49 protein-coding genes and 2 pseudogenes (1 of these 51 cut by a window edge) are annotated in these 53,566 nt (G+C 67.2%); 24 read left to right on the top strand and 27 right to left on the bottom strand.

The window, feature by feature from the left end; translation table 11 throughout:
* A pseudogene (locus tag AB7O82_RS01740) lies at positions 1–291 on the top strand (hypothetical protein); the annotation flags it as partial.
* Between the two features lie 372 nt (positions 292–663).
* Here AB7O82_RS01740 and AB7O82_RS01735 read toward each other — a convergent pair.
* Positions 664–1,452 carry an SDR family NAD(P)-dependent oxidoreductase gene (locus AB7O82_RS01735; RefSeq protein ID WP_428618517.1) on the bottom strand — a complete coding sequence of 263 codons (789 nt, stop codon included), beginning with the start codon at positions 1,450–1,452 and terminating at the stop codon, positions 664–666.
* 63 nt (positions 1,453–1,515) lie between these two features.
* Here AB7O82_RS01735 and AB7O82_RS01730 point away from each other — a divergent pair, with 63 nt between their 5' ends.
* Positions 1,516–2,004, top strand: coding sequence for a GFA family protein (locus AB7O82_RS01730; RefSeq protein WP_428618514.1), 489 nt, complete (start codon positions 1,516–1,518; stop codon positions 2,002–2,004).
* Here AB7O82_RS01730 and AB7O82_RS01725 read toward each other — a convergent pair whose 3' ends face one another.
* The 4 genes from AB7O82_RS01725 to AB7O82_RS01710 form a co-directional block, all read right to left on the bottom strand.
* Complete coding sequence (locus tag AB7O82_RS01725) at positions 2,005–6,399, bottom strand: TIR domain-containing protein (RefSeq protein ID WP_428550247.1); 4,395 nt, start codon at positions 6,397–6,399, stop codon at positions 2,005–2,007.
* A gap of 229 nt (positions 6,400–6,628) precedes the next feature.
* Positions 6,629–7,147 carry a hypothetical protein gene (locus tag AB7O82_RS01720; RefSeq protein ID WP_428550245.1) on the bottom strand — a complete coding sequence of 173 codons (519 nt, stop codon included), beginning with the start codon at positions 7,145–7,147 and terminating at the stop codon, positions 6,629–6,631.
* Between the two features lie 63 nt (positions 7,148–7,210).
* Positions 7,211–7,696 (bottom strand): hypothetical protein, encoded by a 486-nt coding sequence (locus AB7O82_RS01715; protein ID WP_428550243.1) that lies wholly within the window; start codon positions 7,694–7,696, stop codon positions 7,211–7,213.
* Positions 7,697–7,698: 2 nt separating this feature from the next.
* Positions 7,699–8,724, bottom strand: a complete 1,026-nt coding sequence (locus AB7O82_RS01710) for an alpha/beta fold hydrolase (RefSeq protein WP_428550240.1) — start codon at positions 8,722–8,724, stop codon at positions 7,699–7,701.
* Positions 8,725–8,741: 17 nt separating this feature from the next.
* On the opposite strand from AB7O82_RS01710, the gene AB7O82_RS01705 reads away from it, so the two are divergent.
* Positions 8,742–9,554, top strand: coding sequence for an enoyl-CoA hydratase-related protein (locus AB7O82_RS01705; protein ID WP_428550238.1), 813 nt, complete (start codon positions 8,742–8,744; stop codon positions 9,552–9,554).
* 206 nt (positions 9,555–9,760) lie between these two features.
* Here the strand turns inward: AB7O82_RS01705 and AB7O82_RS01700 are convergent, their stop codons facing one another.
* The 4 genes from AB7O82_RS01700 to AB7O82_RS01685 are packed head-to-tail and all read right to left on the bottom strand — an operon-like array spanning position 9,761 to position 12,501.
* A complete protein-coding gene (locus tag AB7O82_RS01700) occupies positions 9,761–10,753 on the bottom strand; it encodes an NADP-dependent oxidoreductase (RefSeq protein WP_428550235.1) in 993 nt (330 codons plus the stop codon).
* A 4-nt stretch (positions 10,754–10,757) separates the two neighbouring features.
* Positions 10,758–11,561, bottom strand: coding sequence for a crotonase/enoyl-CoA hydratase family protein (locus AB7O82_RS01695; protein WP_428550233.1), 804 nt, complete (start codon positions 11,559–11,561; stop codon positions 10,758–10,760).
* The gene (locus tag AB7O82_RS01690; protein ID WP_428550230.1) at positions 11,558–11,749 is read right to left on the bottom strand and encodes a hypothetical protein; all 192 of its coding nucleotides are present in this window, start codon (positions 11,747–11,749) and stop codon (positions 11,558–11,560) included. Before AB7O82_RS01690 ends, AB7O82_RS01695 begins: the two co-directional genes overlap by 4 nt.
* Complete coding sequence (locus AB7O82_RS01685; RefSeq protein WP_428550227.1) at positions 11,746–12,501, bottom strand: TSUP family transporter; 756 nt, start codon at positions 12,499–12,501, stop codon at positions 11,746–11,748. The genes AB7O82_RS01690 and AB7O82_RS01685 overlap by 4 nt, the downstream gene beginning before the upstream one ends.
* Before the next feature lie 141 nt (positions 12,502–12,642).
* On the opposite strand from AB7O82_RS01685, the gene AB7O82_RS01680 reads away from it, so the two are divergent.
* The 12 genes from AB7O82_RS01680 to AB7O82_RS01625 all read left to right on the top strand — a co-directional run bounded on the left by AB7O82_RS01680 (position 12,643) and on the right by AB7O82_RS01625 (position 22,137).
* Positions 12,643–14,076: an amidase gene (locus tag AB7O82_RS01680; protein WP_428550225.1), complete on the top strand. Its 1,434-nt coding sequence runs from the start codon at positions 12,643–12,645 to the stop codon at positions 14,074–14,076.
* Between the two features lie 67 nt (positions 14,077–14,143).
* On the top strand, positions 14,144–14,353 hold the full coding sequence (locus tag AB7O82_RS01675) for a YgaP family membrane protein (protein WP_428550222.1): 210 nt from the start codon (positions 14,144–14,146) through the stop codon (positions 14,351–14,353).
* Positions 14,350–14,892 carry an RNA polymerase sigma factor gene (locus AB7O82_RS01670; RefSeq protein ID WP_428618512.1) on the top strand — a complete coding sequence of 181 codons (543 nt, stop codon included), beginning with the start codon at positions 14,350–14,352 and terminating at the stop codon, positions 14,890–14,892. The genes AB7O82_RS01675 and AB7O82_RS01670 overlap by 4 nt, the downstream gene beginning before the upstream one ends.
* Complete coding sequence (locus AB7O82_RS01665; RefSeq protein WP_428543825.1) at positions 14,889–15,215, top strand: carboxymuconolactone decarboxylase family protein; 327 nt, start codon at positions 14,889–14,891, stop codon at positions 15,213–15,215. The genes AB7O82_RS01670 and AB7O82_RS01665 overlap by 4 nt, the downstream gene beginning before the upstream one ends.
* A 320-nt stretch (positions 15,216–15,535) precedes the next feature.
* The gene (locus AB7O82_RS01660) at positions 15,536–16,540 is read left to right on the top strand and encodes a virginiamycin B lyase family protein (RefSeq protein ID WP_428543823.1); all 1,005 of its coding nucleotides are present in this window, start codon (positions 15,536–15,538) and stop codon (positions 16,538–16,540) included.
* A gap of 4 nt (positions 16,541–16,544) precedes the next feature.
* Complete coding sequence (locus AB7O82_RS01655) at positions 16,545–16,907, top strand: c-type cytochrome (RefSeq protein ID WP_428543821.1); 363 nt, start codon at positions 16,545–16,547, stop codon at positions 16,905–16,907.
* A 59-nt stretch (positions 16,908–16,966) separates the two neighbouring features.
* Entirely contained in the window at positions 16,967–17,332 is a 366-nt protein-coding gene (locus AB7O82_RS01650) for a DMT family protein (protein ID WP_428543819.1), read from the top strand.
* A 93-nt stretch (positions 17,333–17,425) separates the two neighbouring features.
* On the top strand, positions 17,426–19,210 hold the full coding sequence (locus AB7O82_RS01645) for an ArnT family glycosyltransferase (RefSeq protein WP_428543817.1): 1,785 nt from the start codon (positions 17,426–17,428) through the stop codon (positions 19,208–19,210).
* 181 nt (positions 19,211–19,391) lie between these two features.
* Positions 19,392–20,105: an alpha/beta hydrolase gene (locus AB7O82_RS01640; protein WP_428543815.1), complete on the top strand. Its 714-nt coding sequence runs from the start codon at positions 19,392–19,394 to the stop codon at positions 20,103–20,105.
* Positions 20,102–21,478 carry a CoA transferase gene (locus tag AB7O82_RS01635; protein ID WP_428543813.1) on the top strand — a complete coding sequence of 459 codons (1,377 nt, stop codon included), beginning with the start codon at positions 20,102–20,104 and terminating at the stop codon, positions 21,476–21,478. The genes AB7O82_RS01640 and AB7O82_RS01635 overlap by 4 nt, the downstream gene beginning before the upstream one ends.
* Before the next feature lie 31 nt (positions 21,479–21,509).
* Entirely contained in the window at positions 21,510–21,833 is a 324-nt protein-coding gene (locus AB7O82_RS01630; RefSeq protein ID WP_428543811.1) for a type II toxin-antitoxin system Phd/YefM family antitoxin, read from the top strand.
* Entirely contained in the window at positions 21,757–22,137 is a 381-nt protein-coding gene (locus tag AB7O82_RS01625) for a type II toxin-antitoxin system VapC family toxin (protein WP_428543809.1), read from the top strand. The genes AB7O82_RS01630 and AB7O82_RS01625 overlap by 77 nt, the downstream gene beginning before the upstream one ends.
* Before the next feature lie 247 nt (positions 22,138–22,384).
* On the opposite strand, the gene AB7O82_RS01620 is transcribed toward AB7O82_RS01625, so the two are convergent.
* From AB7O82_RS01620 to AB7O82_RS01605, 4 genes are all read right to left on the bottom strand, one after another.
* Entirely contained in the window at positions 22,385–23,770 is a 1,386-nt protein-coding gene (locus AB7O82_RS01620; RefSeq protein WP_428543807.1) for an alpha,alpha-trehalose-phosphate synthase (UDP-forming), read from the bottom strand.
* Positions 23,755–25,551 (bottom strand): glycoside hydrolase family 15 protein, encoded by a 1,797-nt coding sequence (locus AB7O82_RS01615; RefSeq protein WP_428543805.1) that lies wholly within the window; start codon positions 25,549–25,551, stop codon positions 23,755–23,757. The genes AB7O82_RS01620 and AB7O82_RS01615 overlap by 16 nt, the downstream gene beginning before the upstream one ends.
* Positions 25,548–26,312 (bottom strand): trehalose-phosphatase, encoded by a 765-nt coding sequence (gene otsB, locus AB7O82_RS01610; protein ID WP_428543803.1) that lies wholly within the window; start codon positions 26,310–26,312, stop codon positions 25,548–25,550. The genes AB7O82_RS01615 and otsB overlap by 4 nt, the downstream gene beginning before the upstream one ends.
* 268 nt (positions 26,313–26,580) lie before the next feature.
* A complete protein-coding gene (locus AB7O82_RS01605; protein WP_428543801.1) occupies positions 26,581–26,826 on the bottom strand; it encodes a DUF1127 domain-containing protein in 246 nt (81 codons plus the stop codon).
* Positions 26,827–26,982: 156 nt separating this feature from the next.
* Here AB7O82_RS01605 and AB7O82_RS01600 point away from each other — a divergent pair, with 156 nt between their 5' ends.
* From AB7O82_RS01600 to AB7O82_RS01575, 6 genes are all read left to right on the top strand, one after another.
* The gene (locus tag AB7O82_RS01600) at positions 26,983–28,131 is read left to right on the top strand and encodes an aminotransferase class V-fold PLP-dependent enzyme (protein WP_428543799.1); all 1,149 of its coding nucleotides are present in this window, start codon (positions 26,983–26,985) and stop codon (positions 28,129–28,131) included.
* 22 nt (positions 28,132–28,153) lie between these two features.
* Positions 28,154–30,220 (top strand): hydantoinase/oxoprolinase family protein, encoded by a 2,067-nt coding sequence (locus AB7O82_RS01595; protein WP_428543797.1) that lies wholly within the window; start codon positions 28,154–28,156, stop codon positions 30,218–30,220.
* On the top strand, positions 30,217–31,875 hold the full coding sequence (locus AB7O82_RS01590) for a hydantoinase B/oxoprolinase family protein (RefSeq protein ID WP_428618509.1): 1,659 nt from the start codon (positions 30,217–30,219) through the stop codon (positions 31,873–31,875). The genes AB7O82_RS01595 and AB7O82_RS01590 overlap by 4 nt, the downstream gene beginning before the upstream one ends.
* Positions 31,876–32,014: 139 nt before the next feature.
* Positions 32,015–32,959, top strand: a complete 945-nt coding sequence (locus AB7O82_RS01585) for an SMP-30/gluconolactonase/LRE family protein (protein ID WP_428543793.1) — start codon at positions 32,015–32,017, stop codon at positions 32,957–32,959.
* Between the two features lie 29 nt (positions 32,960–32,988).
* A complete protein-coding gene (locus tag AB7O82_RS01580) occupies positions 32,989–34,191 on the top strand; it encodes an MFS transporter (protein ID WP_428543791.1) in 1,203 nt (400 codons plus the stop codon).
* Positions 34,192–34,201: 10 nt separating this feature from the next.
* Positions 34,202–35,359, top strand: a complete 1,158-nt coding sequence (locus AB7O82_RS01575) for a mandelate racemase/muconate lactonizing enzyme family protein (RefSeq protein ID WP_428543789.1) — start codon at positions 34,202–34,204, stop codon at positions 35,357–35,359.
* A 368-nt stretch (positions 35,360–35,727) separates the two neighbouring features.
* Here the strand turns inward: AB7O82_RS01575 and AB7O82_RS01570 are convergent, their stop codons facing one another.
* On the bottom strand, positions 35,728–36,705 hold the full coding sequence (locus AB7O82_RS01570; protein WP_428543787.1) for a Bug family tripartite tricarboxylate transporter substrate binding protein: 978 nt from the start codon (positions 36,703–36,705) through the stop codon (positions 35,728–35,730).
* 223 nt (positions 36,706–36,928) lie between these two features.
* On the opposite strand from AB7O82_RS01570, the gene AB7O82_RS01565 reads away from it, so the two are divergent.
* On the top strand, positions 36,929–37,399 hold the full coding sequence (locus AB7O82_RS01565; RefSeq protein WP_428543785.1) for a YHS domain-containing (seleno)protein: 471 nt from the start codon (positions 36,929–36,931) through the stop codon (positions 37,397–37,399).
* 4 nt (positions 37,400–37,403) lie between these two features.
* Here the strand turns inward: AB7O82_RS01565 and AB7O82_RS01560 are convergent, their stop codons facing one another.
* The 3 genes from AB7O82_RS01560 to AB7O82_RS01550 all read right to left on the bottom strand — a co-directional run bounded on the left by AB7O82_RS01560 (position 37,404) and on the right by AB7O82_RS01550 (position 40,991).
* Positions 37,404–39,293, bottom strand: a complete 1,890-nt coding sequence (locus AB7O82_RS01560) for an adenylate/guanylate cyclase domain-containing protein (RefSeq protein ID WP_428543783.1) — start codon at positions 39,291–39,293, stop codon at positions 37,404–37,406.
* A gap of 10 nt (positions 39,294–39,303) precedes the next feature.
* A complete protein-coding gene (locus AB7O82_RS01555) occupies positions 39,304–39,909 on the bottom strand; it encodes a glutathione S-transferase family protein (RefSeq protein WP_428543781.1) in 606 nt (201 codons plus the stop codon).
* Between the two features lie 77 nt (positions 39,910–39,986).
* Positions 39,987–40,991, bottom strand: a complete 1,005-nt coding sequence (locus AB7O82_RS01550; protein WP_428543779.1) for an aldo/keto reductase — start codon at positions 40,989–40,991, stop codon at positions 39,987–39,989.
* Positions 40,992–41,241: 250 nt separating this feature from the next.
* Between AB7O82_RS01550 and AB7O82_RS01545 the strand changes: the two genes are divergently transcribed.
* Positions 41,242–42,867 carry a GMC family oxidoreductase gene (locus tag AB7O82_RS01545; protein WP_428543829.1) on the top strand — a complete coding sequence of 542 codons (1,626 nt, stop codon included), beginning with the start codon at positions 41,242–41,244 and terminating at the stop codon, positions 42,865–42,867.
* Between the two features lie 251 nt (positions 42,868–43,118).
* Here the strand turns inward: AB7O82_RS01545 and AB7O82_RS01540 are convergent.
* Positions 43,119–44,261: pseudogene (locus AB7O82_RS01540) on the bottom strand (epoxide hydrolase family protein).
* A gap of 132 nt (positions 44,262–44,393) precedes the next feature.
* Between AB7O82_RS01540 and AB7O82_RS01535 the strand changes: the two are divergent.
* The gene (locus AB7O82_RS01535; protein ID WP_428543777.1) at positions 44,394–45,266 is read left to right on the top strand and encodes a TauD/TfdA dioxygenase family protein; all 873 of its coding nucleotides are present in this window, start codon (positions 44,394–44,396) and stop codon (positions 45,264–45,266) included.
* Positions 45,267–45,417: 151 nt separating this feature from the next.
* Here AB7O82_RS01535 and AB7O82_RS01530 read toward each other — a convergent pair whose 3' ends face one another.
* The 9 genes from AB7O82_RS01530 to AB7O82_RS01490 all read right to left on the bottom strand — a co-directional run.
* Complete coding sequence (locus tag AB7O82_RS01530; RefSeq protein ID WP_428543775.1) at positions 45,418–45,735, bottom strand: hypothetical protein; 318 nt, start codon at positions 45,733–45,735, stop codon at positions 45,418–45,420.
* Between the two features lie 7 nt (positions 45,736–45,742).
* Complete coding sequence (locus AB7O82_RS01525) at positions 45,743–46,963, bottom strand: CaiB/BaiF CoA transferase family protein (RefSeq protein ID WP_428551806.1); 1,221 nt, start codon at positions 46,961–46,963, stop codon at positions 45,743–45,745.
* Between the two features lie 24 nt (positions 46,964–46,987).
* Positions 46,988–47,989, bottom strand: a complete 1,002-nt coding sequence (locus AB7O82_RS01520; RefSeq protein ID WP_428551803.1) for an ABC transporter ATP-binding protein — start codon at positions 47,987–47,989, stop codon at positions 46,988–46,990.
* Between the two features lie 124 nt (positions 47,990–48,113).
* Positions 48,114–49,433: a TRAP transporter large permease gene (locus AB7O82_RS01515; protein ID WP_428551801.1), complete on the bottom strand. Its 1,320-nt coding sequence runs from the start codon at positions 49,431–49,433 to the stop codon at positions 48,114–48,116.
* Between the two features lie 69 nt (positions 49,434–49,502).
* Complete coding sequence (locus AB7O82_RS01510) at positions 49,503–50,042, bottom strand: TRAP transporter small permease subunit (protein ID WP_428551798.1); 540 nt, start codon at positions 50,040–50,042, stop codon at positions 49,503–49,505.
* 19 nt (positions 50,043–50,061) lie between these two features.
* Entirely contained in the window at positions 50,062–51,108 is a 1,047-nt protein-coding gene (dctP, locus tag AB7O82_RS01505) for a TRAP transporter substrate-binding protein DctP (protein WP_428551795.1), read from the bottom strand.
* A 133-nt stretch (positions 51,109–51,241) separates the two neighbouring features.
* Positions 51,242–52,219 carry an ABC transporter ATP-binding protein gene (locus AB7O82_RS01500; protein ID WP_428551792.1) on the bottom strand — a complete coding sequence of 326 codons (978 nt, stop codon included), beginning with the start codon at positions 52,217–52,219 and terminating at the stop codon, positions 51,242–51,244.
* 11 nt (positions 52,220–52,230) lie between these two features.
* Positions 52,231–53,136, bottom strand: coding sequence for an ABC transporter permease (locus AB7O82_RS01495; RefSeq protein WP_428551789.1), 906 nt, complete (start codon positions 53,134–53,136; stop codon positions 52,231–52,233).
* A 229-nt stretch (positions 53,137–53,365) separates the two neighbouring features.
* On the bottom strand, positions 53,366–53,566 hold the end of the coding sequence (locus AB7O82_RS01490) for an ABC transporter permease (protein WP_428551786.1). 717 nt of this gene lie beyond the right edge of the window; 201 of the gene's 918 nt are visible here — the last part of the coding sequence; its start codon lies beyond the right edge, outside the window; its stop codon occupies positions 53,366–53,368.

Here is a 53,566-nt window from a genome sequence, read left to right as displayed (position 1 = left end):
CGCCACGCGCTGGCCGCGCTGCTGATGGAGCAGGGCCACCTTGCCGAGGCGGAAACCGTCTATCGGGACGATCTTGGCCTCAGCGGGCGGGTCCAGCGCTGCACCCAGCATCCCGACAATGTCTGGTCGCTTCACGGCCTGGTCGAATGTCTGCGGCGACGCGGCGAGACGGATGAATTGCCGGCGCTCGAAGCGAAGCTTGGCGCGGCTCTGACCAAGGTCGACGTTCCGATTACCTCGTCGTGCATGTGCAGGACCAAGGTCTACCAGGCCAAGGAGTGCTGCTCCTGACGCAACGCCCCTCGCATCTCCAATCCCTCCCCCGTAATCGGCCGTAATCGGGGGAGGTGCCCCGTCATACGGGGCGGAGGGGGAAAGGCATCAGGCGAGACACATGAAATTCTGACGTCGGAACTTCATGAATCTCGACTGAGGCTCTCCCCCTCCGGCCCTACGGGCCACCTCCCCCGAATACGGGGGAGGAAAATGAGATGTGTCCGCTCCGTAGCCGATGACGGAGAAGGAATTGTTGAGCTCACGGCCGGTCTGCCGAGACCAGGGGAAGGCTCCTCAGGCGTTGGCCGGTCAAATTGAAGAGCGCATTAGCCGGCGCCGGTGCGACGGGCGGAACGCCGGGTTCGCCGAGACGGCCCCACACGTCGCTCAGCGCGGCCACTGGCGCAGCGCCACCAGGCCGCCGTCGATCGGCAGCATGAGGCCGGTCACCCAGCGCGCTTCGTCAGAGGCGAGATAGACCGCGCCGTGCGCGACGTCCCAGGCCGTGCCCTCGGTTTTCATCGGCACCATGTTGCGGCGGCGTTCGCGCGCCTCCGTCCCCATGTGCGCCACCATCGGCGTGTGCACGGATCCCACGACGATGCAGTTGGCACGGATGTTCTGGGTCGCATAGTCGGCCGCCACCGACAGGGTGAAGCCATGCAGGCCGGCCTTGGCCGTCGAGTAGGCGACCGCGCCGGGACTGCCCATCAGGCCGAGCGCGCCGGCGATCGACGACACCATGATGATCGATCCGCCGCCGCCCTGCTTCATCTTCGGCAGGCAGTGCCTCGTGCAGAGCATGGTGGTCGTGAGATTGGCCTCGATGACCTTGTGCCAGTCGGCAAGGCTCACCGTCTCGGGCGTACCCGGCGCGCCAATGCCGACATTGTTGTGCAGGATGTCGAGCCGGCCGTACTGCTTCACCGCGAAGTCCGCCATCGCCTCGGCGGCCTCGGGCTTGGCGACGTCGGCGGCGAACACCGCGGCCTCACCGCCCTCGTCCTTGATCTGCCTGGCGAGCTTTTCGGCCCGCTCGGCGCTGCGATTGACCAGGATGACCTTGGCGCCCTCCCGCGCGAACAGAACGGCCGTGGCCATGCCGTTGCCGACGCCCTCGCCGCGCGGCGCCGCGCCCGTCACCACTGCCACCTTGCCCTTCAAGCGGTCCGCCATGGCCTCTCTCCCCATCGAATGCTATTTGCTCGCACCACCCACCTTAGCGGGGAGCCTCGCGCCATGACCAGCAACTCCACGACCTACGAAGGCGGCTGCACCTGCCGGCAGGTGCGATATCGCATGACGGCAAAGCCGCTGTTCGTGCATTGCTGCCACTGCCGCTGGTGCCAGCGCGAGACCGGCACCGCGTTCGCGCTCAACGCCATGATCGAGGCCGACCGCGTCGAGCTGCTGAGCGGCGAGCCGGAGCCGGTGATGACGCCGTCGGCGAGCGGCCGCGGCCAGAAGATCTGGCGCTGTCCGACATGCCGCATCGCGGTCTGGAGCAACTATGGCGGCGCCGGCGACGCCGTGCGCTTCGTGCGCGTCGGCTCGCTCGACGAGCCCGACCGCCTGCCGCCCGACATCCACATCTTCACCTCGTCCAAGCAGCCCTGGGTGGTGCTGCCCGAAGGCGCGCCGGCAGTCACCGAATACTACGACACCAAGAAGACCTGGCCCGCGGAGAGCCTGGCGCGCCGCGAGGCGTTGCGCGCCAAACGGAGCTAGTCAGATCGGCTGGCCGGCGGCGTCGAGCAATAACGTCTTCACGAGCCGGCCATTCGAATCATAGTGCCATTGCTTGACCGACCAACCGCCATCGTCACGCCGATTGACAGGCTTGTCGTCGGTGTCGAAGCAGCGTTCTTCGATGCGCAGCCCACGCTTGTCGTAAATGGTCCTGACGATGCTTCGTCCTGCGGTGTTCATCACCGGCCTTCGCTCGGGATCGAGAAAACGCATGACAACCACCCGGCCGAGAGAATCATACTCGTTTACCCGGATTGCATAGCCATATTTATTCGGCGCCGCCGCTCCATCACTGTCGAAATACACATACTCGACCGCGTTATCATGCCGATCGAACTTTGCGCGCCATCCCGCATAACCGTCACCGGAGGCGATCGGTTTCCCAGCTTCGTCGAAGTACTCCTCCCTGATCTGATTGTCGCGTTCATCGAATGTCAGGATGACCCTCGCATATCCGCTTGCAGTCCGGGCGGGCTGCGACTTGTCGTCGAAAACGCGAGTCTCGATCTTGTTACCGCGAGCGTCATAGACCAGCTTGATTCTATGGTACCCATCGACGGAAATCGGCTTGCCCATTTCGTCGAAGTAAGCCTCGTCGACGATCTTGTCCTGTGTGCCGAACTTGGCCCGACGCTCGGAATATTTCTCGTTGGAGCGGGTCCGCTTCCCGTTCTCGTCCCGGTAGATCACTCTAATGATATTTCCACGCGGGTCGAGCTCGACCGCTATGCTGGCGTAGCCGGACCTGGTGACCGTCGGGTTTCCCGCCGTATCATAGTAGGCGTATCCGACACCTTTATTGTTGCTGTCGAACGACGTGACGATCTTGGCGTAGCCCTCCGCGGATAGCGTCGGCTTTCCCGCTTCATCGAAGTATTCCTGCTCGACCAGATTGCCGCGAGGGTCATGGGTTTTCATCGTACCGGCATAGCCGTCCGCCAATCGAACGGGATTTCGGTCTTTGTCGTAATAGCTCTCCCTGACCACGCGTCCCTGCGCGCTATGGACGAAGGCGATACTGGCGTAGCCGGCTTTTGCCACCGTCGGCTTTCCTTCCGCATCGAAGTAGGCGACTCTTACCTTCTCGCCCTCTCTGTCATAGTCCGTGAGCGCCTTGGCGTAGCGCTCGTTGGACAGGGTCGGGTTTGCCTGCTCGTCAAGACAGGCCTCTTCGACAACTCTACCGGCGCTGTCGTAATCCTTGACGACCTTGGCGCAACCTTCTTTCGACCGGGTAGCCTTTCCTCGCTCGTCGAAGTAGGCCTCTTCCCGGACGTTGTGTCGCTGATCATGGACAAGAATCTTCTTTGCATATCCGTTTTTGGAGAGGGTCGGCTTCCCCGCCGGGTCGAAATAGGCAAACTCGGTGGCCAGGCGATGGTCGCCATAGGCTGCCGTGAACTTCGCATAACCCTCCTTGCTTCGCGTCGGTTTCCCGTCCCGGTCGAAGTAGCTAATCTCCATTATATTGCCAGACTCGTCGTACTTTCTGACGGCGCTGGCATAGCCGTCGCTCGATAGCACAGGCTGGTTGGCCAGGTCGAAGAATGCCGACTTGGTTCGCCGGCCCCGCTGGTCACGTTCCATCACGAGCCGGGCGTGGCCCTTCTTGTTCAGCGTGGGCTGCCCCGCCTCATCGAGATAGGCGCGCTCCAGTTCCGCGCCACCAGGGCCATACGCCAGCGTCATCGCCGCGTAGCCCTCGTTGTTCAGCGTCGGATGGCCCGTTTCATCGAAGTACTCCTCCCTGACCTGATTGCCGCGGGTGTCGTAGGTGAGCACCCAGCGCGCAACGCCTTGCGGGCCGCGAACCGGCCGGCCGTTCTCGTCGAACAGGGAGAACTCCACGGGTCGAGCCGCTTCATCGCGCCGGACGCGCATTTCGGTAAACCCGGCTTCGGTTCGCATCGGCTTGTCGCTGCGCCCGAGGGACACGACGCTGACAATCAGGCCGTCGGAGCCGCGTTCCGTTCGATGGCCATAGGCTCCGCCGAAGAAGCGTTTCGGCTCTCCGTCTGCATTTGTGTACCGTTCCAGTTTCTCCAGGCCGCGGTTAGGCCCGTCCTCGAAACGCTCGTAGTTGATGGTCGTCGCCGTCAACCCCAGCGACCCGAACTGGAAGAGGAGGCCGCTCTCAGCGCGAAAATCAGCCGTGAGTCCCCCCTTGGTGCCGGGGTACTCCAAGCTGAAAACGACACGGTTCGTCGCATGCAGGGTTTGCCTGATGACCCTGTCCTTGCTATCGCGCTCCCACACGACGCTGCATACCCGCATCGGACTATCCCAGGAGCCGGGAACGTCCATACCGACCGCGTCCGACATTCCCCGGGCTGCACAGTTGCCGCTGCCGTCGACGACATCCATGCGGACAACCGGTCCGAGTCGCCCCTGTCGAACGATCCGGAATGTCCGGGCGCGATGGGCAACATCGTCGGGATGCACGGCGCCGACGCCCTCGAACGCCCCCCATCGCTTCGCATAGGCGTTGTAATGCCGCGCGTGATCGCGGAAGTAGAAATCCCAGACGACAAGGCCGCCGACAAGCAGAAGCAGCCCTGCCGCAAGCGCTGCCGCCCTGGTCAACAGCCGGCGCCGACGCATCTGCGCGTCGGCTGCCGCCGAGGCCTCGATGAACGCGATCACGCTCGCGCCGAGGTCCGACCGCCGGCTCGCGAGAAGTGTCTTGCCCTCGGCAAGGGGGCGGCCGCCCGGCAGGAGTCGGCTGGCGTCCCGCTTGTCTGCCTCCCACAGGACCGCCGCCGTCTCCAGCCGTGCCTTGCAACGCAGGAACTCGCGATCCTGATCGACCCAGCGGCGCAGCAGCGTCCAATGGCGGATCAGCGCTTCATGCGTCACCTCGGCCGTATCCACGCCGCTTGCCGGATCGCGCGTCGTCACCACCAAGCGCGCATCGGCCAGACGCCGGATCACCGAAAGGGCGGTTTCATTGCCGACCGGGAGGACTGCACGCTGTCGCGTATCCTCCGTCTTCTCGCCGGGTCGCACCATCTGAAGCAGCATGCGTCGTGCGGCATCCTTCTGCTCGGCGCTGAGCTTCTCGTACTCGGCGTCGGCACGGGCGGCGATGGCACCCTGGACGCCGCCCATATGCTCGTAGGCGTCGTGATGCAGGGTGTTGCCGCGACGCTGCTCCCACAATGCCGCCAGCACGAACTCGAGAAGCGGCAAGCTGCCGGGCTCGTCGCCGACGTCGTCGAGAAGACGGTCGACCAGGCCGCTTTCGAAGTGCAGGCCGACCTTCTCGGCCGGTTCGGTGATCGAGCGCTCAAGCTCCTGCGGCGTCATCGGCCCGAGGTTGACCTGCGCCCCCTGGAGACGGTCGGCGAAGGATCGATCCGAGAGGGCTTGGCCAAAAAAATCGCCGCGCAGGGTGAGCACGACGGTGACCGGCCCGCGCGACGACGCATCGAGTATCTCGGCGAGAAACCGCCGCCGCGCGCCGTCGTCCGCGGTCAGGGTATAGAGCTCCTCCCACTGGTCGACGAACAGCAGCAGCCGGTCGGTCCCAGGCTGCGTCTTGAGAGCGTCCGCCACCACGTCGCACAAGGCGACGGACCCATCGGCAAAATGCTCGGCCAGCTTGTTGATCTCGGCCAGACGCTCGACGCGCGTCATCTGCGGTTCGAGCAGTGGCACGAACGCGGCGGCAAGGCTGTGGAGCGGCCGGTCCGACGGAACCAGTGTCGCGATCTCCCAGACCCGGCCGCCGGCCGTCTTGCGGCGCAGTCGAGGGATCAGCCCAGCACGGACGACGGACGACTTGCCGATGCCGGATGCGCCCACGACAGCAACCAGGGAGGAACGGTCGACGGTCTCGACGAGCTTGTCGGTGAACGCCTCGCGGCCGCAAAAGAAAGCGGCATCCTCCTCGCGGAACCAGCGCAAGCCGCGGTAGGGGCAGATCGCCGCCCTGACGGCGGCGCTCTTTTGCACACCGGCGGAAACCGGCGGCTGACCGCGAATTGCCGCGCACAGGATTTCGAGTGCGGTTTCATCCGCGATATTCGCCGACAGGTCGACCCAGGTATTGAGCCTGAGAAAACCGAGCGCTGGATCGGCCCGTGTCAGCAACACCGGGATGACCGGAAAGCCGGGTTCGCGTCCCTGCCGGTCGAGCGCCAGATCGCTCTCCCGCTGCTGCCACGACCCGAGGCCTTCGACACCGAGGAAAACCGCCACGGACTTGCACGACGCGAGCGTGCGCTCCAAGGCCTGCGGCCATGGCTGTCCGGGTACCATATACCAGCGATCGAGAAACACGCTGAGGCCGCGCCCGGTCAGTGCGCGGGCAACCGCTTCCACGGAAGCGTGGTCGCGCCAGTGATAGCTGAAGAAGACGTCGAAGCCGCCCATGGTGGTTGGCCTGCCCATCGGTCGTATGCAGTTACAATTCTACCACCGCCCTGAGCGAGCGGCTAACGAGCGATCGTTAGGCGGCTCAAAACGCTGCGGCGAAAAGCTGCCGAGCGCTCCGTCGATGAACTTGGCGGCGCAGCGGCGCCACCGTGCCATCATTGACGCCACGGGGATGCGCCAACTACATCGCCTATGCCGGTTGTGCTTCACTCCAAAGCGATCAGCTCTAGAAGCTGCTGAGATCGGCGACGGCGCCGGCGATCATCCGCGTGCCGATCGCCATCAGCAGGATGTCATTGGCCACACGGACGTACTCGTAACCCACCGGAAGCGGTGAAAGCTGGCCCAGCAGGACCGGCGGCAGGGGATAGTAGGCAATGCCCCCGGGAAGCGGCTGGCCGATCGCCCACACTTTCTTCGCCTGGCCAGGCGGCATGCAGCCGTTGCCCTTCTTGGCCAGGCCGGGCGGGCAGTTCCCGGCAACATACTGGGTTCGATAGTAGGAATAGATGGCGTTGCGATCCCGATCGATGACGACGACGTTGCCTCGCTGCGGTCCGCCGGGCGATGCGCCCGGACCACCTCGTCCCTGGCCGGGAGGCCCCTTGTCGACCTGACCGGGCGGGCCCTTGTCGACCTGGCCGGGCGGGCCACCGCCGCGACCATGGCCGGGTTGCGCCAAGGCGGGCATCGCCATGAGGGACACCACGACAAGGGACGTGAGGGCAACGGATTTGTTGATCATGGGATCGGCCTCCGTATCGTGTCGCATCGGACGCCACGATTGTGGCGGCTCGGGGGTGAACGCCTACAGGCGGCTGAGGTCGGCGACCAGCGCGGCAACGACCCGCGTGCCGATGCCCACCACCAGAAGATCATTCTCGACGCGCACGTAATGATAGCCCGCCGGCGAGGGCGAGAGCTTGGCGATCAGCGCCGGCGGCGGCGCTTCGCCCTTGACGCCGTCAGCGAGCGGCTGGTCGAGCCGCCACTGCGGCTTGCCCGGGCTCGGCGCCAGGCACGCGTTGCTCATCCTGACCAGCGGCAGGGGGCAGCGGCCCGCCGCAATCTCGGCGCGGTAGTAGGCGTAGACAGCTTCGCGATCCCGTTGCGGCACCGTCATATTGAGCGTCGGCAAGGGCGCCTGCGGCGTCGGTGACGCCGGCTTGGCCGGAGGCGCGGGTTTAGCCGGTGGCGCGGGGTTGGCCGGGCGATTGGCGGGCGCCTGCGCGAGAGACGGCAGCGCCGACAGGGCGCCCGCGAGCACCAACAGGGCAACCGATACCGCACGCATGATCAGGCCTTCCGGTAGTCCGGAAGCCTGGCGGCGAGCCACTTCGCCAGGGAGGCATTAACGGCCGCCGGCTTTTCCTGTGCCATCCAGTGACCGGACTGCACGACGACCTCCGTCAGGTCGGCGCAATCGCGACGCATCGGCTCGGGCAGCTTCGAGGTCATGGTCTCGCAGGTCGTGTCGTAGGCACCGTGCAGGAACAGCACCGGCATGGCGAGCTTGCCGTCGTTCACCGACCGCTTGGCGTAGGCGCCGTTGGCCTCGTGATTCATGTACCAGGAGTCCGGGCCGAAGAAGCCGTTGCGGGTCAGCGCCGCCGCATAGGCCTCGAGATCCTGCTCGGTCAGCACGTCGGCATCGCGCGGCACGTCGGGACAGGCGCCGCCGCCGAACCACCCACCGGCCGCACGCACCATGGAGGTCGGCGCCGGTTTGCCGACGCGCGCCGGATCGCCCTTGCGGAACAGCGCCTTCACCACGTTGCGGATATTGCCCTCGAAGGTCTTGCACGCCTTGTCGAAATTCTCGCGATAGAAGAACTGGTAATCCCACTGCCCGGCCGGGAACTTGTCCGCGGGATAGACCGAGCGGTCGACCAGCGGCACCACGGTGTCGAGCGTGAACCCCGAGGCGAGGTAGGGTACGCAGAGGCTTGCCACGCCGACCGTCTTGTCGGGATGATGGGAAGCGACGTTCCACACCACGGGGCTGCCCCAGTCGTGGCCGATCCACACTGCCCTGTCGCGGCCGAGTGACGCCAGCAGCTCGAGCATGTCGGCGACGATCAGTTCTTGGGCGAAATCCTCGTGGCGCGTGTAGGTATCGGAGCGACCATAGCCGCGCATGTCGGGCGCGACGCAGCGGAAGCCCAACGCCGCAAACGCCGGCAACTGATGGCGCCACGAGCGCGAGAGCTCGGGCCAGCCGTGGCAGAAGATCAGCAGCGGCCCCGCTTCCGCTCCGCAGGCGAGGTAGCCCGTCGTGTGGCGCGCGGACTTGACGGTGTGTTCGGTGATCGGGAATGTCATGGCGAGGGGAGATTCACATGGAAATCGACACCGGCACAACCGAACTCTTGTGCAGCGTCAGGGACGGCGTGGCGCTGATCACGCTCAACCGGCCCGAGGCGCGCAACGCCATGTCGGACAAATTGACACCGGCGCTGCGCACCCAGATCCGCGAGCGCGGCGAGGACCCGAACGTCGGAGCCCTCCTGATCACCGGCGCCGGCACCGCCTTCTGCAGCGGCGGCGACGTCAAGGGCATGGGCGGTCGCGGACCTCGCGGGCAGATGAGCTTCGAGGAGCGCCTGGGCGACCTGCGCTGGCGCCAGGCGGCGCTGACCGGCGCGCTGGTGGCCTTGCGCAAGCCCACCATCGCGGCCCTGCCCGGGGCGGCGGCCGGCGCCGGCCTCGCGATCGCACTGGCCTGCGACATCCGCATCGCCGCCAGATCGGCATTCGTCAGCACCGGCTATGCGCGCGTGGCCCTGTCGGGCGATTACGGAATCGCCTGGCTGCTCACGCGCACCATCGGCTCGGCGCGGGCGCGCGAGCTGATGTTCACCGCCGAGCGCGTCGATGCCGAGCGCTGTGAGCGCATCGGCCTGGTCAACCGGGTGGTGGCCGACGACAAGCTGCAGGCCGAGGCCTTCGCGCTTGCCAAGTCGCTGGCCGAAGGCCCGCGCGTGGCGCTGCGCAACATGAAGGACAATCTCGACGACGCCTTGCACATCGACTATCCGACCGCACTGTTCCGCGAGGCCGAGCGCCTCGTGCAAGCGTCGCGCACGGAGGACCACAAGGAAGCCGTGCGGGCGTTCGTCGAGAAGCGGAAGCCGATGTTCGTCGGGAAATGATCTCATTCTCATCCCCAGCTCCGCTGGGGAGGTATCGGCGTCTTACGCCGACGGAGGGGTCATGAGTCTTCCGGACCGCGGGCGTCCCGCCCCCTCATGCTCATGATCATGACGTGAGCGGGCGGGACGCCCGCGGTCCGGAAGAGCATGAGCATGACCCCTCCGTCGCGTACGACGCGACACCTCCCCGGCTTCGCGGGGAGCACTCATGAAACCCGCACCGCCCGCTTGCCGCGGTTGTTGCCTTCGAACAGGCCGATCAGCGCCTGCGGCGCCTTGTCGAGGCCGTCGACGATGTCGACGATGGCCTTGATGCGGCCGTCGGCGACCCACTGCGCCAGGCGCGCCTCGGCCGGCGCGCGCTGGTCGAAGAAATCCATCACGACGAAGCCTTCCATCCTGAGGCGCTTGGTGACGACCAGGCCGGGCACCGCCATCGGTCCGGGCGCGGGCTTCTCGACGTCGTATTGCGAGACGTTGCCGCAGCAGACGATGCGGCCACGCAGGTTCATCAGCGACAGCGCCGCCTCGAGCACCGGCCCGCCTGTGTTGTCGAAGTAGACATCGACGCCGCCGGGGCAGACGGCCGCCAGGGCGCGGCGCACCCCGCCCGCCTTGTAGTCGACCGCCGCGTCGAAGCCGAGCTCGCGCACCAGCCAGTCGCACTTGTCCTGGCCGCCCGCTGTGCCGACGACGCGACAGCCGGCGAGCCTGGCGATCTGGCCCACCATCGTGCCGACGGCGCCCGCCGCGGCGGAGACCAGCACCGTGTCGCCGGGCTTGGGCTTGCCGATCTCGAGCAGGCCGAAATAGGCGGTGAGCCCGGTGATGCTGAGCGGCCCGACCAGATGCTCGAGCGGCGCCTGGGTCGTCCGCCTGGTGACGCGCCGCGCCGGCAGCGCGGCGTAATCCTGCCAGCCCCAGTCGCCCTCGACGATATCGCCGGGCTTCAGCCCGCCCGACTTCGAGTCGACCACCTCGCCGATGGCGAAGCCGCTCATCACCTGGCCGGGTTCGAGCGCATCGCGGTAGGTCTTGCCCATCATCCAGGCGCGGTTGGCCGGGTCGAGCGACAGCAGGCGCGTGCGCACCAGCACCTCGCCGTCGCGCGGCACCGGGATCGCCGTCTCGGTCCATTGGAAAGTGTCGGCGCCGATCTTTCCCTGAGGCTGCCGGGCGTAAAGCCATTGACGATTCATGGGATCAATCCTGGTAGCGCGCCGCGCGCTTCTGAAGGTTGGACATGACGGCTTCGATCTGGTTGGGCGATCCGATCAGCTTCTGCTGTTCGACCGATTCGGCCAGCAGGCCGGTCCTGGCGTCGGTCGCCACCGCGTCATTGAGTAGCCGCTTGGCGGCGCGAACGGCATCGGGACTCTTGCCCGCGATGTCGCGCGCCGTCGCCAGCGCCGACGCCCGCGGATCCTCGACGAGCCTGGTCACGAAGCCCAGCCGCTCGGCCTCCGTCCCGTCGAACACCCGGCCAGTGTAGGTGAGCTCGCGCACCACGTCCTCGCGCGCCAGATGGCGCATGAGCTGCGTGCCGGCGAGGTCGGGAACCAGGCCCCACTTGATCTCCATCACCGAGAAGCGCGTGTCGGCCGTGGCGTAGCGGATGTCGGCGCCGAGCGCGATCTGGAAGCCGCCGCCGAAGGCCACGCCATGCACCGCAGCAATCACTGGCACCGGCAGGTCGCGCCACAGCCAGGCGCATTGCTGCGGGCGGTTGGCGATGCCGTGCGTGCGCACCGTGAGGTCGCGCGCACCGGGCACGCCCGAGCCGTTGTCCTTCATGGCGGCGAAGCTGCCCATGTCGAGACCGGCGCAGAAGGCGCGGCCCTCGCCGGACAGCACCACGGCGCGCAGGCCCTTCATCCTGGCAAGCTCGGCGCCGGCCTCGACGATGCCTTCGAACATCGCGGGATCGAGCGCGTTCATCTTGTCGGCGCGGATCAGCCGGACGTCGGCGACACCGTCGGCGAAATCGATCGAGACCCTGTCCTTCATTTCTCGTTCTCCCCGTTCAGTCCCGTGTTCAGCCATTCCCGCAGGCGGCGCTTGACCTCGTCCCGCGAGACCGGCGTGCCGGGCTTCGGCCACATCAGCACCGCGATGCCGCGCTGCACGTCGGCATAGGTGCAATCGTCGGGCAGGCGATCGAGCAATGCCCTGACTTCCGCCTTCACATCCGTCATCGCGTCACCATTATCCATACGGCTTGCCCGATATAGACCGTGCCGATCACCAGGATCACCCGTCGGGTCCAGTGATAGAACTGCTTGTCGGACATACGGTCGAGGAAGCGCCGCGACAAGGTCGTTCCGAGAGTGGCAAACACGGAGGCGTAGCCGATCACCAGCCATTGCCCGAGATCCCGGCCGGCCGGGTCGGCGATCAGGCCGGCGAAATAGGTGACCTTGGTGAGATGGCCCAGCACCTGGGCCGCCGCCTTGGTCGAGATGTTGACCTGCCGCGTCATGCCGGTCCGGACGTAGAAAATGTCGAGGATCGGCCCGGTCACCCCCGACACCAGCTGCATGGCGCCGCCGATCACGCCGGCCACGAAGGCCTGGCCGCCGCGCTCGATATTCGGCGCGATGCGGTGCGGCACCGACAGCGCCACGAACGGCGTCAGGCCGAGCACCATCAGCACCATCGCCTTGTCGGGCACGAAGTCGAGCGACGAGAACGCCACGAGCGACGCGCCCGAGCCGAGGCCGAAATTGAGCACCACGCGCCAGTTGACGTGATGCCGCCACAGCCAGGCCCGCCAACCGTTGGCGGCAATCTGGATGACGCCGTGGAACACCATGGCGACCGGCACCGGCAGCAGCACCAGCAGGAAGCCGATCAGCAGCATGCCGCCCGCCATGCCGAAAATGCCGGAAATGAACGACGTCGCGACGGCCACGGCCGCCAGGGCCAGCATAACGGGAAGCGAGAACATCCGCTCGCGGCGTAACCCAGGGGGCGGCGGGTGTCGAGCGACGCCTCTCTTTTTCCTCCCCAGCGTCTTCGCTGGGGAGGAAGATGAGAATATTCCCATTCTCCGGCGGGTCTGCTCTAACCGCTCGTACGGAGTGCCCCAATGCCCGACGCCGATCTGCTGTTCATGCCCGCTACCAAGGCGGCCGCCCTGATTCGCGCCCGCAAGCTCTCACCCGTCGAGTATGTCGACGTCGTCCTGGCGGCGGTCGAGCGCGCCCAGCCGAAGCTCAACTGCTTTCGCCAGGTGCTGGGCGAGGAGGCACGGCGCGCCGCACGCAAGGCCGAGGAAGCGGTGATGCGCGGCGAGACGCTCGGTCCGCTGCACGGCGTGCCGGTGAGCGTGAAGGACCTGATCGACGTCGCCGGCGCGCACACGCGGCACGGCTCGGCGATCTTCGAGGACAATGTCGCCAAGGCCGACGACGTGCTGGTGCAGCGCCTGCGCGCCGCCGGCGCCATCGTCATAGGCAAGTCGACGACGCCGGAGTTCGGCGTGAAAGGCCTGACCGACGGCCCCTCCTTCGGCGTGACGCGCAATCCGTGGAACCTCGAGCGCACGCCCGGCGGCTCGAGCGGCGGCGGCGCAGCGGCGGTCGCCTCCGGCCTGGGCCCGATCGCGCTCGGCACCGACGGCGCCGGCTCGATCCGCGGCCCGGCCTCGTGCAGCGGCCTGGTCGGGCTGAAGGCCACGCTCGGCGCGGTGCCGGCCGACACGACGCGCGATGCCTTCGGCAACAACGTCTATGCCGGGCCGATCACGCGCACCGTCACCGATGCCGCGATCATGCATGCCGTGCTGACGGGGCCGAGCGGCAAGGATCCGTGGAGCCAGGGCGGCGAGGACAAGCGCCGGCTGTCGCCGGCGCTGACCGGCGAGGATTTGTCGGCCATCCGCATCGGCTACGTCGAGCGCACCGCCAACCCGCGGGTCGCAGCCGACGTGCGCGCCAACACGCGTCAGGCGCTCGAGGCCTGGCAGGCGATGGGCGCCGAGGTCGAGGAGGTCACCGATCGCGTCGACTGGATCGAGTTCGAGGGCCGCGTGCTCTACCAAGCCAACTTCGCGGTCTTCTGCGCGCAATACCTGCCGAAGTGGCAGAACCAGATGGACCCGGTGACGCTCGCCTTCATGGAGCGCGGCAGCAGGTTCAGCCTGGCCGATTTCCGCAACGCCCAGTTCGCCCGCACCGGCCTGTTCCGCGCCATCCAGGCGCTGATCGAGCGCTACGACTTCCTGGTGATGCCGACCAATTCGCGAACTGCGCTCGATGTCACGCATGACGCCGCCAACGACGAGGTCGTGGTCGACGGCGAGAAATGCGGCATCACCCGGCAGGGCTGGACCTCCTATCAGTATCCTTTCAACCTGACCGGCCATCCCGCCCTCGCCGTGCCGTCGGGCTTCGGCACCGACGGGCTGCCGACCTCGGTGCAGATCGTCGGCCGCTGGGGCGCGGAGACCGACGTGCTGCGGCTCGGCGCCCTGCTCGAGCGAGCGCGCCCATGGGCCCAGCACCGGCCGATAAATTTCTGACGCGGCGAACCCTTCCTGCCGTGAGGCGCCTCTCATGAACGTGGCCATCACACAGGAGGCGTCGTTCATGTCGTTCAAACGCAATATCCCGGGCTGGGAGCGGGTCGTGCGAGCCGCCCTCGGCGGCGGACTGCTCGCGATCGTCTCGATCGTTCCGCTGACAGGCCTCGCTGGCTGGGCCGTCGGATTGGGCGGCGCCGGCATGGTGCTGTCGTCGCTGATGGGCTTCTGCCCTGCCTGTGCGCTCGCCGGCCGTCGCCTGCCCGAGGCACCATGAGCAGCCTCTCGCGCATCGACACGACGCTGGTCGTCGCCGCCAAGGCCGGCGATGCGGCGGCGATCGACCGGTTGCTCGCCGTCTCGCAGCCCGACCTCCTGCGCTTCGCGCGCCGCACCTGCGCGACGACCGAGGACGCCGAGGACGCGGTCCAGACCGCGCTGTGGCAGCTCCATCGCCGGATCGGCACGTTGCGCGTGATCGCCGCATTCGCGAGCTGGCTGTTCCGTATAGTCGAACGCGAGTGCCGCCGCCTGCTCGGTCTGAGACGGCCGACCGTCCCGATCGACCAGGTGGCGGGATCGATGCTGGCGATCAATCCGGTTCCGGTCGGCCTGCAGCGCGACCTCGGCGCCATGATCGCTGCCCTGCCCGCCCTCTACCGCGAGGTTCTGGTCCTGCGCGACATCGAGGAATTCACCACGCCGGAAGCCGCCGCCGAGCTCGGCATCTCGGTCGACGCGGTGAAGAGCCGCCTGCACCGCGCCCGCCGCCTGTTGCGCGAAAAGCTTCTGGACGCGGGGTACTGGAGGTCATGAGCGACTATCAGAATCGCGCCGACCTCGGCCGCGTCCCCGAGCTGCTGGCGCTGGCGCCGGTCGAAGGCAAAGCCTTCCTCGCCTTCAACCACAGCGTCGAGCGTGGCGATGGCGCCATCCCGCGCAAGTACCGCGAGCTGATCGCGCTCGGCGTCGCCTTCACGACGCAATGCGCGTACTGCATCGACACCCACACCCGCCAGGCGCTCGAAGCCGGCGCGTCGAAAGAGGAAATCGCCGAAGCAGCCTTCGTCGCCGCGGCGGTGCGCGCCGGCGGAACGCTGGCGCACGCCCTGTTGAGCCTGCGGCTTGCCGACAGATAGTCGACGTTCGGCTTGCGCTCGCCTGCCCCGTCATCGGCTACGGAGCGGACACGTCTCGAATCCCTCCCCAGCCTTACGTAGTCTTACGGGGGAGGTGCCCCCGAAGGGGGCGGAGGGGGAAGGCCTCAGACGAGATCGATGAGATTCCGTGCCGGATTCAGAGACATCTTCATTGGGGCTTTCCCCCTCCGCCCCGTAAAACGGGGCACCTCCCCCGATTACGGGGGAGGAAAATGCAAGAGCACGGGAGAAGCACACAAGCTGGGTTGATCGGGCCGACGGAAGGCCACTATCTTGACCTGCATCCTCGGGAGGCCAAGATGCGCCGCCGCAAACTGCTCGCTCTGTCCGCCGGAACGCTCGCAGCGCCGGCCCTGATCACCCGGCCCGCTCGCGCCGCCGTCGAGACGCGCGAGCAGCACGGCTATCGCATCCGCACCTACAGTGTGCGGCCCGGCTCGGGCTCGCGCGATGTCGCCTGCAATGCCGACGGCACGGTGTGGTTCTGCGGCCAGCGTGACGGCACGCTCAATCTGCTCGATCCGCGTGACGGCAGCCTGAAGGCGGTCAATCTCGGGCCGGGCGCGGCACCGCACGGCGTGGTCGTCGGTCCCGACGGTGCGGCCTGGGTCACCGAAGGCGGCCAGAACTCGATCGCCCGCGTCGATTCCAGGGACCATCGCGTCCAGCTCTGGAAGCTGAATGGCGGGCCGTCCTACGCCAACCTCAACACGCTGGTATTCGACAAGCAGGGCATCCTCTGGTTCACCGGTCAGGGCGGCGTGATCGGCCGCTTCGAGCCGGCCAGCGAGAAGATGCAGGTGTGGGACGCGCCGCGCGGCTACGGCCCCTACGGCATCGCGCTCACGCCGCAGGGAACGGTCTGGTACGTCTCGCTCGCCGGCAACTACTTGGCGGAGATCGATCGTTCGACCGGCGCGCCGCGCATCGTCGAGCCGCCGACGCCGAAGCAGGGCGCGCGCCGCGTATGGTCGGACAGAAGCGGCCGTCTGTGGATCAGCGAATGGAACAGCGGCAACGTCTCCATGCACGATCCGGCTACAGGCGGCTGGAAGGCGTGGAAGTTGCCCGGCGAGCGGCCGCGCTGCTATTCGGTCTATGTCGATGACCGCGACGCGGTGTGGCTGAACGATTTCGCCGCCAACGCCATCGTGCGCTTCGATCCGAAGACAGAGACCTTCCTCTCGTTCCCGTCGGACAAGTCGGGTGCAAACGTGCGCCAGATTGCGGGCCGCCCGGGCGAAACGTGGGCCGGCGAAACGGGCACCAACCGGATCGTCGTCATCGACAAGCCGCAAGCCTGAGCACATGCGCTTCTGGATAGTGGCGGCCGCGTTCATGGTCGCCGCAGGCGGCGTGCGCGCCCAGCCGTGCAACATGGCCGCCTTCGAGCCGTGCCAAGCCTGCCATGTGCTGACGCGCGACGCCGGCCAGAAGCCCGGCCCGCAGCTCGCCGGTCTGATCGGCCGGCCGGTGGCCGGTGATCCTGCCTTCGACTATTCGCCGGCGCTGCGCAGCGCGCGCGACAAGGGCGATGTCTGGACGCGAGAGCGTCTCGAGGACTTCCTGACCGATCCGGAGGCAATGTATCCAGGTCAATGGATGGGCAGCCCGCCGATCCGCGATGCCAGGCAGCGCACAGATCTGCTGTGTGTTCTCGGCGGACGTTAGCTTGACCGGGCACATTCCGCCCGCTGGTTCCGGCCGGGCGGAGTGCTCTAGAACGAGGTATGACCTTGCTCCCTCCTGCCGTTGCGCCGATCGTCCTGCTGCTCGTCTCCAACGTTTTCATGACGTTTGCCTGGTACGGACACCTCAAGTTCACCGATCGGCCGCTCTGGCTGGTGGTGGTGGCGAGCTGGGGCATTGCCTTCATCGAATACTGCTTCGCCGTTCCGGCCAATCGCTGGGGGCACGCGGTCTATTCGGCAGCCGAGCTCAAGACCATGCAGGAGGTGATCACGCTCACCGTGTTCGCCGCCTTCTCGGTGTTCTATCTCGGTGAGCGCATCAACCTCAATCACGCTGTCGGCTTCGCCCTGATCTGTGCCGGTGCGTTCTTCGTGTTCCGCGGTCCCCTGCCGGGCTGGCCCTGAAGATAATCACAGGTCGCCTCCGAGACTTGGCTGCTAGAACGCGCGGGATGAACGAGTTCCGTCCTGCGTAAGGGTCCTTGGGGAGACTGGCGATTGACCGGAGCGGGCAGGCGGCGATGGCGCGAATGGTTCAGGCGTGAAGGCCTGGCGCTGATCGTCGTCCTGCTGATCGCCGCCCTGCTGCGGCTCTGGCGACTCGAGGACAACGGCTTCGGCACTGCATACTACGCCGCCGGCGTGCGCAGCATGCTGCAGGGCGCGGGCCTGTTCTTCTACAACGCCTTCGACCCGGCGGGCTTCATCTCGCTCGACAAGCCGCCGGTCGCCTTCTGGATTCAGACGGCCTTTGCAGGGTTGCTGGGCTATGACGGCTGGGCGATCCATCTGCCGCAGGCGCTGGCCGGCACTGCCTCGGTATGGCTCATCCATCGCCTGGTGCGTCGCGCGTTCGGCGTGCCGGCTGGCCTTGCAGCGGCGCTGCTGCTCGCCCTGTCGCCGATCGCCGTCGCTGTCGACCGGTCCAACAACACCGACTCCTGGCTGGCGCTTTTCTTGCTGCTTGCCGCCGTCTTGGCCCTGCGCGGCCGTGGCCTGGCGCTCGTAGCCTCGATGGTCCTGCTGGGCATCGCCTTCAACGTAAAAATGCTGGCCGCCCTGGTGTGTGCGCCGGCGCTGCTCGCCGCCTGGCTTCTCTCGACGAAGCTCGATTGGCGGCGCCGCCTGGGATGGATGGCCGCCAGTGGGGCAGTTCTCATCGTCATCTCATTCTCGTGGGCTGCCGCCTTCGACCTCACGCCCGAAGATCGCCGGCCCTATGTCGGCAGCAGCCACGACAACTCGATGCTCGAGCTGATCGTGAGGCACAATGCGCTCGAGCGCTTCGTACGCCCCGAGCGACCGACGACGGGTGCCCCGTCGCTGCCGGCAGCGCGCTTCGTGGCCTACGACAACGTGCCGGTCGGGCCTTTGCGGCTCGCACAGCCGACGCTGGCGCCACAGTTCGCCTGGATGCTGCCTCTGGCCGTGATCGGTGTCGTGCTCGGTTGGCGCCGGCGGCGGGCAGCCATCGCCCTGTGGGCGGTATGGGCGATCGCCTACGGCGTGGTGTACAGCGCCGCCGGCGGGATCTTCCATGCCTACTACCTGTCGACCCTGGCGCCGCCCCTGGCCGCGCTCGCCGGGATCGGCGGCTTCGAGCTGTGGCGGCGAGGACCACGGCATCTCGCCGTCGGTCTCGCCGTCACGGCACTCTGGCAGGGCTACGTGGCCGGCTCGGCCCTCGGCTGGGATTCGTGGTGGCTTGCCTGCCCGGTGCTCGCCCTGCTCGTCGGGGTGGCGACGCTGTGGCGCGACAAGCGACCGCCGGCCCTGATCGGCGCGCTCCTGCTGCTGATCCTGCCGACGGCCTGGATGCTGAGCGCCCTGTTCGCCCCGGGCAATCTCACCCTGCCGTCGGCAAGCCTGGTGCGCTGGCTCGGCCGGGACGACGGCCGTGGTCCCATCCTGTCGCGCGACTGGCGTGCCCTGACGGACGACCCCAGGCTGGCGGCCTTCCTGCGGGACAATCGCGGCAAGGCGCGGTTCCTGCTCGCCGCTCCCAATGCCCTGCTCGCCGCGCCGGTGATCGTGCGGACCGGCCAGCCGGTCATGGCGTTCGGCGGCTTCTCCGGCACCGATCCGGTGATGGGCATCGATGCCTTCGCGAGGCTCGTCGAGCGAGGCGAGGTGCGGTACGCGGTCCTGGGCAGCACGCGACGGCAAGGCGAGTTCGAGCGCTGGGTCGTGGCGCATGGCCGGCCGGTCGATCCCGCGGCCTGGCGCTCGCTGCCGCCGGAGCCGCGGCGTACCATCATCCTGTTCGACCTCACCGCCCGGTAGTCGGCGCCACCCTGCCGTCTGGCCGGCAGGCCGCTGCGGGTCGCGCGGAACCGCTCGCCCACTCGTCGGTGACGCCGTTTGAGCCACCCCGTGAGGCTGGCTATGGTTGGTCCGTTGAGCATTGCGACCAAATCGTAATGGTACCGACAAAACCGGTTTGCCAGCAGGGAGGTATGTGGGCATGGCAACGATCGTTCTGGCGCATGGCGCCTGGTCGGCGGCGTGGGCGTGGAAGAAGATGCGGCCGCTGCTGCGCGCTGCCGGGCACGAGTTCTTCTCGCCGACCTACACCGGTCTCGGCGAGCGCGCCCATCTGGCGCACCACGAGATCGACCTGTCGACCCACATCCACGACGTGACAGCGGTGCTCGAATTCGAGGATCTGCGCGACGTCACCCTGCTCGGCCACTCCTATGGCGGCATGGTGGCGACCGGCGTCGCCGACGCGGCGCGCGATCGCATCTCCCGGCTCGTCTACATCGACGCCTTCGCGCCGCGCGACGGCGAGAGCCTGTTCGACCTGGTTGGCCCCAAGGCCGAAGCCAACATGCGTGCCGGTGCGATGAAGGACGGCGCCGGCTGGAAGCTCCCGATCAACCCCATGCCGCCCGATACCGCGCCGGATGATGTCGCCTGGGCAAGCCCGCGCCGCCGGCCGCAACCGATCAAGACCTTCGAGCAGAAGCTGCGGCTCGTCTCGAAAGAGGCGCCGCCGCCGCGTCATTACATCTATGCCAAGCGCAACGGACCGGGCGACGTGTTCCGCCAGTTCGGCGAGCGCGCCAGGAGCGAGCCAGGCTGGAAGTACTACGAGATGGATTGCAGCCACAATCCGCATATCACCTGCCCCGAAGCGCTGATGGCGCAGCTCTCCGACATCATGGCCAGCAAATGACCGGCGTCCTCGCCCATTCCATCCTCGAACAGCTCGGCCGCGACCGGCGCGCCGACGATTCGCTCGCCTTCACCGGCGGCGGCGATCCGGTTTTCGCCACGCCGTGGCGCGTCGCCGAAGCGGGCTCGGCGGCATTGGGCGCGGTCGGGCTTGCGGTATCGGACCTGTGGCGGCTCAGGACCGGCAAGCCGCAGGCCGTGACGATCGACCGCCACGCCGCTGCAGCCTCGCTGCGTTCCAACACCTACGTGCTGCAGGACGGCAAGAAGCCGGTGTCGTGGGACCCCCTGGCTGGCCACTATCCGACGCGCGACGGCCGGGTGATGTTCCTGCACACCAACCATCCGCACCATCGTGCCGGCGCGCTGCGCATCGCCGGCGCTGCGGCGGAGACGCGCGAGGCGCTGGCCGCCGCGGTCGCCAGGTGGGACGGCCTCGCCATCGAGGCGGCGATCGCCGAGGGCAACTGCGTCGGCGGACTGGTGCGCAGCCGCGCCGAATGGAACGACCATCCGCATGGCATCGCCATCGCCGGCCTGCCGCTTATCGACATCGTCAAGATCGGCGACGCCCCGCCGCGCCCCCTGCCGAGGGGCGAGCGGCCGTTGAGCGGCGTGCGCGCCTTCGATCTCACGCGCGTGCTGGCCGGTCCGACCAGTGGCCGCGTGCTCGCCGAGAACGGCGCCGACGTCCTGCACGTCGCCGCTCCTCACCTGCCGTATCAGACCGAGATCCTGATGGACACCGGCCACGGCAAGCGCTGCACCTGGATCGATCTCAGAGAGCCCGCCGGTGTGGAAACGATGACGGCGCTGCTGCGCGAGGCCGATGTCTTCACCCAAGGCTATCGTCCGGGCACGCTCGCGGCGCGCGGTTTCTCGCCGGAGCGTGTCGCCGGGCTCCGACCCGGCATCGTCTGCGTCAGCATCTGCGCCTACGGCCATGCCGGCCCGTGGGCCGACCGGCGCGGCTTCGATTCGATCGTGCAGAACGTCACCGGCCTCTCCGCGACCCAGGGCACGCTCGCCAGGCCGCGCAATCTGCCGGTGCAGGCGCTCGACTACATCGCGGGCTATCTCGGCGCGCTGGGCGCCATGATCGGGCTGGCGCGGCGGATCGAGCAAGGCGGCTCGTGGCTGGTGCGCGTGTCCTTGGTCCAGGTCGCACACTGGCTGGCGAGCCTCGGTACGGTCGAGGCCGACAAGGGCATGGCAGAGCTCGGCGAGCCCGAGCTCGCGCGCTACCTGATGGAGAGCGACGGTCCGTTCGGAAGGTTGCGCCATCTCAAGCCGGTCGTGCAGCTCAGCGAGACGCAGCCCTTCTATGCACGGCCGCCGGAGCCGCTCGGCAGCTCGCCGGCGCGCTGGGCGTGAGTTAGCTAACTTGATTAGCTAATATCGAACCATGCCCGTCTACACGATCCATACTGCCAAGACGAACCTGTCCAAGCTCATCGCGCGCGCGGAAGCCGGCGAGGAGGTCGTGCTGGCGCGCGGCAAGGCTCCCATCGCGCGGATCGTGCCCATAGCAACGGCCAAGCCACCCAAGCGAAAGTTCGGCGCCCTGAAGGGGAAGATCCGGATTGGCCCGGAATTTTTGAACCACTCCCCGAGGATGGACCGAGGATGGGCTGAAGCGTTGGGAGTGACGCATGCGGCTTTTGCTCGATACGAATGCCTTTCTCTGGTGGCTCGCTGGACATCGCTCGATATCCAAGCGAGTCCGTAGCGAGTTCGATACAGCCGGAGCCGACGTCTTCGTAAGCGCCGCGTCGGCATGGGAAATCGCGACCAAGCATTGGCTCGGCAAGGTTCCCGAAGCCCAGCTCGTGGCAAGGAATGTTCTAGCCATCATTGAGAGCCAGCAATTTACGGCTCTGGCGGCGTCGGTGCTCCACGGTCAGACTGCCGGAGCCTTGGCCGGCAATCATCGCGATCCTTTTGATCGCTTGTTGATCGCGCAGGCGCTGGTCGAGAACCTCACGTTGGTATCGAGCAAGCACACGTTCGATTCCTATGGCATACAGCGTTGAAGCTCTGGGAATAGAACCCGCCATCATCGCGAAGCGCTTGGTGCGACGACGGAGAACTCGTGCTCGTCCGGACCGCGGGCGTCCCGCCCGTTCATACTCATGATCATGAGCGGGCGGGACGCCCGCGGTCCGGAAGATCATGATCCCTCCGCCCGCCTGCGCGAAGACGAAGCGGCTTCGCTTCGGCGCAGGCAGGTCGGCGAAGACGCCGACGCCTCCCCAGCAAAGCTGGGGAGGCGCATGATCATCAAGCCGCCTGCAGGGTCGGCAGAGGCGACATCAGCGCGTCGATGAAGCGCCGGCAAAATTGCTCGGCGTTGGTGCGATGGACCTTGGCGTTGAGCGCGGCGTGGCGAGCGCGGCGTTCGTCGAGTGACATGGTGAGCGCCAGATGCATGGCATCGGCGATCGCATCACCGTCGAACGGATTGACAATCAGCGCCTCGGTGAGCTCCTGCGCCGCCCCGGCGAAGCGCGACAGCACAAGGACGCCCGGGTCCTCTTCCGGCTGGGCGGCGACGAACTCCTTGGCGACGAGATTCATACCGTCGCGCAGAGGCGTGACCACGCCGATGCGGCCGATCCGGTAAAGGCCCGCCAGGGTCGAGCGTGGCGCGGGACGCGTCGAGTAGCGCAGCGGGGTCCAGTCGAAATCCGAAAACCGTCCGTTGACGCGGCCAGTCAGCCGGTCGAGCTCGGCACGCAGCTTGCGGTACTCGTCGACTTCCTCGCGCGAGCGCGGGCAGATCTGCAGGAAATGGATCCTGCGGCGATGCTCGGGATGGCGCTCGAGAAGAATTCCATAAGCCTCGAACCGGTTGGGCAAACCCTTGGAGTAATCCATGCGATCGACGCCAATGGCGAGCACACGACCGGCCATGCTGTTGGCCACGCGCGCGACCAGCTTGTCGCCGGCCGACCGCCTGGCCTCCTGTCCGAACGCTTCGGCGTCGATGCCGATCGGATTGGCGAATGCGCGCATGCGCCGGCCGTTCAGGCGAACCCATTCGCCGTCGATCGTGGCGCCGAGCAGTCGATGCGCGCAGTCGCGGAAGTCGCGCGCATGCTCCTCGGTCTGGAAGCCGACGACGTCGTACGCGCAGAGATCGGTCACCAGCTCGCGCGCCACCGGAATGGCCTCGAGCACCGATGGCGGCACGAACGGCACGTGCAGGAAGAAGCCCATCGGGCCGGCGAAGCCGTGCCGGCGCAGGATGCGTCCGAACGGCAGGAGGTGGTAATCGTGTGCCCACACCATGTCGTCCGCCTGCAGCACCTGGCTCAGCGCCGACGCGAAGGTGGCGTTGACGGCGAGATAGCCGGCGTAGTCCTCGCGCCGGAAATGCATCAGGCCGAGACGAAAATGCAGCAGCGGCCACAGTGCGCCGTTGGCGAAGCCGACGTAGAAGGCACGGTGGGCTTCGGCCGTGAGGTCGATCGTGGCGTAGTTGACGCCGCGTGCCTCGACCAAGGCGGGCTGCGCGGCAGGCTCGCCCGACAGCCGGCCGCTCCAGCCGAACCACATCGATCCGGGGATCATCAGATCGCGCAAGGCAACCGCCAGGCCGCCCGCGGCGGCGCTGCGCGCCTTGGGGATGGGCACCCGGTTCGAGACGATTACGAGGCGTGCCATAGTCCTTCCTCCCAACTTCGCGACAGGCGCATGGCCGACAGGATCAGCCCGACCTGCGAGTAGGTTTGCGGGAAGTTTCCCCACAGCTCGCCGGTGCGCGGATCGATATCCTCCGAAAGCAGCCCGACGTGATTGCGCCGAGCCAAAAGGTTATTGAAGAGCTCGAGCGCCTCCTGTCGCCGGCCGACGCTGACCAGCGCATCGATGTACCAGAACGTACAGAGCAGAAAGGCGTTGGACGGCGCGCCGAAATCATCGGCCTCGCGATAGCGCATCAGGAAGCCGTTCTTCATGAGCCGCTTCGACACGCAATCGATGGTCGCATGGAAGCGCGGATCATCGGACCCCAACAGGCCGATCTCGGGCAGCACGAGCGAGGAAGCATCGAGCATGTCGCGGTCGAGCACGCCGGACAGCCAGCCTTCCTGCGTCGTGCCGCGCTGCAGCACCTCCTGGCGCAATACGCCGGCCTGCGCCAGCCACTGGCGGGATTCGGCGTCGACTCCCACGCGCCTGGCGATCAATCCCAGCCTGTGCTGGGCGGCCCAGCACATCGCCGCAGAGAAGGTATGCACTTCCTCGCGCTCCCGGTACTCCCAAAGGCCCGCGTCGGGGGTCAACGCCGCCCGGTGCGCCTCGTTCCCGACCGTGCACAGCTGACGGTAGAGGGTGAGGTCGCCTTGGCGCGGCAGGCGTTCATCCCAAAACATCTGAGCCGCCGTGAGGACCATCGATCCGTAGGTATCGTTCTGACGCTGGATGACGGCGGCGTTGCCGATACGCACCGGACCGTTTCCGCGATAGCCGGGCAGCGAATCGATGATCCGCTCGGTGGTATCGATTCCGGGCGCAATTGGAAACAACGGCAGAATGGCGTCGGCCTCGCCGCGCGCGCCATCCTCGACGATGTCGACGATGAAGCGCACGTATCCTTCCATGGTGCGCGTAGCCGACAGGCGGTTGAGGGCGGTCACGGTGAAGAACGCATCGCGCAACCAGGCGAAGCGATAGTCCCAGGTACGCGGCGTGTCGGGCGCCTCGGGCACCGACGTGGTGAGGGCGGCCAGGACCGCGCCGGTGTCCTCGTAGCTGCACATCTTCAGGGTGATGGCCGCCCGGATGACCGCCTGCTGCCAATCGAACGGCACGTTGAGATCGCGCACCCAGGTATGCCAATAGGCTTCGGTCTCGGCGAGAAAGTTGCGCGCCACCGAATCAGGGCTTTCCGGCAGGCTCTCGTCGGCGCCGACGATCAGCGTGACTGGCCGGTCGAGCGAGAACTCCGTCTCATGCAGGATATGGTTTACCGACGCGTCGGTGGTCAGCCGCACCACCGAGGTGTCGCTGAAGAAGCGGACGTGATTGCTGCCGGTGGTGAGCTGCGCCTTGCGCGCCCCGTAGTCGAAAGTCGGGCGGATCCTGATGCGCAGCCGCGGGCGCCCTTCCACGGGCTCCAGTCGGCGGATCAACATGGGCGGCCGGAACATGCGGCCAAATCGCCGGAAGCGCGGCGCGAAGTCGATGATCCGCAGCGATCCGGCGGCGCCTTCGATCGTGGTCTCGAGGATGGCGGTGTTGCGCAGGTAGCGCTGCTGGCCGTCCCTGGCGCCGGCGACGATGACATCCATGAACCCGCCCTGCGGATCGCTTCCGCCGAGCAGTGCGTTGAATACGGGATCGCCGTCGAGCCGTCCCAGCCCGTGCCAGACGTGCCGGCCGTTGCGGTCGATCAGGCTCGCAATCGAGCAGTTGCCGACGACACCGAGATCGAGGCTGCTCATGGTGCCGCCCCCACCGAGGAAGCGCCGCCGGTCGACGCGGTTCGGCCGCCCATGATATCGACGCTGCGCTGCAGCCAGGCGCGCACCGCTGCCGGCTGCCCACCGAACACCTCCGCCACGCGTAACCCCTCGCCGCCCAGCCGCTTCGCCGCGTCCATTCCCGCCTCGTCCGTGAAATCGTCGCCGACAAAAATGGGGCGGCGACCACGAAAAGGCGCATGGGCCATCAGTCGCTCGACGGCACGGCCTTTCGATGTCGTGCGCGGCCCGATCTCGACGGCCTTGCGCGCCGGGATCAGACGGAATTTCGGGTGATCGTCGGGAACCAGAGCGCGCGCCAACCGCCAGACGTCCTTCTCGCGATCCGGCACCAGCCGGTAGTGGATGGCGACGCCATGCGGCTTGGCCTCGACCAGCAGCCCGGGCCATCTTTCCGCTGCAGCAGCAAGCGACTCGCGCCAGCTTCGCGGCACTGCTGCATTGAACTGGAAGTCCTCGCGCGTGCCGTCATCCAGCCGTAACGAAACTCCGTGCTCGCCGGCCGCCGCGGCGGCGAACGGCTTCAGAAGATTGTCGGTCATGGCGAGCGATCGCCCCGTGACGATCGCCACGGCGCCGCCCAGCAGCGCATGCAGAGTTGACAGCAACACCGGAAGGCCGGGCGGCACGACCACCTCGTCCGGTGTCGCTGCGATCTCGATCAGCGTGCCGTCGAGATCCAGGAACAGGGCGGTGGTGCGGTCGAGGTCCGGTGGCGTCATCCTGTTCCCACTTTGCAGTAACGAAACTTGCGCGACCACGGCCCCGCCAGGCGAAGGGCCGCGCTCGGCGCGCCTTTCCATTAACGCTGCAAATCAAAAAAGGTTCCGGCGAGTGGCGTGGACGGGCCACCCTTCCTGCCAGAAACCTCACAGCCTGTGAAGGCGACACTTCCCCCCTCCTCCCCGTCTTCGGGAGAGGAGCCGAGTAGTGCGCACTCCGTAGCGGCTTCGCCGCGGAACGATCATCGTACTAAAGACGCTCCGACGCTCAGCGCAAGGGGCCCATTGGCTCCCAGAACGATTTGCCCGACTCGAATGCCGCGGCAGCGGGCGATATGCCGGCGTCGCGCAGGCTGCGCGCGTCCATTGCCGCCAAGTGACGACGAGCAACGACGCTTTCCCGCCAAAGTTTCAAGCGCGCGACGATACGCTGGCGGATGGTCGGGAGCCGCGAGGCCGGCGACAGGAGGGCGTCGGACTGCCCGTCGATGCGATACCGCGATTGATAGCTCATCTGAACGCTCCTTGGGCTTGGTGACCCGAAGGTGATTGCGAACGACCCTGCGCTCAATTGCATGGCAGGTAATGGCGCCCCTTATGCAATTCGGGCGGCCGACAGCGGCATTCATGCTATCAATTCGACAGTCACTGCTGCTCCGAGGTTCCCGCCATGCTGTCTAGCCAACGCGCGCTGTTCGATATTCCGCGCGAAGTCTGCTTCCTGAATGCCGCCGCCTGGAGCCCGCTGCCGCTAGCCGTCCAGGAAGCCGGCCGCATCGGCGTCGGCCGCAAGGGCCAGCCCTGGAAGCTCGATGCCAGATTCATGGCCGAGCAGCACGAGCGGGCGCGCAGGGCGGCGGCCGCGCTGATCGGCGCCGAGCCAGTCGATATCGCACTGATCCCGTCGGTCGGCTACGGCGTGTCGACGGCCGGCAAAGTTCTCGACGTACCGCGTGGCAGCCGCGTGCTGGTCCTGGAAAACGATCACACCTCGCCGGTGCTGGAATGGATGAGTCGCGCCGCCGCGGGCGGCTTCACGGTCGAGCCGGTGGCGCAGCCGGCCGACGGCGATTGGACCTCCGCCGTGCTCGAGGCGATGGCCCGCCAGGGTGCCGCACCGCTCGCCCTGGTGTCGGTGTCCTCGGTTCACTGGTCGGACGGCGGGGCGCTCGACCTGCCGCGCATCGCGGCCGCCGGCAAGGCCCAGGGCGCGGCGCTGCTGATCGATGCGACTCACGATGCCGGCGTTCGTCGCATCGACGTCAAGACGCTCGACCCGGATTTCCTGATCTTCCCGACCTACAAATGGGTGCTCGGCCCCTATGGTCGCGCCTTCATGTACGTCGCCAGGCGCCATCAGGATGGCGTGCCGCTCGAGCAGACCGCACCGGCGCGCAAGGGCGTGTCGGCCGAAGCCAAGATCTATTTCCGCGATCTCGCCTATGCCGACGGCGCACGGCGCTACGACATGGGCGAGCGCGACCATTTCATCACCTTGGAGATGGCCGCCGTCGGCATGGAGATGATGGCCGGCTGGGGCAACGACCCGATCGTCGAGCGCCTGTCGATGCTGACCGATCGCCTGGCCGACGGGCTCGCCAACTCGGGCGTGCGCGTGCTCGATCGCAAGCTGCGCGCACCGCACCTGCTGTGCCTGGCTTTTCCCAAGGGCATGTCCGACGATCTGCCACAGAAGCTCGCCGCCGAGAACGTCTATGCCGCGCCGCGGCTCGGCCGGCTGCGCATCAGCCCGCACGTCTACAACGACGAGGAGGATGTCGACCGTTTCGTCGAGGTCTTCAAGCGCGTAGCGCTCTGATCGGCTCCAAGGCCAACGATTGATGCAGGCCCGCCTGGCCGTCGATATCGGCGGCACCTTCACCGACGTCGTCCTCGAAACAGCCACGGGAGCCCACGCCGTCAAGGTGCTCACCACGACCGATGCCCCGGCGCGCGGCGTGCTCGACGGCGTGCGCACCATCCTCGCCGAGGCGAAATGCAAGGCGGCCGACGTCGGCCTGGTGGTGCACGGCACGACGCTGGCCACCAACGCGCTGATCGAGCGCAAGGGTGCGCTCACCGCCCTGGTCACCACGGCGGGCTTCCGCGATTCGCTCGAGATCGCCTGGGAGCACCGCTTCGAGCAGTACGACATCTACATGGAGCGGCCAGCGCCGCTGGTGCCGCGCGACCTGCGCTTCGGCGTGCCCGAGCGCGTGGCAGCCGATGGCGCGGTGCTGATGGCGCTCGACGAGGCGGCCGTGCGTACCGTTGCCGCCGAGTTGCGCACCCGCAGGGTCGAGGCGGTGGCGGTCTGCTTCCTGCACAGCTTCACCAACGAAGCGCATGAACGGCGCGCCAGCGAGATCCTGGCCGAGGAACTGCCCGGGGTGGCGATCTCGCTGTCGTGCGAGGTCTGTCCCGAGATCCGCGAGTACGAGCGGACGTCGACCACGATCGCCAACGCCTACGTCCTGCCGCGCATGGCGGGCTACCTCGGCGCGCTGGAGTCAGATCTCGGGAAGGAAGGAATCGCCGGGCCCTTGCTGCTGATGATGTCGTCGGGCGGCATCACGACGGTCGACACGGCACGCCGCTACCCGGTGCGCCTGGTCGAATCCGGCCCGGCCGGCGGCGCCATCCTGGCCCTCACCGTGGCCGCGGAGAACGCGCTTGCCAAGGCCGTCGCCTTCGACATGGGCGGCACGACGGCCAAGCTCACCCTGCTCGAAGATCTTTGCCTGCAGCGATCGCGCCAGTTCGAAGTCGCGCGCGCCTATCGCTTCGTGCAGGGCAGCGGCCTGCCGGTGCGAATCCCCGTCATCGAGCTGGTCGAGATCGGAGCCGGCGGCGGCTCGATCGCCCGGCTCGATGCGCTGGGCCGCCTCCAGGTCGGCCCCGAGTCGGCCGGCAGCATGCCCGGCCCGGCGAGCTACGGCCGCGGCGGAACATCGCCGACCGTCACCGATGCCGACACGGTGCTGGGCCGTCTCGATCCGACGCGCTTTGCCGGCGGCGCCATCGCGCTGCATCGCGACAAGGCGGCCGCAGCGCTGAAGCCGATCGCCGAGCATCTGCGCACGGATGCCGAGGGCGCGGCTGCGGGCGTCGCCGAGATCGTCGACGAGACCATGGCGAGTGCCGCCCGCGTGCACGCCGTCGAGAACGGCAAGGACACCGCCGATCGCACCCTGATCGCCTTCGGTGGCGCAGCGCCGCTGCATGCGGCGCGCCTCGCCCGCAAGCTCGGCATGAAGCGCGTGGTCGTACCGGTGGGCGCCGGCGTCGGCTCGGCCTTCGGCTTCCTGCGCGCGCCGATCGCTTACGAGGTGGTACGCACGCGTCACGTCCGACTCGACCTGTTCGACGCCAGGATGCTGAACGAGCTGTTTGCCACGATGCGCGCCGAGGCCGAGCAGGTGGTCCGGCCGGCCGCCCCGGGCGAGACGCTGGTGGAAACGCGGCAGGCGTTCATGCGCTATCGCGGCCAGGGCCACGAGATCGCCGTCGCCCTGCCCAACCTGCCGTTCGGTGCGGAGGCGGCGCGCGAGCTGCACCGCCGCTTCGAGGCGACCTACGAGAGCGTGTTCGGTCGCGCCATTCCCAGGCTCGAGGTCGAGGCGCTGACCTGGACGCTCTCGATCGCGACAGACCGGCCTCTACCCTCGCCCGCCGCCTCTGCAAAGGCGGTGCAGGCGCCCGCTCCAAGCGGTCGGCGCGATGTCCTCGACCCGGCCTCGGGACGCCACGATTCGGCGGCGCTTTACGAACGCGGCGCGCTGCGGCCGGGCATGGCAGTCGACGGCCCCGCCCTGATCGTCGAGGATGGCACCACCACCGTCGTGCCGCTTGGCTTCACGGCCCGGATCAACGGCGTGGGCCAGATCGTGCTGGAGGATGCGACATGAGCACACCCACCGACATCCGCCTGCAGGTGATGTGGAATCGGCTGCTCTCGGTCGTCGAGGAGCAGGCGCGCGCCCTGGTGCGCACCGCGTTCTCGACCAGCGCCCGCGAGGCCGGCGACATCTCGGCCGGCGTGTTCGATCTCGAGGGACGGATGCTGGCGCAGGCCGTCACGGGAACACCGGGCCACGTCAACTCGATGGCGCGCAGCGTCATCCACTTCATCCGCGAGTTCCCGGTCGAAACGATGAAGCCGGGCGATGCCTACGTCACCAACGATCCGTGGAAGGGCACCGGCCACCTCTACGACATCGTCGTCACTTCGCCCGCCTTCCATGACGGCAAGCTGGTGGCGCTGTTCTCCTGCACCACGCACGTCGTCGACATCGGCGGGCTCGGCCAGTCGCCCGACGGCCGCCAGGTCTTCCACGAAGGCCTGTTCCTGCCTCTACTGCCACTGATGCGCGAGGGGCGGATGGACGAAAGCGTCATGCGCATCATCCGCGCCAACGTGCGCGAGCCGGTGCAGGTCGAAGGCGACATCCACGCCCTGATCGGTTGCAACGGCATCGGCGAGAAGCGCCTCAGCGACATGATGGCCGAGCACGGCATCGATACGCTCGACGAGCTCGGCAGGCACATCATCGAAAAAAGCCGCGCCGGGATGGTGGCGGCGATCGGCAAGCTGCCGCGCGGCACCTGGAAAGGCCATATGCGGATCGACGGCTACGATGCGCCCATCGACCTGCACGCCGCCGTCACCATCCATGCCGACCACATCTCGGTCGACTACGCCGGCACCTCGGGCTCGTCGATCTACGGCATCAACTCGCCCATGTGCTACACCGAGGCCTACACCGCCTTCGGCATCAAGTGCGTGGTGGCGCCCGACATCCCCAACAACGCCGGCACGCTCGATTCCATTCTCGTGACGGCACCCGAGAACACCATCGTCAATGCCCTGTGGCCGGCGGCGGTCAATGCGCGCAGCACGATCGGCCACATGATGCCCGACGTCTGCTTCGCGGCCCTGCACCAGGCGATCCCGGGCCGCGTGCCCGCCGAGGGTACCAGCAACCTGTGGAACCTGAAGCTCGGCGCCGGCCACGGCATGACCGGCACGATCGGCAACAGCCGGCCCTTCATGGTCACCACCTTCCACTCAGGCGGCGCCGGCGCGCGGCCGCGGCTCGACGGCCTGTCGGCCACACCCTTCCCGTCCGGTGTGCGCAACGTGCCGGTCGAAATCACCGAGACCATCGCGCCGATCGTCATCTGGAAGAAGGAGTACCGCGCCGACTCGGGCGGTGCCGGCCGCCATCGCGGCGGCCTCGGCCAAGTGATGGAGGTCGAGCATCGCGAGGGCGCGCCGTTCGGCATCTTCGCCACCTTCGAGCGCGTCAAGTTCGCCGCCCGCGGACGCGACGGCGGCAAGCCGGGCGGCAATGGCCGCCTCTCGCTCGCCTCCGGCCAGGAGCTGAAGCCCAAAGGCTTCCAGACCATCCCTGCCGGCGAACGTCTGGTCGTGGAGATGCCCGGCGGCGGCGGCTTCGGCGACCCGAAAGAGCGGGACCGCGATCTTGTCGCGCGCGATGTGCGGTTGGGATTGGTCAGCGAGGAGCAGGCGAAAGCCGTGTACGGCGCCGATGGCGAATGAACTCATGCTCTTCCGGACCGCGGGCGTCCCGCCCGCTCATGATCCTGACGGGCGGGACGCCCGCGGTCCGGAAGAGCATGAACTTTCGTGGCGAAGACGCTAGTCTCGCGCCGCTCAACACAAAGACGAGGAAACCGAGATGTGGCAGCCCAACGAGCGTTATCCTGACCCTTCCGTGCGCGTGCTCGACGCGTCGTTCGCACAGTACCGCCTGCCGCTGGCCTCGGTCGAACGCCTGTACACCGGCTGCCGATGGGCAGAAGGGCCGGTGTATTTCGGTGACGGGCGCTGTGTGCTGTGGAGCGACATCCCGAACAACCGCGTGCTGCGCTGGGACGAGGAGACCGGCGCCGTCTCGATCTTTCGCAAGCCGTCCAACAACGCCAACGGGCACACGCGAGACCGCCGCGGCCGGCTGATCGCCTGTGAGCACGATGCGCGCCGTGTCGTGCGCTTCGAGTATGACGGCGCCATCACGGTGCTGGCCGATTCGCACGACGGCAAGCCGCTCAACTCTCCCAACGACGTCGTCGTGAAGTCGGACGGCTCGGTGTGGTTCACCGATCCGATGTTCGGCATCCTCGGCTACTACGAGGGGCACAAGGCCGAGAGCGAGAACAAGCCGGCCGTCTACCGTCTCGACGCGACAACCGGCAAGCTGACGGTGATGGCCGACGACATCCCGGGTCCCAATGGCCTCGCCTTCTCGCCCGACGAAAAGAAGCTCTATGTCGTCGCCTCGCGCGCCGAGCCTCATCGCACCATCCTGTCCTACGATCTCCCGGCCGACGGCACCAGGCTCGGCAAGGGCAGTGTGCTGATCGATGCCGGACCGGGCGGTTCGCCCGACGGCTTCCGCGTCGACATCCACGGCAATCTGTGGTGCGGCTGGGGCATGGGTTCGGCAGAGCTCGACGGCGTGCGCGTGTTCAATTCCTCCGGCAAGCCGATCGGCCATATCGAGCTGCCCGAACGCTGTGCCAACCTGTGCTTCGGCGGCCGCTACCGCAATCGGCTGTTCATGGCGGCCAGCCATTCCCTGTACGCCCTCTACGTCAACACCCAGGGCGTGGCGGGCGGCTGACGTACATCACCCAACGCAGTCAGCTTACCGTGTACGACATCGATTCGCGTTACGCGTGGCGGCGGCTCGCCGCCAGCGTCGCATTGAGCACGATCGGCGGCATCGGCATGTGGTTCCTCGCGGTCGCCCTGCCGGCCGTACAAGCCGATCTCGGCGTCAGCCGGGCCGACATCTCGTTCGGCTATACGATGAACATGCTGGGCTTCTTTGCCGGCGGTGTCGTGGCCGGCCGCATGGTCGATCGCCGCGGAATCGTCATGACGTCGATCGCCAGTGCCATCGGACTGGCGGCAGGATTTGCGCTGGCGCCGATGACCTCGTCACTGATCCTGTTCTCAACCGCCCAGGTCCTGATCGGCTTCAGCGCCGCCGCCACCTTTGCGCCCCTGGTCGCCGACGTCTCGCACTGGTTCGAGAAACGGCGCGGCCTCGCCGTCGCCATCGCCGCCTCCGGCAACTACATCGCCGGCACGATCTGGCCGCCCATCGTCGAGCTGCTGATCCAGGATCACGGCTGGCGCTTTGCCTATCTCGCCGCGGCGCTGTTCTGCCTGGTGGCGATGATTCCCCTTGCGCTCGCCCTGGGCCGGCGGCCGCCCGATCACGAGGAAGCGCGCGCCACCGCCGTGGCCACGCATTCGCGCGACGCGCTCGGCCTGTCACCCAACGCGCTGCAGGTCCTGCTGATCGTGGCCGGCGTCGCCTGCTGCGTCGCCATGTCGATGCCGCAGGTCCATATCGTCGCCTACTGCGCCGACCTGGGGTTCGGGGTCGCCCGCGGCGCCGAGATGCTGTCGCTGATGCTGGGCTTCGGCATCGTGAGCCGAGTGGCCACGGGCTGGATCGCCGATCGGGTCGGCGGGGTCATGACCCTGCTGGCCGGCTCGACCCTGCAGTGCGTCGCCCTCGTCGTCTATCTCTTCGCCGACGGGCTCACCTCGCTCTACCTGGCGTCGATCCTGTTCGGGCTGTTCCAGGGCGGAATCGTGCCGTCCTACGCCATCATCATCCGCGAGTATTTCCCGCCTCGCGAAGCGGCGACCCGCGTCGGGCTCACGGTGTCGTCGACCATTGTCGGCATGGCGCTGGGCGGCTGGATGGGCGGCGTCTTGTTCGACGTGACGGGCTCCTACCAGGCCGCCTTCCTGAACGGCATCGCCTGGAATGTCCTGAACGCGGTCATCGCCGCCTGGCTGCTGATGCGCCAGAGCCGGCACGCCGCCACCGCCTGAGGGAGCTATCATGCGCATCACGGCAATCCGCGACATCGTCTCGCCGATCCGTTCCAACATCGCCAACGCCTACATCGACTTCAGCCAGATGACGGCGAGCGTGGTCGCGATCGAGACCGACCTCGTCGTCGAAGGCCGCAAGGTCGTCGGCTACGGCTTCAACTCCAACGGCCGCTATGCCCAGCATGGCCTGCTGAACGAGCGCTTCATCCCGCGGTTGGCACAGGCCAGGCCCGACTCCCTGCTAGACAGCGAGGGCCTGCTCGACCCGGCCCGGTGCTGGGCGGCGATGATGGCCAACGAGAAGCCGGGCGGACACGGCGAGCGCTCGGTGTCGGTGGGCGTGCTCGATATGGCGCTGTGGGATGCCGTCGCCAAGGCCAGGCGCGTGCCGCTGTGGAAGCTGCTGGCCGATCGCTACAACGGCGGCCGGTACGACGACAAGGCGTGGGTTTACGCCGCCGGCGGCTACTACTATCCCGGCAAGGACCTGGCCGGCCTGCAGGACGAGATGAGGCACTATCTCGATCTCGGCTACAGCTGCGTTAAGATGAAAGTCGGCGGCGTGCCGCTCGCCGAGGATCTGGCGCGCATCGAAGCGGTGCTGAAGATCGTCGGCTCTGGCGAATGCCTCGCGGTCGACGTCAACGGCAAGTTCGACCTGCCGACGGCCATCGCCTTCGGCAAGGCGATCGAAGGCTTCGGCCTGCGCTGGTACGAGGAGCCGCTCGATCCGCTCGACTATCTGGCGCATGCCGCGCTCGCCACCCAGTACGCGCCGCCGCTTGCCACCGGCGAGAACCTGTTCTCCATGCAGGACGCCCGCAACCTGATCCGCCATGGCGGCCTCAGGCCGGATCGCGACATCCTGCAATACGATCCGGCGCTGTCGTACGGGCTGGTCGAGTACCTTCGCACTCTCGACATGCTGAAAGCCAATGGCTGGTCGCCACGGCGCTGCGTGCCGCATGGTGGTCACCAGTTCGCGCTGAACATCGCCGTCGGCCTGCAGTGCGGCGGCAACGAATCCTACCCGCAAGTCTTCGCGCCGTTCGGCGGCTTCGCCGACGATTGCGCCGTGGTCGACAGTCGCGTCGCCCTGCCCGACATCCCGGGCATCGGCTTCGAGCGGAAGGCCGACCTGTGGGCCGTCATGAAGGACGTGTAGCGACCTCGCTACGGCATATTCCGTTCCGCCGTAATCAGCCAAACAGACTGTACCCAGGTGATTTCATCAATTGGGGAGTCGCTCCTGGCCCTTCGGCGCGGGTGTTGCTGCGGCCGCCGTCATGCGTCTGGTAGCGATCGTCCTGCGGGATGCCCTCGCACGATGCCACAAGTATAGCGATGAGCGCCCCTACCAGCTGCAGGCACGAGCCCTTCATGCTCGGAAGTTTTCCCAACCGCCGCCGCGTCCGCCGGTGCCGCCGGTGTAGCCGGTCGTGGTGCAGCCAGCCGTCAGCGCAGCCAGAAGAAGTGCAGCGAACGCAGCACCCAGAATCGATCGTGTCATGTGGCGTCGACGATGCCACCCGCTCATTCCGGCTTCAACAACCCTGACTTCACAAGTTCGCCAACGCCTGCCTCCTGATCCTTCATATATGCTGCGAACTCTTCCCGACTCGACGGCCTTACCATGGCGCCGAGCTCGACGAGCTTTTGCGACACGGTCTCTTCCTTGAGGGCAGCGACGACGGCACCGTTCAGGATATCGAGGATCGGTGTCGCCGTTCCGGCGCGGGCGAACAGGCCGGCCGTGGTGCCGCCGTCGAACGGCTGACTGCCGATGTCTCGGAGGCTTGGCACGTCCGGCAACTGGCTGATGCGATCCGGACCGAGCACCAGCAGGGCCTTGAGCTTGCCAGCCTTGATGTGCGGCAGCGATGTCGTGAGCTGGTCCGTGTAGAGGTCGGTCTGGCCAGCCATCAGGTCGGCAAGTCCCGGCGCCGACCCCTTGTAGGGAATGACGTTGAACTGAACCTTCTCGTTCACCTGCAAGCGCAGGATGCAGAGATGGTTGGCCGTGCCGTTTCCGGCATGGCCGATGGTCACCGTGCCGGGCTTGGCCCTGGCCTCCGCCAGGACAGCCTTCATGTCGGCGAAGCGGCCATCGCTCCTGGCGACCAACACCATCGGTACCGTGGTCAGCAGGCTGATCGGCGCGAACAGCGGCACCAACGGCGGTTTGCCGGCAAGATAGGGTGCCACCCACTGCACGGTGAAGCTGCCCATCACGACGGTGTAGCCGTCGGCCGGCGCGTTGGCGGCCGCCTCCGTGCCGACGATCCCGCCGGCGCCCGGCCGGTTGTCGGCCACCACGGTCTGGCCCAGGCGACGCCCCATCGCTTCGCCGACGAGACGCGAGGTGACGTCGTAGTTGCCGCCCGGGGGAAAAGGAATGACCCAGCGAACCGGCCGGCTTGGAAAGGTCTGCGCCCCTGCCGACATGCTGATCGATGCTGTCGCCGATGCCGCACCGATCAAGCCCGCGCCCAGGATTAGCCTACGTCGCATCTTCATCCCCTCCCACACTGCACGGGTACAAGCTTGCCGCTACAACGCGGCCTTCCGATAGGGCTCAATTCCGAATGGCGATCACTCGGGCGAACAAGCGGCAGACAAACCTTGAATCAGCGTTTACATGCCGCCGCCATCCCGCCCTATTTGGAGCGCACGTGGCGAATTGCCTGCCGCTGCGGTCGCGGTTGTTCGCCGGCACTGCCTTGGAGAGTAATCCATGCCCACACGTCGTACCGTGCTGTCGATGATGAGCGCCGCGATGGTCGGTGGCGCCATCGGTTCGTTCAGCGTCCTGGCAGAGATCCGGGCCGTGGCGCAGCCGCGCATGCGAATCGGCCTGAAAGGGTATGACCCGGTGGCCTACTTCACCCTGTCGACGCCAACGCCGGGGGTTGCCCAGTACGAGTACGTCTACGATGGCGTGCTCTATCGCTTCGCCAACGCCCACCACCGCGACCTGTTCGCGGCCAACCCGGACAAGTACGCGCCGCAGTTCGGCGGTTCATGCGCCATGAACCTGGCGGGAGGTGTCCGCCGGGAAGCCGACCCGACCATCTGGATCATCTCCAATGGAAAGCTCTATGTCTTTGCCGGGACTGGGGGCCAGACGCGGTTCCGCGAGGATAGTGCGGCAGCGGGCCGTGCCGCCGAGAACTGGAATGCGCTGAAGGATTCGCCGATCCAGTAGGAGCTCAGTTCAAACCGGCCTTGCGCAGGCTGTCCTCGACCCGCCGCTGCAGGGCGGGGTTCTGGAAGCGCGAGCCGAAGGTGGAAAGGTCGAAGTAGGGGTTCTTGCGCTTCGCCCGTTCGACCGAATCCCTGGCATCGGCGGTCCGGCCAAGCTCGGCATAGGCCGCCGCCAGGGGGAAATCGAGCAACGGATAGGTCGGGTGACGCGCCCGCGCCGCCTCGAGCAGGCGTACGGCGTCGCTGTAACGGCGGCTCAACAGATAGGCGATGCCGAGGTTGAGAGAGGCCTCGGGGCCGACGTTGACCTTGAGGCGCTGTGCCAGCTCGGCTGCCGCGATCGACTCTTCGATGTGCCCGGTCCACAGCAGCACGGCCGCCCGCGCCGCCAGTACATCGGCGTCGCTCGGATTGATCTGCAGCGCCCGTTCCGACTCCGCGAGCCCAAGGTCGTACTTCGAGATCGCCGTGTAGGCGCGCGCCAGCACGCTATGGGCGAGAACCGACTCCTCGTCGAGCTCGATCGCCTTCCGGGCCAGCCGAATGGCCGTTTCGATATCGCCTTGCGCGAACTCGGACCAGCCGAAGGCGGCGCGCTGGAAATAGGCGTCGGCCAGCTCGGCATAGGCCTCGGCATATCCGGGCGCCATGGCCGTCGCCCGTTCCAGCATCTCGCGCGCCATACGATTGCCGGCGCGCGATGCCTCGTTGGTGAGCGCGCGCGACCGCAGCATCAGGTCGTAGGCATCGAGATTGTCGGTCGCCTTGCGCAGGCTCTTTTGCAGGGCGATCTGCTGCAGGCTGGTGGCCAGCGTGCCGGCGACGCGGCGGGCGATGCGCTCCTGGACGGCGAAGATGTCGCTCAGCTCGTCGTCGTACTGCTCGGACCACAGCTGGGTGCTGTTGGCGGTGTCGGTCAGCTGAACGGTGACGCGCACGCGCTGTCCCATCCGGCGCACCGTTCCGCTGACGAGATAGCGCGCGTTCAACGCCTTGCCGATCTCGGCCGGCGGCAGCTCCTTGTTGCGGAAAGGCAGCACCGCACTGTAGGCGATCACAGTCAGGTCCTTGAAGCGGCCGAGCGCGTGCGTGACATCCTCGGTCAGGCCGTCGGAGAAGTAATCCTGGTTGGCGTCCCCGCTCTGGTTGGCGAAGACGAGGACGGCGACCGAGAGGCCGGGCTCCGCCGCCATGCGGCTGCTGGCCGCCACGGCCTCGTCGGCCGGTGTGCCGCGGCCCGCGAAGTAGGCGATCGTGCCGCCGAGCGCCAGCGCTGCGACGAAAACGGCGAGCGTGGCGAGGAGAACGCGACGCGACGACGACGGCCCAGGAGCCGCGGCCGTTGCCGGTCCCGACTCCGACAATGCCGTGCCATCGAGCATATAGATCGGCACCGGACGATCGATGTTCTTGAGCGCCCGCGAACCCAGGAAGCGGAAGGGCAAGGCGAGCTTGTCGCGCACCTGCTCGAAGACGCTGGCCGACAGCACGATGGAGCCGGGCTCGGCCAGCGCGTGCAGGCGCGCCGCCACATTGACGGTATCGCCGAACACGTCCTCGTCCGAGACGATGACGTCGCCCAGATGCAGGCCGATGCGGAAGGCCTGGCGCCGCTCGACCGGCAGATCGGCATTACGCTCGCTCATGCCGCGCTGCAGCTCGACCGCCGAGCGCGTCGCCTCGACCGCGCTGGCAAACTCCACGAACACCCCGTCGCCGACGGTCTTCACGATGCGGCCGCGAAATCGCTCGACGACCGGTCCGACCAGCTCGGCAAGATGCGCCCGCAGATCGAGGAGCGTCTGTTCCTCGGCCGCGCGCATCATGCGACTGTAGCCATCGATGTCGGCGAACAGGATCGTCGCCAACCGCCGATTCGGGGCCGGATCGGCCATCGCCCGCCCGTCAGCCGGCGGCGGTACGCTGGGCCGCCGGACGGGCGGACAGGCGGGCGACATAGTCGTCGAACACCTTCCTGCCCTTGAGGTTCGGCGCACCGAACATCATGGCCCAGCGAATCTCCGCGCCGACATAGACGTCGGCGGCACTGAACATGTCGCCGAGCAGCCACGGGCCGGGTTCGAGCGCCTTCTCGAGCGTCGCCACCACGTCGTCGTAGCTGCCCCAACCGACCGCCGACTTCCGCTCGACCGGCGGCCGATTCAGCATGCGATCGAGCAGGGCGGGCTCGACGCAGCCGGCGCCGAAGAACAGCCATCGATAATAGGTGCCGCGCCGCGCATCGCCCGGCGGCGGAGCCATGCCGGCCGCAGGAAACGTGTCGGCGATGTAGGCGATGATGGCCGCTGTCTCGGTCACCACGACGCCGCGATGAACGATGGTCGGCAGCTTGCCCATCGGGTTCAGCGCGAGGAACGCCGGCGTCTTGCTCTCGCCCTTCTCGAGATCGATCGGCACGATGCGATACGGTGCGCCCGCCTCCTCGAGCATCCAGTGCACGATCTGCGCGCGCGAGCGCGGGTTGTGATAGAAGACGATCTCGTCCGCCATGTCCGGGAAACTCCTCGGCAACGAAAAACGCCGCCTGCTTACACCCGCCCGGTGGGCCTGTCAGGTCGTCCAATCCCTCATATATGCACGGCCTTCATCGCCGCTTCGGGATAGCGCGACCCGGCGGCAGCGCCGGGCGGGATCGCCTTCGAGAGACGCGCGACATCGTCCGCCGTCAGGGTGACCGAGAGCGCGGCGAGGTTCTCGTCGACCCGCTCGCTGCGCTTGGTGCCCGGAATCGGCACGATGTCGCGGCCTTGCGCCAGAAGCCAGGCAAGCGCCACCTGGCCCGGCTTGCAGTGCTTGTCTTTCGCGACGGCTTCGATGGCCGCGACCTGCTGCAGGTTGCGAGCGAGATTGTCCGCAGCGAAGCGCGGATGGCGGCCGCGGCCGTCGCCTTCGGGGATGTCGGACGCCTGTCTCACCGCACCGGTCAACAGGCTGCGGCCGAGCGGCGAATAGGCGACGAAGGAGATGCCGAGTGCCCGCGTCGTCGCCAGCGTCTCCTCGGCATGAACGCGATAGAGCAGCGAGTACTCGCTCTGCACGGCGGCGATCGGATGAGTCTCGTGGGCGCGGCGGATCGTGTCCGGACCGGCTTCGCTCAGGCCGATCGCCCGCACCTTGCCGGCCTTCACCAGTTCGCCCATCGCGCCGACCGTGTCTTCGATCGGCACCGACGGATCCACCCGGTGCTGGAAGTAGACATCGATCACGTCGACGCCGAGCCGCTTCAGGCTGGCCTCGCAGGCCGCCTTCACGTAGGCCGGGCTGCCATCGACGCCGTTGGCACCGCCCGGCCTCTGCGTCTGGCCGAACTTGGTCGCCAGCACCACCTTGCCGCGCCGGCCACCGGCGAGCGCCTTGCCGAGCAGGGTCTCGTTGTGACCCCAGCCGTACATGTCGGAACTGTCGAGGAAGGTGACGCCGTGATCGATGGCATGATGAACCACTCGGATCCCGTCCGCGTCATCGCTCCTGCCGTAGGCGCCGGACAAGGACATGCAGCCGAGGCCGATCGGCGCAACGGCGATCCCGCTGCCGCCGAGCGTGCGGGCCTTGGAGGATATGGCATCGGTCATCGAGAACCTCGCATGGGCTGTCAGAGATGGAATCGTCGGAAGGGGGATGATCAGGCCCAAAATCGCCCGTCATTTCAAGCCGGGGCCAAGCCAGAGGACCCCGACGACGCTCAGGGCCATCGCATATGACAAAGAAAGCCGTCTTCCCGACCGGACTCGAGCGTGCCGTCAGGTAGCCGCCTGTCGGATTTCGAACGCCGTTTGGGTTGACCGTATTCGTGCCATTCCCGAAGCTGACACCAAGGGAGGGATCGACGTGTCGGGGAGCGATCAGACCTACGATTTCATCGTGACGGGTGCCGGCTCGGCGGGCTGCGCCGTCGCCGGCCGGCTGAGCGAGGACGGCCGCTTCCGCGTGCTGCTGCTCGAGGCGGGACCGCGCGACACCTATCCCTGGATCCATGTCCCGCTGGGATACCACAAGACGTTCACCAATCCGCGCATCAACTGGATGTTCGACAGCGAACCCGAGGTCGAGCTCAACAACCGCGTCATGTACCAGCCGCGCGGCAAGGTGCTGGGCGGCACCAGCTCGATCAACGGCATGGTCTACATGCGCGGCAATGCCGCCGACTACGACGAATGGCGGCAGCGCGGCTGCGAGGGCTGGGACTACGATTCGGTGCTGCCCTACTTCAAGCGCGCCGAGGACCAGGAGCGCGGCGCCAACCAGTTCCACGGCGTCGGCGGCCCCCTCAAGGTCAGCGACCATCGCTGGAAGCCGGCGCTGGCGCAGGCCATGCACGACGCCGCGGTGCAAGCCGGCATCCCGGCCAATCCCGACTTCAACGGCGCCACCCAGGAAGGTGTCGGCTACTACCAGACCACGATCGGCAAGGCGCGGCGCTGGTCAAGCGCCAAGGCCTATCTCAGCGGCGCCCGCCAGCGCCGTAACCTGACCATCGCCACCGAGGCGCATGCGACCCGCGTGCTGATCGAGAACGGTCGCGCCGTCGGCGTCGAGTACAGGACGCGTGGCGGACTGCAGTCGGCGCGGGCGGCCCGCGAGGTCATCGTTTCCGGCGGCGTCTACGGCTCGCCTCAGCTGTTGCTGCTGTCCGGCCTCGGGCCGGGCGCCCATCTCCAGCAGCACGGGATCACCGTCGTGCGCGACATGCCGGGCGTCGGCTCCCACCTGCACGACCATTTCAACACCTACGTCGCCTATCGCTGCACGCGACCGGAGACGATGAACGACCTTGCCAACAGCTGGATGCGCCAGGTCGTGGCCGCAGCACAGTACGCGATGGGCCGCACCGGGCCGCTGTCGAGCATGGGCCTGTTCGTCGGCGCGCTGGTGCGCAGCGACCGGCGGCTCGAACGTCCCGATCTGCAGATCAACATGTTCGCCTGGGCGATCAAGGACCGCTCGCGTCACGGCGTCGTGCCGCAGCCGTTCTCCGCCTTCGGGCTCAGCCCGGTGCATCTGCGGCCCGACGGCCGCGGCACCGTGCGACTCAAGAGTCCCGATCCGCTGGCGGCGCCCGAAATCCGCTTCAACTTCCTGAAGAGCAGCTACGACTACGAGGCGCTGATCCAGGGCATGCGCATCTGCCGCGAGATCGCGAGCCAAGCGGCCCTGAAGCCCTACATCGTCGAGGAGGTGCTGCCCGGGCCGCAGGTCACCGGCGAGGCCGAGCTCAAGGCCGACATCCGCGCCCGCGGCGTCTCCAACCTGCATCCGGTCGGCACCTGCCGCATGGGCCGCGAGACCGACTCGGTGGTCGATTCGCAGCTGCGCGTGCACGGCATCGCGGGACTCCGCGTCGCCGACGCCTCGATCATGCCGGTCATTGTCGCCGGCAACACCAACGCCCCCTCGATCATGATCGGCGAGAAATGCGCCGACATGGTGCGCCAGGCGGCGGCTGCCTGAACGCGACGTTCATGCCCTCCTCCCCAGCTTCGCTGGGGAGGTGTAGGCGTCTTCGCCGACGGAGGGGTCATGATTCAGCGGACCGCGGGCGTCTCGCCCGCTCATACAGCGCATGAGCGGGCGAGACGCCCGCGATCCGGAAGACCATGTCCCCTCCGCCTGCCTGCGCGAAGCCGAAGCGGCTTCGCTTCGGCGAAGGCAGGTCCGCGAAGACGCGGACACCTCCCCAACTGCGTCGGGGAGGAGCATGATCAACGCACCCCGCGAAAGAATGCGCGTACGTCGTGGATGAACAGCGCGGGCTGCTCGAAGGCGGCGAAGTGGCCGCCCTTCGGCATCTCGGACCAGTGGCGGATGTCGGTGTAGCGCTCCTCCATCCAGCGCCGCACCGGCGTCACGATCTCCCTGGGGAATACGGCGACGCCGGTCGGCACCGTGATGGTCTGCGCGGCCCGCCGCTTCGGGCCAAAGCTTTCCCAGTAGAGCCGCGCCGAAGAAGCCGCCGTCGCGGTGACCCACTAGAGCATGACATTGTCCAACAGCTCGTCGCGGCCGAGCACGTTCTCGGGATGGCCGTTGCAGTCGGTCCACGCCCAGAACTTCTCCAGGATCCACGCTGCCTGACCAACCGGCGAATCGGTGAGGCCATAGCCAAGCGTCTGCGGCCGGGTCGATTGCTGCTTGGAATAGCCTGAGTCCCATTCGGCGTAGTATTCGGCGCCCTTGAGCGCCCGGACCTCTTCCGCCGTCGGCTGGCCGTCGACCTTGGGCCGCGACCCCATGGCGAGCGTGATGTGGATGCCGGCGCAATGCTCGGGGTCCTGCGCCCCGAGCGAGCTCGTCACCGCCGATCCCCAGTCGCCGCCTTGCGCGCCGTAGCGCGCGTAGCCCAGCCGCGCCATCAGCCTTGCCCAGGTCGCCGCGATTCTGTCGACGCCCCAGCCGGTGGTCGTGGGCTTCGACGAGAAGCCGAAGCCCGGCAGGGACGGGCAGATCACGTGGAATGCATCGGCGGCGTCGCCGCCATGCGCCGCCGGATCGACCAGCGGCTCGATCACCTTGTGGAACTCGACGATCGAGCCCGGCCAGCCATGCGTGATGATCAGCGGCAGTGCATCGGCGCGGGGCGAACGCATGTGCACGAAATGGATGTCGAGCCCGTCGATCTCGGTCTTGAACTGCGCGAAGCGATTGAGCCCGGCCTCGCGCTGGCGCCAATCGTATCGCTCCGCCCAATAGCGGCAGACATCCTGGATCCAGTCGAGCGGCGCTCCCTGGCTCCAGTCGTCGACCAGCTCGGCTTCAGGCCATCGCGTGCGGCGAAGGCGTTCCTTCAGATCGACGAGGATGTCGTCGCCAATGGCAATGCGAAAGGGCCGGATGTCACTGCTCATGGGCGCTCCGCGGTTCATGGGGTGTCGAGGGTCCCTCGCTTCGCCGGCGGAGACAATGGCGTTCGACGCCTACAAGGAGGTTGTCATCCTTCGCAAAGCGAGGGACGCTCGTCGCACTCGAGGAGGATGCCCGTGTCGACCGTTGCCGCCGTCAAGACCGCTGCTCGTGCTTTCGATTTGCGCCCCCTGCCCGGCGGCCTCGGGGCCGAGATCTGCGGCCTCGTCGTGTCGGCAGTCGACGATGCGACGTTTCCGGCGATCTACGCGGCCTTCCTCGCCCACCAGCTCCTGCTGTTCCGCGACCAGGATCTGCCGCCCGGCGACCAGGTCGCCTTCGCCCGCCGCTTCGGCGAGGTCCAGGTTCACGTCATGAACCAGTACCATGCCAGCACCCATCCCGAGCTCTATACGCTGTCGAACGTCGGGCCCGACGGCCGGCCCACCGGCAAGCATCCCGACAAGGGGACGATGGCGTGGCACACCGACGGATCGTGGCAGCGCCGCACGACGAAGTGCACCATGCTCTATGCCGAGGTGATCCCGAGCCGCGGCGGCGGCACCGCCTTCGCCGACATGTACTCGGCCTACGAGACGCTGTCGCCGGACGAGCAGCGCCACCTCGAGACGCTGCGCGCCATCCACAACCTCGATTTTTCGCGCACCCGCCGGCACGGCGAGGATCCGATGACCGAGGCCCAGCGCAAGGCGGTACCGCCGGTCGATCATCCGGTGGTGCGCGTCCATCCCGAAACCGGCCGCAAGACGATCTATCTCGGCGACCACGCCGAAAGCATCGTCGGCATGGGCTACGATGAAGGGCGCCGGCTGATCGAGGATCTCAACCAGCGCATCGTCGGCCTCTGCCGCCTCTACATCCACAGCTGGCGGCCTCGCGACCTGATGCTGTGGGACAATCGCTGCCTGCTGCACAAGGCCGGCAGCTACGACACCGCCACCGAGCCGCGCATCATCCGCCGCTGCACCGTGCTTGGCGAGGCGGCGTAGAGCCTTCCACTCCCAGCTGCGCTGGGAAGGGAAGCGTCACGGTCTCATCGGCGGGAGCGCGCCACTCCGATGGCGCTCTTCTTGGTGATTACACATCCCATGAGCGCCATCGGAGTGGCGCGCTCCCGGCAAAGACTCCTCCATCGCCGGGTTATGTTTCATCCTCGATTGCCGGGATTTCGGGGAACGCCACCATGTAGGTTTCAAGTGGCATCTGCGCGACGGCTACCCTGTTGGTGATCCTGATCACCTGCGGCTGATCGACGAATGCCTGCCGCATCCGTTGGCGAAGCTGACGAACCGCATCACGGTCGGCGCACATCACGCATAGCAGGCGCAGCTCGCCATCGGCCTCGGGCAATACCCGGTCGGCGTTGATCGATCCGATGTCGTAGTGGTGTTCCTGCAGGAACTCGATGACGGGCAGCGCTTCGCGTGCCACCGCAGCCCGGACCAATGGACGGTTCATGGATCGCCTAGATGACCTTTCCTGCACGCAACCTGGCGATCTCGGCGTCGCTGTAGCCCAGCTCCGCCAGCACCTCGTTGTTGTGCGCGCCGAGCTCGGGCGCGATGCCCGGGCTGGCCGGTGTCTCGGAGAACTGCCAGGGCGTGCCGTGCACCTTGAGCTTCCTGCCGAACTTGGGATAGTCGACCTCGGTCACGTAGCCGTTGGCGATCACATCGGGGTCGTTCGACGCTTCCAGCAGGGTGTTGATCGGTGCCGACACGATGTCGGCACCGCGCAGCCTCGCCACCCAGTCCTCGCGCGTGCCGGTGGCGAACAGCTCGTCGAGCAGGGCCAGCAGCCCGTTCCTCCTGGCGTCATTGTCGATGATCACGCCGAGATGCTCGAAGCCCGCCTCCTTGAGCCGCGGCAGGAAGCCCAGCGCACCCATCGCATCCTTCCAGTTGTCGGGGCCGGTGAGCTGGAACACCAGTGGCTTGCCGTCGCGATCGTTGAAGCTCGCGCTGATGCCGGGCCGCTCGGCGGTGCCGGTGACGCGCGCCTGGCCGGTCACCGGATTGCGGTTGCGCCACATCGTCGTGGTGAAGGTCCAACCCATCAGGCGGACCAACGAACCCAGCAAGGACAGCTCGATCTTCTGGCCGATGCCGGTTGCCCGGGCGTGCGTCAGCGCCGCCAGCGCGCCGCCGAAGGCCAGCATGGCAGTGCTTTCGTCGGCCACCGAGGCAATGCCGGTGCGCATCTTCTGGCCGGGCATGGAATAGGCCTCGGCGATGCCGCCAAGCGCCTGAGCCATCGAATCGGTGCCCGGGAGATGGCCGTTGGGCCCGCGCGTGCCGTAGCCCGAGATCGAGACGTAGACCAGCCTGGGATTGATCTTCTTCAGCTCCTCGTAGCCGAAGCCGTTCTTCTCGGCGGCGCCGGGACGGAAGTTCTGGCCGAAGATGTCGGCGCGGGCCACCAGCTTGTGCAGGATGGCGCGGCCCTCGGCGGACTTGAGATTGAGCGTGACGCTCTTCACGCCGCGATTGTTGGTCTCGAAGAAGGTGCTGGGCATGCCCGGCAGCACCGTCATGCGGCGCGAGGGATCGCCGCCTTCCGGCACCTCGATCTTGATCACGTCGGCGCCGAGGTCGGCCATCAGCATGTAGGGCACCGTGCCCGCCTGCGCCGTCGAGCAGGACACGACCTTGACGCCTTGCAACGGGCCGAACGGCTGACGCGACATCGCTACTCTCCCTTCTCGAACCGACTATGAACCATCAAACAGGTGGCAGGCCACGGCGTGGCCCGGCGTGACGTCGCGAAGCACCGGCTCCTCGGCCGAGCAGCGCGCCATGGCATAGGGGCAGCGCGTGTGGAAGCGGCAGCCGCTCGGCGGATCGAGCGGCGACGGCACCTCGCCCTTGAGCTCGACCTCATCCTCCTGCCGCCCCGGCCACGCCACCAGAACGGCAGAGAACAGCGCCCGCGTGTAGGGATGGCGCACGTCGTCGAACAAGGCAATGGTGGGTGCGCGCTCGACGATCTTGCCGAGATACATCACCACCGTGTTGTCGGCCATGTGCCGCACCGTGGCGAGATCGTGCGCAACCAGGAGGTAGGCCACCTTGTCCTGAGCCTGGATGTCCTTCAGGAGGTTCATCATCTGGGCGCGGATCGACACGTCGAGCGCCGAGACCGGCTCGTCGAGCACGATCAGCTTGGGACGCGAGGCGAGCGCCGCCGCGAGCGCCACGCGCTGGCGCTGCCCGCCGCTGAACTCGTGCGGGTATTGCTGCGACTGTTCGGGACGAAGGCCGACCTGCCGCAGGAGCTCGTGCACCCGCTCGTCGATTTTCGCCCGGTCGTTCCAGCCATTGACGATCAGCGCCTCGGCGATGATGCGGCCCGCCTTCATGCGCGGGTTCAGCGACGACCAGGGATCCTGGAACACCGCCTGCACCTTGGCGCGATAGGCAGCCAGTTCGGCACCGCGCAAACCGTGGATCGGCTCGCCCTCCAGCAGGATACGGCCCTCGGTGGGCTCCTCCAGATTGAGGATCATGCGCGAGGTCGTGGTCTTGCCGCAGCCCGATTCGCCCACCAGGCCCAGCGTCTCGCCGGCGCGGATTTCGAAGGAGACGCCGTCGACCGCCTTGACGTGGCCGAGCGTGCGGGCAAGCAGGATGCCCTTGGTGAAGGCGAAGTGCTTGCGCACGCCCTCGACCTGCAGCAGCGGCTTCTCCCCGTTCGACATCGACCCGGCATTCATGCGGACAGAAACCTCCAGAAACCGCGCAGGCGCCAGTTGATCGGCCGATCAGGCGGGGAAGCCGAGAGTGCCGCGAATCGACTCGGCCGTCGACGCGCAGAAGCCGCCGCACGAGCCCGGCGGCTCATCGTATGCCGGTCAACACCGCGTCGGGCAACCATGTGACGAGCTTCGGGAAGTACAGCAAAAACCCCACCACCAGCAGTTGGAGGCCGACGAACGGCCAGATGCCGAGATACATGTGCCTGAGCGTGATCTCGGGCGGGGCGATGCCGCGCAGGTAGAAGATCGACGGCGCCATCGGCGGCGTCAGGTAGCCGGTCTGCAGCATGACGAGGAAGAGAACACAGAACCAGACCTTGTCGAATCCCGCCGCCTCGATCAGCGGCGCCGTGATCGGCACCACCATCAGGATGATCACCAGGGGCTCCAGCATGAAGCCGGCGAGGAACACGATGAACATGACCAGGAACATCAGGCCCCATCGTCCGACACTGAATTCGTTGAGGAACCCCTGCAGCATCTCCAGTCCGCCCGAGCCGACGAAGACGGCGGCGAACATCTGCCCGCAGGCCACGATGGTCAGGATCATCGCCGTGATGCGCACGGTGCGCATGGTCGAGTCGACCAGCACCGGCCAGGACAGCCGCCGGTAGGTGATCGCCAGCAGCACGGTGCCGAGCGCGCCGGTCGCCGATGCCTCTGTCGGCGTGGCAATGCCCGCCATCATCGAGCCGAGGACAGCGACGATCACCACCACCGGCGGGACCAGGACCTTGCCGCTCAGGACCAGCTTGGCCGCGAGCGACGGCTCGTCGGCTGCCTTCGGGATGCGCGGACCGAAATCCGGACGGATGATGCACACGGTGACGATATAGAGGATGTAGGCGATCGCCAGCATGAAGCCCGGAATGAACATGCCGAGCAGGATGTTGCCGACCGAGGCATTGGCGACCGGGCCGATGACGACGGCCAGCACCGACGGCGGGATGATGGTGCCGAGCGAGCCGCCGGCGCAGATCGTGCCGGAGATCAGGCTCTTCGAATAGCCGTACTTCAGCATGGCGGGGATCGCCAGCAGGCCGACGACGGTCTCCGTCGCGCCGACGACGCCGCTGGTCGCCGCGAAGATCACGCACATGATGACGGTGCCGACGGCCATGCCGCCGGGCACGCGCCGCGTCCACATGTGGATGGCATCGAACAGGCGCGAGGCGATGCCCGAGGCCTCGAACATGGCGCCCATAAAGATGAACAGCGGCACCGCCGCGAGCACCTGCGCGGTCGCCACCTCCTCGATCTTCTGGATGAACTGGTACTGCAGGCCGACGAGCCCGAACGAATGGAGCCCGAACACCACCGCCAGCGCCATCATGGTGAGCGCCACCGGGAAGCCAGTCAGGATCACCGCGATGAGGGCCGGGAACATCCACAGCGCGCTCATCGGGCGGCCCCCAAGTTGGCACCGATGGCGGTTCCTCCCGCCCGGCGGCATGGCAGGGACGGAGCCGCTTCAGACTCCATGGACATCGCCCGTCTCGTCGCCGCCGTCGAGCGGCCTGCCCATCAGCGAGGCGGCGCGCTTGATGATCTCGGCCGCGATCTGCAGGGTGAAGATTGCAAAGCCGACCAGGAGAATCAGCTTGAACGGCCAGACGATCGGGTTCCAGCCGCCCGAGCCCGAGCGCTCGCCGCTCTGGTACGCCGTCATGAAGTGATCGAACAGGCCCAGGGTGACCCACGCGACCGTCGGCAGGATGATCGCGGTCAGCCCGACCAGATCGAAGATCCGGATGCGCGGCTTGGTGCGACGGTCGTACAGCAGGTCGACGCGAACATGGCTGTCCGTCGACATGGCATAGGCGATCGACAGCACGAACGAGGCGCCCATCAACCAGGTGTTGAGATCGTTGCCCCAGATCGTCGGTGCATTGAAGAGATAGCGCAGCACGACATCGTAAAGCATCAGGATGACCAGGACGATCACCAGTGCGGCGGCGATCGCCCCGAATAAACGGCTGACGCCATCGACAACTCGAACCAGGCCGCGCATCGACCGATCGGTTTCGCGACTACCTGAACTCGGATCGATACTCGGCAGACGGCTTCCACCGCGCCATGAAGGCGCGCTGCGATTCGACCACCTTCTTGAACCAGCCGCCATCCGCCGCCATGTACTTGTCCTCCCATTCGCGCGTCGCCTTGGCCACGCCATCGATGTAGGCTTGGTCGACGCGGATGAACTCGACGCCCTCGCTCTTCAGCTTGGCGAGCGCGTCGGCATCCATGAGATTGATGTTCATCCACGATTCGATGGTGGAGAGCTTGGCGGCAGCCTCGATCTGCTTCTTCGTGGTGGCGTCGAAGCCGTCCCACAACGCCTTGTCGAAGACGCATTCCAGCACCGCGCCCGGCTGGTGGACGCCGGGCAGGATCGCGTACTTGGCGACCTTGTGGAAGCCGAGGGGGAGGTTGATGCCGGGCGTGGCCCATTCGATGGCGTCGACGACGCCACGTTCGAGCGCCGGATAGACCTCGCCACCCGGCAGGATGACGGTCGAGGCGCCGAGGTTGTTGGCAATCTCGGCCCAGGCGCCCGACGTCCGGAGCTTGAGCCCCTTCAGGTCCTCGAGCTTGCGGATGGGCTTGCGCGAAACCATGTGAATCTCGTCGGAGTGCGAGCCGCAGGGCAGCGCCACCACGCCGAACTTCTCCATGCGCCACTGCCGCCACAGGTCGATGCCGCCGCCGACATAGATCCAGTGCAGCAGCGCTTCGGCCGGCGGCGAGCCGACATAGCCGCCGAACACGGCCGCTGTTTTGTCGAGGCCCCAATCGTAGCCGGGCCAGGAGTGGCCGGCCTGCGCCACCTTCTTCTGCACCGATTCCGTGATCTTGAGCGGACTGCCGATGGTGCCGGCCGGAAAGACCTGGAACTTGACCTTGCCGCCGGTCAGCGAATCGACCTGCTTGGAAAAGCCTTGGGCGAACTGCTCCAGATGCACGCCGCCCGGCCATGACGTGGCGGTACGGACGTTTTGCTGGGCGCTGGCTGTGCCGATGCCGAAGACCAGCGCCGCCGCCGCAACAGCCGCGGTCGCACAGCGGGATGCCGTCATGAAACCCTCCCTCGACTTTTCTTGTGGATCACGGATGAAACGCTGCCGGACGCCGGGAACGCGATGCTCCCGGCGGCGAGAGTGCAACCTGCGCATACCCTTGGCAAGAATGGACGCACCGGCGACACGGCCTTCAGCTTTGCGTCACGCGCCAGCAGTCCGCCGTATGCTCCTCGTTCACCTGCACCGTTCCCGGATAGGCGTCCAGGCAACGCTGCTCGGCGAGCGGACAGCGCGAGGCAAAGCGGCAGCCTGCCGGAAGGTCCATCAGAGACGGCGGCTGGCCCTCGATCGTGGCCAGCCGGCCGATCGGACCGTGCATCTTCGGCACCGAAGCGATCAGGGCGCGCGTGTAAGGATGGGCGGGCGACTCGAAGATCTGCCGCACCGGTCCGCATTCGACGATACGGCCAGCATACATCACGGCGACGCGATCGCACATGCGGCCGACGACACCGAAATCGTGGGTGATGAACAGGATCGCCATGCCGTTGTCGGCCTGCAGGCGCTTGAGCAGCTTCAGGTACTGGAGCTGGATCGTGACGTCGAGCGCGGTGGTCGGCTCGTCGGCGATCAGCACCTCGGGCTGCCCGGTGATGGCGATGGCGCCGACCACGCGCTGCTTCATGCCGCCGCTCATCTGGTGCGGATACTGGCCGAGGCGCTGCTCGGGCGCGGCGATCTCGACGCCGCGCAAGGCGGCGACGGCCTCACGCGCCAGCTCCTCACCCGGCGCGCGCCGGCGGCGCAGGATCGCCTCGCGCAGCTGATCGCCGATCGAGAACACTGGGTTGAGAGAGGTCTGCGGATCCTGCAGCACCATCGAGAGGCGCCGGCCGCGGATCTCGCGCATCTCGGCCGGCGTGCACTCGAGGATGTTCTCGCCGCCCAGCAGCACCTCGCCCTTGATCGTGCGCGCCCCGCCCTTGGGCAGCAGGCGCATCAGCGAGAGCGCGGTCAGGCTCTTGCCGCAGCCCGATTCGCCGACCAGCCCCAGCACCTCGCCGCGGCGCAGGTGGAAGCTCACGCCGTCGACCGCCCTGACCACGCCACGACGCAGGAAGAAATGCGTGTGCAGGTCGCGTACCTCGAGAACGATGTCGCCTGTCAACGCCCGGCCGCTCACAATTGGCGCAGTCGAGGGTCGAGCCGGTCGCGCAGCCAGTCGCCGAACAGGTTGACCGAGAGGACCAGCAGGGTGATGGCGATGCCCGGGATCAGCGCCACCCACCAGGCGTCGGCGATGCGGCCGCGACCCTCCGAGATCATCAGGCCCCAGGTCGGGGTCGGCGGCGGGATGCCGGCGCCGAGGAAGCTCAGCGACGCCTCGGCGATGATGACGACGCCGATGTTGAGCGTGACCAGAACCATGAAGGTGTTGACCACGTTCGGCAGGATGTGGGTCAGCATGATGCGCAGGGAGGAGCAGCCGCGCACCTTGGCCAGCGCCACGAAGTCGCGCTGGCGCAAGGTCAGCACCTCGCCTCGGATGACGCGGGCGAAGCTCGCCCACAAGAGCAGGCTGATCGCCAGGACCAGCGTCCCCAGCCCCTGCCCCATGGTGACCGCGAGCAGCAGCGCGAACAGGATGGCCGGGAAGGTGAAGGCGGCGTCGACCAGACGCATCAGGATGCTGTCGACGGTGCCACCGACATAGCCCGCCACGATGCCGACGACGAGCCCAACGCCGCCGCCCGCGGTCAGCGCCAGCAGCGCCACGATCAGGCTGACCCGCGCGCCGTAGATCAGCCGGCTCAGGAGATCGCGGCCGAAGGCGTCGGTTCCGAGCAGGTACTTGTCGCTGCCGCCCGTCATCCAGGCCGGCGGCAGCAGCTTGTCGCGCAAGGTCTGGTCGATCGGCGAATACGGCGCGAGCAGCGGCGCGAACACGGCCATGATCACGATCACGGAGATGATGGCGATCGGGATCCACGGCGCCCGCGAGGTCCGTCGCACGCCGGCGCTGCTGCCGAGCCGCAGCCGCCAGCGCCACCAGTTCGATGCCTGCGGCCGTTCAAGCAAGGCCATGGCGCGCTCCCTCCTCCCCAGCTTCGCTGGGGAGGTGTCGCGTCATAGGCGACGGAGGGGTCATGAATCTCATGGCTGGGAGCGCGCCACTCCCGTGGCGCTCATGCGATGTGTGATCGACAAGAAGAGCGCCACGAGAGTGGCGCGCTCCCAGCAAAGATTCATGACCCCTCCGTCGGCGAAGACGCTGACACCTCCCCAGCGAAGCTGGGGAGGAACATGAATATATCTACGCAAGGCGGATCCTCGGATCGACGTAGGCGTAGAGGATGTCGACGCCGAGATTGATGGACAGGATCAGGATCGACTTCAGGATGATCACCGCCTGCAGCAGCGGAAAGTCGCGGTAGATCACCGCCTCGTAGGTCAGACGGCCGATGCCGGGCCAGGCGAACACCGTCTCCGTGACGATGGCGCCGGTGATCAGGTT

This window comes from Reyranella sp. (genome assembly GCF_050185545.1).
GTDB lineage: Bacteria > Pseudomonadota > Alphaproteobacteria > Reyranellales > Reyranellaceae > Reyranella.
This window is presented reverse-complemented; position numbering and strand designations above follow the sequence as displayed.

Bases quoted from the DNA above. Each gene is read 5' to 3' on its own strand.
- AB7O82_RS01735 (WP_428618517.1), bottom strand. From the start codon at position 1,452: ATGGCGGACCGCTTGAAGGGCAAGGTGGCAGTGGTGACGGGCGCGGCG.
- AB7O82_RS01730 (WP_428618514.1), top strand. From the start codon at position 1,516: ATGACCAGCAACTCCACGACCTACGAAGGCGGCTGCACCTGCCGGCAG.
- AB7O82_RS01725 (WP_428550247.1), bottom strand. From the start codon at position 6,399: ATGGGCGGCTTCGACGTCTTCTTCAGCTATCACTGGCGCGACCACGCT.
- AB7O82_RS01720 (WP_428550245.1), bottom strand. From the start codon at position 7,147: ATGATCAACAAATCCGTTGCCCTCACGTCCCTTGTCGTGGTGTCCCTC.
- AB7O82_RS01715 (WP_428550243.1), bottom strand. From the start codon at position 7,696: ATGCGTGCGGTATCGGTTGCCCTGTTGGTGCTCGCGGGCGCCCTGTCG.
- AB7O82_RS01710 (WP_428550240.1), bottom strand. From the start codon at position 8,724: ATGACATTCCCGATCACCGAACACACCGTCAAGTCCGCGCGCCACACG.
- AB7O82_RS01705 (WP_428550238.1), top strand. From the start codon at position 8,742: ATGGAAATCGACACCGGCACAACCGAACTCTTGTGCAGCGTCAGGGAC.
- AB7O82_RS01700 (WP_428550235.1), bottom strand. From the start codon at position 10,753: ATGAATCGTCAATGGCTTTACGCCCGGCAGCCTCAGGGAAAGATCGGC.
- AB7O82_RS01695 (WP_428550233.1), bottom strand. From the start codon at position 11,561: ATGAAGGACAGGGTCTCGATCGATTTCGCCGACGGTGTCGCCGACGTC.
- AB7O82_RS01690 (WP_428550230.1), bottom strand. From the start codon at position 11,749: ATGACGGATGTGAAGGCGGAAGTCAGGGCATTGCTCGATCGCCTGCCC.
- AB7O82_RS01685 (WP_428550227.1), bottom strand. From the start codon at position 12,501: ATGTTCTCGCTTCCCGTTATGCTGGCCCTGGCGGCCGTGGCCGTCGCG.
- AB7O82_RS01680 (WP_428550225.1), top strand. From the start codon at position 12,643: ATGCCCGACGCCGATCTGCTGTTCATGCCCGCTACCAAGGCGGCCGCC.
- AB7O82_RS01675 (WP_428550222.1), top strand. From the start codon at position 14,144: ATGTCGTTCAAACGCAATATCCCGGGCTGGGAGCGGGTCGTGCGAGCC.
- AB7O82_RS01670 (WP_428618512.1), top strand. From the start codon at position 14,350: ATGAGCAGCCTCTCGCGCATCGACACGACGCTGGTCGTCGCCGCCAAG.
- AB7O82_RS01665 (WP_428543825.1), top strand. From the start codon at position 14,889: ATGAGCGACTATCAGAATCGCGCCGACCTCGGCCGCGTCCCCGAGCTG.
- AB7O82_RS01660 (WP_428543823.1), top strand. From the start codon at position 15,536: ATGCGCCGCCGCAAACTGCTCGCTCTGTCCGCCGGAACGCTCGCAGCG.
- AB7O82_RS01655 (WP_428543821.1), top strand. From the start codon at position 16,545: ATGCGCTTCTGGATAGTGGCGGCCGCGTTCATGGTCGCCGCAGGCGGC.
- AB7O82_RS01650 (WP_428543819.1), top strand. From the start codon at position 16,967: ATGACCTTGCTCCCTCCTGCCGTTGCGCCGATCGTCCTGCTGCTCGTC.
- AB7O82_RS01640 (WP_428543815.1), top strand. From the start codon at position 19,392: ATGGCAACGATCGTTCTGGCGCATGGCGCCTGGTCGGCGGCGTGGGCG.
- AB7O82_RS01635 (WP_428543813.1), top strand. From the start codon at position 20,102: ATGACCGGCGTCCTCGCCCATTCCATCCTCGAACAGCTCGGCCGCGAC.
- AB7O82_RS01630 (WP_428543811.1), top strand. From the start codon at position 21,510: ATGCCCGTCTACACGATCCATACTGCCAAGACGAACCTGTCCAAGCTC.
- AB7O82_RS01625 (WP_428543809.1), top strand. From the start codon at position 21,757: ATGCGGCTTTTGCTCGATACGAATGCCTTTCTCTGGTGGCTCGCTGGA.
- AB7O82_RS01620 (WP_428543807.1), bottom strand. From the start codon at position 23,770: ATGGCACGCCTCGTAATCGTCTCGAACCGGGTGCCCATCCCCAAGGCG.
- AB7O82_RS01615 (WP_428543805.1), bottom strand. From the start codon at position 25,551: ATGAGCAGCCTCGATCTCGGTGTCGTCGGCAACTGCTCGATTGCGAGC.
- otsB (WP_428543803.1), bottom strand. From the start codon at position 26,312: ATGACGCCACCGGACCTCGACCGCACCACCGCCCTGTTCCTGGATCTC.
- AB7O82_RS01605 (WP_428543801.1), bottom strand. From the start codon at position 26,826: ATGAGCTATCAATCGCGGTATCGCATCGACGGGCAGTCCGACGCCCTC.
- AB7O82_RS01600 (WP_428543799.1), top strand. From the start codon at position 26,983: ATGCTGTCTAGCCAACGCGCGCTGTTCGATATTCCGCGCGAAGTCTGC.
- AB7O82_RS01595 (WP_428543797.1), top strand. From the start codon at position 28,154: ATGCAGGCCCGCCTGGCCGTCGATATCGGCGGCACCTTCACCGACGTC.
- AB7O82_RS01590 (WP_428618509.1), top strand. From the start codon at position 30,217: ATGAGCACACCCACCGACATCCGCCTGCAGGTGATGTGGAATCGGCTG.
- AB7O82_RS01585 (WP_428543793.1), top strand. From the start codon at position 32,015: ATGTGGCAGCCCAACGAGCGTTATCCTGACCCTTCCGTGCGCGTGCTC.
- AB7O82_RS01575 (WP_428543789.1), top strand. From the start codon at position 34,202: ATGCGCATCACGGCAATCCGCGACATCGTCTCGCCGATCCGTTCCAAC.
- AB7O82_RS01570 (WP_428543787.1), bottom strand. From the start codon at position 36,705: ATGCGACGTAGGCTAATCCTGGGCGCGGGCTTGATCGGTGCGGCATCG.
- AB7O82_RS01565 (WP_428543785.1), top strand. From the start codon at position 36,929: ATGCCCACACGTCGTACCGTGCTGTCGATGATGAGCGCCGCGATGGTC.
- AB7O82_RS01560 (WP_428543783.1), bottom strand. From the start codon at position 39,293: ATGGCCGATCCGGCCCCGAATCGGCGGTTGGCGACGATCCTGTTCGCC.
- AB7O82_RS01555 (WP_428543781.1), bottom strand. From the start codon at position 39,909: ATGGCGGACGAGATCGTCTTCTATCACAACCCGCGCTCGCGCGCGCAG.
- AB7O82_RS01550 (WP_428543779.1), bottom strand. From the start codon at position 40,991: ATGACCGATGCCATATCCTCCAAGGCCCGCACGCTCGGCGGCAGCGGG.
- AB7O82_RS01530 (WP_428543775.1), bottom strand. From the start codon at position 45,735: ATGAACCGTCCATTGGTCCGGGCTGCGGTGGCACGCGAAGCGCTGCCC.
- AB7O82_RS01525 (WP_428551806.1), bottom strand. From the start codon at position 46,963: ATGTCGCGTCAGCCGTTCGGCCCGTTGCAAGGCGTCAAGGTCGTGTCC.
- AB7O82_RS01520 (WP_428551803.1), bottom strand. From the start codon at position 47,989: ATGAATGCCGGGTCGATGTCGAACGGGGAGAAGCCGCTGCTGCAGGTC.
- AB7O82_RS01515 (WP_428551801.1), bottom strand. From the start codon at position 49,433: ATGAGCGCGCTGTGGATGTTCCCGGCCCTCATCGCGGTGATCCTGACT.
- AB7O82_RS01510 (WP_428551798.1), bottom strand. From the start codon at position 50,042: ATGCGCGGCCTGGTTCGAGTTGTCGATGGCGTCAGCCGTTTATTCGGG.
- dctP (WP_428551795.1), bottom strand. From the start codon at position 51,108: ATGACGGCATCCCGCTGTGCGACCGCGGCTGTTGCGGCGGCGGCGCTG.
- AB7O82_RS01495 (WP_428551789.1), bottom strand. From the start codon at position 53,136: ATGGCCTTGCTTGAACGGCCGCAGGCATCGAACTGGTGGCGCTGGCGG.